Annotated in this window: 51 protein-coding genes (1 of these 51 running past the window's edge); 29 read left to right on the top strand and 22 right to left on the bottom strand. The window is 62.0% G+C overall.

Going from position 1 to position 56,108, the window contains the following annotated elements; genetic code table 11:
• A protein-coding gene (gene folK, locus AC1RL5_RS10155) for a 2-amino-4-hydroxy-6-hydroxymethyldihydropteridine diphosphokinase (RefSeq protein WP_072451747.1) crosses the window boundary here: on the top strand, nucleotides 1-46 show its end. It extends 470 nt beyond the left edge of the window; the window shows 46 of its 516 coding nt (coding positions 471-516); its start codon lies off the left edge, out of view; it ends in the stop codon at nucleotides 44-46.
• A 46-nt stretch (nucleotides 47-92) separates the two neighbouring features.
• Here the strand turns inward: folK and AC1RL5_RS10150 are convergent, their stop codons facing one another.
• The 11 genes from AC1RL5_RS10150 to AC1RL5_RS10100 form a co-directional block, all read right to left on the bottom strand.
• Nucleotides 93-1,322, bottom strand: a complete 1,230-nt coding sequence (locus AC1RL5_RS10150) for a multifunctional CCA addition/repair protein (RefSeq protein WP_065365134.1) — start codon at nucleotides 1,320-1,322, stop codon at nucleotides 93-95.
• A 66-nt stretch (nucleotides 1,323-1,388) separates the two neighbouring features.
• The gene (locus AC1RL5_RS10145) at nucleotides 1,389-2,951 is read right to left on the bottom strand and encodes a SpoVR family protein (RefSeq protein WP_492589377.1); all 1,563 of its coding nucleotides are present in this window, start codon (nucleotides 2,949-2,951) and stop codon (nucleotides 1,389-1,391) included.
• Complete coding sequence (locus tag AC1RL5_RS10140) at nucleotides 2,948-4,222, bottom strand: YeaH/YhbH family protein (protein ID WP_011063832.1); 1,275 nt, start codon at nucleotides 4,220-4,222, stop codon at nucleotides 2,948-2,950. The genes AC1RL5_RS10145 and AC1RL5_RS10140 overlap by 4 nt, the downstream gene beginning before the upstream one ends.
• A gap of 118 nt (nucleotides 4,223-4,340) precedes the next feature.
• A complete protein-coding gene (locus AC1RL5_RS10135; RefSeq protein WP_011063831.1) occupies nucleotides 4,341-6,263 on the bottom strand; it encodes a PrkA family serine protein kinase in 1,923 nt (640 codons plus the stop codon).
• 299 nt (nucleotides 6,264-6,562) lie between these two features.
• Nucleotides 6,563-6,892 (bottom strand): thiosulfate sulfurtransferase GlpE, encoded by a 330-nt coding sequence (gene glpE, locus AC1RL5_RS10130; RefSeq protein WP_011063830.1) that lies wholly within the window; start codon nucleotides 6,890-6,892, stop codon nucleotides 6,563-6,565.
• A gap of 33 nt (nucleotides 6,893-6,925) precedes the next feature.
• On the bottom strand, nucleotides 6,926-7,795 hold the full coding sequence (locus AC1RL5_RS10125; protein ID WP_072443663.1) for a symmetrical bis(5'-nucleosyl)-tetraphosphatase: 870 nt from the start codon (nucleotides 7,793-7,795) through the stop codon (nucleotides 6,926-6,928).
• Nucleotides 7,795-8,175: a Co2+/Mg2+ efflux protein ApaG gene (gene apaG, locus AC1RL5_RS10120; RefSeq protein WP_011063828.1), complete on the bottom strand. Its 381-nt coding sequence runs from the start codon at nucleotides 8,173-8,175 to the stop codon at nucleotides 7,795-7,797. Before apaG ends, AC1RL5_RS10125 begins: the two co-directional genes overlap by 1 nt.
• 124 nt (nucleotides 8,176-8,299) lie before the next feature.
• Nucleotides 8,300-9,112 (bottom strand): 16S rRNA (adenine(1518)-N(6)/adenine(1519)-N(6))-dimethyltransferase RsmA, encoded by an 813-nt coding sequence (rsmA, locus tag AC1RL5_RS10115; RefSeq protein WP_019094977.1) that lies wholly within the window; start codon nucleotides 9,110-9,112, stop codon nucleotides 8,300-8,302.
• A complete protein-coding gene (pdxA, locus tag AC1RL5_RS10110) occupies nucleotides 9,109-10,098 on the bottom strand; it encodes a 4-hydroxythreonine-4-phosphate dehydrogenase PdxA (RefSeq protein ID WP_207239553.1) in 990 nt (329 codons plus the stop codon). The genes rsmA and pdxA overlap by 4 nt, the downstream gene beginning before the upstream one ends.
• A complete protein-coding gene (gene surA / locus AC1RL5_RS10105) occupies nucleotides 10,095-11,411 on the bottom strand; it encodes a peptidylprolyl isomerase SurA (protein ID WP_036997049.1) in 1,317 nt (438 codons plus the stop codon). The genes pdxA and surA overlap by 4 nt, the downstream gene beginning before the upstream one ends.
• Complete coding sequence (locus AC1RL5_RS10100) at nucleotides 11,392-14,214, bottom strand: LPS-assembly protein LptD (protein ID WP_072451745.1); 2,823 nt, start codon at nucleotides 14,212-14,214, stop codon at nucleotides 11,392-11,394. The genes surA and AC1RL5_RS10100 overlap by 20 nt, the downstream gene beginning before the upstream one ends.
• Nucleotides 14,215-14,344: 130 nt before the next feature.
• Here AC1RL5_RS10100 and AC1RL5_RS10095 point away from each other — a divergent pair, with 130 nt between their 5' ends.
• The 3 genes from AC1RL5_RS10095 to AC1RL5_RS10085 are packed head-to-tail and all read left to right on the top strand — an operon-like array spanning nucleotide 14,345 to nucleotide 16,810.
• Nucleotides 14,345-15,370 carry an aminoglycoside phosphotransferase family protein gene (locus tag AC1RL5_RS10095; protein ID WP_072451744.1) on the top strand — a complete coding sequence of 342 codons (1,026 nt, stop codon included), beginning with the start codon at nucleotides 14,345-14,347 and terminating at the stop codon, nucleotides 15,368-15,370.
• A complete protein-coding gene (gene murU, locus AC1RL5_RS10090) occupies nucleotides 15,367-16,041 on the top strand; it encodes an N-acetylmuramate alpha-1-phosphate uridylyltransferase MurU (protein ID WP_145713282.1) in 675 nt (224 codons plus the stop codon). The genes AC1RL5_RS10095 and murU overlap by 4 nt, the downstream gene beginning before the upstream one ends.
• A gap of 1 nt (nucleotide 16,042) precedes the next feature.
• Entirely contained in the window at nucleotides 16,043-16,810 is a 768-nt protein-coding gene (locus AC1RL5_RS10085) for a TerB family tellurite resistance protein (protein WP_072451742.1), read from the top strand.
• A gap of 45 nt (nucleotides 16,811-16,855) precedes the next feature.
• Here AC1RL5_RS10085 and AC1RL5_RS10080 read toward each other — a convergent pair whose 3' ends face one another.
• The gene (locus AC1RL5_RS10080) at nucleotides 16,856-17,845 is read right to left on the bottom strand and encodes an alpha/beta hydrolase family protein (protein ID WP_065365139.1); all 990 of its coding nucleotides are present in this window, start codon (nucleotides 17,843-17,845) and stop codon (nucleotides 16,856-16,858) included.
• 74 nt (nucleotides 17,846-17,919) lie between these two features.
• On the opposite strand from AC1RL5_RS10080, the gene AC1RL5_RS10075 reads away from it, so the two are divergent.
• The 13 genes from AC1RL5_RS10075 (at nucleotide 17,920) to trpE (ending at nucleotide 34,406) form a co-directional block, all read left to right on the top strand.
• Nucleotides 17,920-20,319: a PAS domain-containing sensor histidine kinase gene (locus AC1RL5_RS10075; RefSeq protein ID WP_093405134.1), complete on the top strand. Its 2,400-nt coding sequence runs from the start codon at nucleotides 17,920-17,922 to the stop codon at nucleotides 20,317-20,319.
• 13 nt (nucleotides 20,320-20,332) lie between these two features.
• Nucleotides 20,333-20,962: a response regulator gene (locus AC1RL5_RS10070; protein ID WP_011063818.1), complete on the top strand. Its 630-nt coding sequence runs from the start codon at nucleotides 20,333-20,335 to the stop codon at nucleotides 20,960-20,962.
• A gap of 262 nt (nucleotides 20,963-21,224) precedes the next feature.
• On the top strand, nucleotides 21,225-22,349 hold the full coding sequence (locus AC1RL5_RS10065) for an ABC transporter ATP-binding protein (RefSeq protein ID WP_015637246.1): 1,125 nt from the start codon (nucleotides 21,225-21,227) through the stop codon (nucleotides 22,347-22,349).
• A 43-nt stretch (nucleotides 22,350-22,392) separates the two neighbouring features.
• Nucleotides 22,393-23,436 carry an ABC transporter substrate-binding protein gene (locus AC1RL5_RS10060; protein ID WP_011063816.1) on the top strand — a complete coding sequence of 348 codons (1,044 nt, stop codon included), beginning with the start codon at nucleotides 22,393-22,395 and terminating at the stop codon, nucleotides 23,434-23,436.
• A gap of 148 nt (nucleotides 23,437-23,584) precedes the next feature.
• A complete protein-coding gene (locus AC1RL5_RS10055) occupies nucleotides 23,585-24,832 on the top strand; it encodes an ABC transporter permease (RefSeq protein WP_011063815.1) in 1,248 nt (415 codons plus the stop codon).
• A 13-nt stretch (nucleotides 24,833-24,845) separates the two neighbouring features.
• Entirely contained in the window at nucleotides 24,846-25,670 is an 825-nt protein-coding gene (locus AC1RL5_RS10050) for an ABC transporter permease (protein ID WP_011063814.1), read from the top strand.
• Between the two features lie 102 nt (nucleotides 25,671-25,772).
• Complete coding sequence (locus tag AC1RL5_RS10045) at nucleotides 25,773-27,146, top strand: sigma-54 interaction domain-containing protein (RefSeq protein WP_011063813.1); 1,374 nt, start codon at nucleotides 25,773-25,775, stop codon at nucleotides 27,144-27,146.
• Between the two features lie 197 nt (nucleotides 27,147-27,343).
• Nucleotides 27,344-28,492 (top strand): iron-containing alcohol dehydrogenase, encoded by a 1,149-nt coding sequence (locus tag AC1RL5_RS10040; protein ID WP_492589378.1) that lies wholly within the window; start codon nucleotides 27,344-27,346, stop codon nucleotides 28,490-28,492.
• Nucleotides 28,493-28,565: 73 nt separating this feature from the next.
• Nucleotides 28,566-30,011, top strand: a complete 1,446-nt coding sequence (locus AC1RL5_RS10035) for a hypothetical protein (protein WP_492589379.1) — start codon at nucleotides 28,566-28,568, stop codon at nucleotides 30,009-30,011.
• Nucleotides 30,012-30,128: 117 nt separating this feature from the next.
• A complete protein-coding gene (locus AC1RL5_RS10030; RefSeq protein WP_011063810.1) occupies nucleotides 30,129-31,277 on the top strand; it encodes an iron-containing alcohol dehydrogenase in 1,149 nt (382 codons plus the stop codon).
• Between the two features lie 80 nt (nucleotides 31,278-31,357).
• On the top strand, nucleotides 31,358-32,032 hold the full coding sequence (gene rpe / locus AC1RL5_RS10025) for a ribulose-phosphate 3-epimerase (RefSeq protein WP_011063809.1): 675 nt from the start codon (nucleotides 31,358-31,360) through the stop codon (nucleotides 32,030-32,032).
• Nucleotides 32,029-32,847, top strand: coding sequence for a phosphoglycolate phosphatase (locus AC1RL5_RS10020; protein ID WP_011063808.1), 819 nt, complete (start codon nucleotides 32,029-32,031; stop codon nucleotides 32,845-32,847). The genes rpe and AC1RL5_RS10020 overlap by 4 nt, the downstream gene beginning before the upstream one ends.
• A 71-nt stretch (nucleotides 32,848-32,918) precedes the next feature.
• Nucleotides 32,919-34,406 (top strand): anthranilate synthase component I, encoded by a 1,488-nt coding sequence (trpE, locus tag AC1RL5_RS10015; protein WP_011063807.1) that lies wholly within the window; start codon nucleotides 32,919-32,921, stop codon nucleotides 34,404-34,406.
• 152 nt (nucleotides 34,407-34,558) lie between these two features.
• On the opposite strand, the gene AC1RL5_RS10010 is transcribed toward trpE, so the two are convergent.
• Nucleotides 34,559-34,999: an Rrf2 family transcriptional regulator gene (locus AC1RL5_RS10010; RefSeq protein WP_015637243.1), complete on the bottom strand. Its 441-nt coding sequence runs from the start codon at nucleotides 34,997-34,999 to the stop codon at nucleotides 34,559-34,561.
• A gap of 238 nt (nucleotides 35,000-35,237) precedes the next feature.
• On the opposite strand from AC1RL5_RS10010, the gene AC1RL5_RS10005 reads away from it, so the two are divergent.
• From AC1RL5_RS10005 to AC1RL5_RS09970, 8 genes are all read left to right on the top strand, one after another.
• Complete coding sequence (locus tag AC1RL5_RS10005; protein WP_011063805.1) at nucleotides 35,238-36,839, top strand: ABC transporter substrate-binding protein; 1,602 nt, start codon at nucleotides 35,238-35,240, stop codon at nucleotides 36,837-36,839.
• Nucleotides 36,840-36,891: 52 nt separating this feature from the next.
• Entirely contained in the window at nucleotides 36,892-37,851 is a 960-nt protein-coding gene (locus AC1RL5_RS10000; RefSeq protein WP_072451738.1) for an ABC transporter permease, read from the top strand.
• A gap of 3 nt (nucleotides 37,852-37,854) precedes the next feature.
• A complete protein-coding gene (locus tag AC1RL5_RS09995) occupies nucleotides 37,855-38,682 on the top strand; it encodes an ABC transporter permease (RefSeq protein ID WP_011063803.1) in 828 nt (275 codons plus the stop codon).
• Nucleotides 38,683-38,684: 2 nt separating this feature from the next.
• Nucleotides 38,685-40,316, top strand: coding sequence for an ABC transporter ATP-binding protein (locus AC1RL5_RS09990; protein ID WP_093405107.1), 1,632 nt, complete (start codon nucleotides 38,685-38,687; stop codon nucleotides 40,314-40,316).
• Between the two features lie 889 nt (nucleotides 40,317-41,205).
• Nucleotides 41,206-41,799 carry an aminodeoxychorismate/anthranilate synthase component II gene (locus AC1RL5_RS09985; protein ID WP_145713276.1) on the top strand — a complete coding sequence of 198 codons (594 nt, stop codon included), beginning with the start codon at nucleotides 41,206-41,208 and terminating at the stop codon, nucleotides 41,797-41,799.
• A gap of 9 nt (nucleotides 41,800-41,808) precedes the next feature.
• The gene (gene trpD / locus AC1RL5_RS09980; protein WP_011063800.1) at nucleotides 41,809-42,858 is read left to right on the top strand and encodes an anthranilate phosphoribosyltransferase; all 1,050 of its coding nucleotides are present in this window, start codon (nucleotides 41,809-41,811) and stop codon (nucleotides 42,856-42,858) included.
• Complete coding sequence (gene trpC / locus AC1RL5_RS09975) at nucleotides 42,855-43,691, top strand: indole-3-glycerol phosphate synthase TrpC (protein WP_011063799.1); 837 nt, start codon at nucleotides 42,855-42,857, stop codon at nucleotides 43,689-43,691. Before trpD ends, trpC begins: the two co-directional genes overlap by 4 nt.
• 67 nt (nucleotides 43,692-43,758) lie before the next feature.
• A complete protein-coding gene (locus AC1RL5_RS09970) occupies nucleotides 43,759-44,460 on the top strand; it encodes a lipoate--protein ligase family protein (RefSeq protein WP_041120061.1) in 702 nt (233 codons plus the stop codon).
• On the opposite strand, the gene crp is transcribed toward AC1RL5_RS09970, so the two are convergent.
• Nucleotides 44,457-45,101 carry a cAMP-activated global transcriptional regulator CRP gene (crp, locus tag AC1RL5_RS09965; RefSeq protein WP_011063797.1) on the bottom strand — a complete coding sequence of 215 codons (645 nt, stop codon included), beginning with the start codon at nucleotides 45,099-45,101 and terminating at the stop codon, nucleotides 44,457-44,459. The two genes, AC1RL5_RS09970 and crp, sit on opposite strands and share 4 nt — an antisense overlap.
• A 236-nt stretch (nucleotides 45,102-45,337) precedes the next feature.
• On the opposite strand from crp, the gene AC1RL5_RS09960 reads away from it, so the two are divergent.
• Entirely contained in the window at nucleotides 45,338-45,760 is a 423-nt protein-coding gene (locus AC1RL5_RS09960) for an OsmC family protein (RefSeq protein ID WP_009045862.1), read from the top strand.
• Nucleotides 45,761-45,832: 72 nt separating this feature from the next.
• On the opposite strand, the gene coq7 is transcribed toward AC1RL5_RS09960, so the two are convergent.
• From coq7 to hemJ, 6 genes are all read right to left on the bottom strand, one after another.
• Complete coding sequence (gene coq7, locus AC1RL5_RS09955) at nucleotides 45,833-46,480, bottom strand: 2-polyprenyl-3-methyl-6-methoxy-1,4-benzoquinone monooxygenase (protein WP_011063796.1); 648 nt, start codon at nucleotides 46,478-46,480, stop codon at nucleotides 45,833-45,835.
• Nucleotides 46,481-46,607: 127 nt separating this feature from the next.
• The gene (locus AC1RL5_RS09950; RefSeq protein ID WP_016963742.1) at nucleotides 46,608-46,946 is read right to left on the bottom strand and encodes a histidine triad nucleotide-binding protein; all 339 of its coding nucleotides are present in this window, start codon (nucleotides 46,944-46,946) and stop codon (nucleotides 46,608-46,610) included.
• Between the two features lie 70 nt (nucleotides 46,947-47,016).
• The gene (locus AC1RL5_RS09945; protein WP_019092760.1) at nucleotides 47,017-47,805 is read right to left on the bottom strand and encodes an SDR family NAD(P)-dependent oxidoreductase; all 789 of its coding nucleotides are present in this window, start codon (nucleotides 47,803-47,805) and stop codon (nucleotides 47,017-47,019) included.
• Nucleotides 47,806-47,867: 62 nt separating this feature from the next.
• The gene (locus AC1RL5_RS09940; RefSeq protein WP_207239556.1) at nucleotides 47,868-48,782 is read right to left on the bottom strand and encodes a DUF805 domain-containing protein; all 915 of its coding nucleotides are present in this window, start codon (nucleotides 48,780-48,782) and stop codon (nucleotides 47,868-47,870) included.
• A 96-nt stretch (nucleotides 48,783-48,878) separates the two neighbouring features.
• On the bottom strand, nucleotides 48,879-49,847 hold the full coding sequence (locus AC1RL5_RS09935; RefSeq protein ID WP_019092762.1) for an NAD(P)H-dependent flavin oxidoreductase: 969 nt from the start codon (nucleotides 49,845-49,847) through the stop codon (nucleotides 48,879-48,881).
• Nucleotides 49,848-49,879: 32 nt separating this feature from the next.
• On the bottom strand, nucleotides 49,880-50,311 hold the full coding sequence (hemJ, locus tag AC1RL5_RS09930; RefSeq protein WP_093405097.1) for a protoporphyrinogen oxidase HemJ: 432 nt from the start codon (nucleotides 50,309-50,311) through the stop codon (nucleotides 49,880-49,882).
• Nucleotides 50,312-50,446: 135 nt separating this feature from the next.
• Here hemJ and argC point away from each other — a divergent pair, with 135 nt between their 5' ends.
• Together argC and erpA are read left to right on the top strand one after the other, a co-directional pair.
• Nucleotides 50,447-51,481, top strand: a complete 1,035-nt coding sequence (argC, locus tag AC1RL5_RS09925; protein WP_072443688.1) for an N-acetyl-gamma-glutamyl-phosphate reductase — start codon at nucleotides 50,447-50,449, stop codon at nucleotides 51,479-51,481.
• A gap of 168 nt (nucleotides 51,482-51,649) precedes the next feature.
• Entirely contained in the window at nucleotides 51,650-52,000 is a 351-nt protein-coding gene (erpA, locus tag AC1RL5_RS09920) for an iron-sulfur cluster insertion protein ErpA (protein WP_011063789.1), read from the top strand.
• Nucleotides 52,001-52,070: 70 nt separating this feature from the next.
• Here the strand turns inward: erpA and AC1RL5_RS09915 are convergent, their stop codons facing one another.
• Together AC1RL5_RS09915 and AC1RL5_RS09910 are read right to left on the bottom strand one after the other, a co-directional pair.
• Complete coding sequence (locus AC1RL5_RS09915; RefSeq protein ID WP_072451734.1) at nucleotides 52,071-53,162, bottom strand: anhydro-N-acetylmuramic acid kinase; 1,092 nt, start codon at nucleotides 53,160-53,162, stop codon at nucleotides 52,071-52,073.
• Nucleotides 53,163-53,165: 3 nt separating this feature from the next.
• A complete protein-coding gene (locus AC1RL5_RS09910) occupies nucleotides 53,166-54,587 on the bottom strand; it encodes a peptidoglycan DD-metalloendopeptidase family protein (RefSeq protein WP_072451733.1) in 1,422 nt (473 codons plus the stop codon).
• A gap of 209 nt (nucleotides 54,588-54,796) precedes the next feature.
• Between AC1RL5_RS09910 and tyrS the strand changes: the two genes are divergently transcribed.
• On the top strand, nucleotides 54,797-55,996 hold the full coding sequence (gene tyrS, locus AC1RL5_RS09905) for a tyrosine--tRNA ligase (RefSeq protein WP_053154182.1): 1,200 nt from the start codon (nucleotides 54,797-54,799) through the stop codon (nucleotides 55,994-55,996).
• The last annotated feature ends 112 nt before the right edge of the window (nucleotides 55,997-56,108 follow it).

The raw sequence follows: 56,108 nt of genomic DNA, 5'->3' as shown, positions 1-56,108 counted from the left end.
CGCCTTCGAATGGCGGGGTATGCAATTGACCCCTCCAGACCTGTAGCTACCCTCGGCTAATCGCGGACCAGGCGGGGCGGTCCGCGACTCACTCAAGGCGCGTGTTGTTCCTTGTAGGCCTTGATGGCCTTCAGTCGCTCCAGCCTTAGTGCCTCGCCCAGTTGCGGCCCCTTGAACCCCTGTTCCAGCAAGGGTTGAACCGCAACCTTGCGCGCCGCCTCGGCGGCTCCTCGCAGATAATCGGCCTGTGGATAAGGCCGCGACTCCAGCCCAAGACGGCCGCGAGCATCCATTTCGCATGCCGCTATGAACTCTTCGAAACGCTGTGGGCGTCGGAACACGTCGAAACTTTGCAATAGTTCCAGGAGTGTCGAGGCCTTGAGTTCCAGCGCCTTGTGGCCGTGGGTATGGTACTGGCCCACCAGCAGTGCCAGCTCCTGGCATTCCCGGGGCGCCTTGAAGCGTTCATTGACCGCCTTGATCAGTTCCAGGCCTGTGCGCTCATGGCCAATGTGCCGTGGCCACTCCTCCTCGGGTGTCAGCCCCTTGCCAAGGTCGTGGAGCAGGCAGGCCCAGCGCACGCTGAGGGGTTGCTGATGCAACGCGGCTTGCAGCAGAACGCTGAGGGTGTGCGCGCCGGTGTCTATCTCCGGGTGGTGGACCGGGGGCTGAGGTACGCCGAACAGTGCGTCGATTTCGGGCATCAGCACCGCCAGCGCGCCGCAGTCGCGCAATACCTGGATAAAGACCTGGGGCTGATCCTCCATCAGGGCGCGAGATATCTCTTTCCAGCTGCGTTCGGCCGTCAGGGCCTGAAGCTCACCGGATTCACTGAGTTCGCGCATCAGCTCGAGTGTCTCTGGCGCCACGCGAAAACCCAGCCCGGCGTAGCGGGCGGCGAAGCGGGCGACCCGCAGTACTCGCAGGGGATCTTCGGCGAATGCCGGGGAAACGTGGCGCAATAGCCGCTCTTCAAGGTCCTTCTGGCCGTTGTAGGGATCGGTGAGGCGGCCCTGTTCATCTTCGGCCATGGCGTTGATGGTCAGGTCGCGACGGATCAGGTCCTCTTCCAGGGTGACTTCCGGGCTGGCATGGAAGGTGAAACCGCCATAACCCCGCCCACTCTTGCGCTCGGTGCGGGCCAGGGCATATTCCTCGCCGCTCTTGGGGTGCAGGAACACCGGGAAGTCTGCGCCCACGGGGCGAAAGCCCTTGGCGAGCATCTCCTCTGCGCTGGCACCCACTACCACCCAGTCGATATCGGTAACCGGCCTGCCCAGCAGGCGATCGCGCACGGCGCCGCCGACTTTGTAAATCCGCATAAAAAAACCTCCGTTAGCGCGACAGGATAACCCTTGTATCGCGCATCCGGAGGCTTGTTATCGGGCTTAAAGGTGGATAACCGCCAGGTCCAGGCGACCGTAGTCGTTTTCGGTGTGATCGCTCTTTGGCGGTACGTGGTGGGTTTTCATCACCTGATCGCCCTGCAGGGTTTCCAGGTGAATGTCGAAGCCCCAGAGGCGGTGCAGGTGCTTGAGCACTTCGTCGGTGGAATCCCCCAGGGGTTTACGGTCGTGTTGCTGATGACGCAGGGTCAAGGAGCGGTCGCCCCGGCGGTCGATGCTCCAGATCTGCACGTTGGGTTCGCGGTTGCCCAGGTTGTATTGCGCGGCCAGGGTTTCACGGATGATCCGGTAGCCGCTTTCATCATGGATTGCCGGTACCAGCAAGTCGTCCTTCTGGTCGTCGTCCATGATGCTGAACAGCTTGAGATCGCGGATGACCTTGGGCGACAGGTACTGCAGGATGAAGCTCTCGTCCTTGAAGCTGCTCATGGCGAACTTGATGCTCGACAGCCAGTCGGTGCCGGCCAGTTCCGGGAACCAGCGCCGGTCCTCTTCCGTGGGCTCCTCGCAGATGCGTCGGATGTCGCGGTACATGGCAAAGCCCAGGGCATAGGGGTTGATGCCGTTGTAGTAGGGGCTGTCGAAGCCTGGCTGGAATACCACGCTGGTATGGGAGGTGAGGAATTCCATCATGAAGCCATCGGTGACCAGGCCCTCGTCGTACAGATCGTTCATCAAGGTGTAGTGCCAGAAGGTAGCCCAGCCTTCGTTCATCACCTGGGTCTGGCGTTGCGGGTAGAAGTACTGGGCGATCTTGCGCACGATGCGCACGATCTCGCGCTGCCAGGGCTCCAGCAGTGGCGCGTGTTTTTCGATGAAATAGAGGATGTTTTCCTGAGGTTCGGCGGGGAAGCGCGCATTGTCCTTGTCGCTGTACTTGTCCGCGCCCTTGGGAATGGTGCGCCACAGGTCGTTGATCTGTTTCTGCAGGTGTTCCTCCCGGTCTTTCTGCCGGCGCCGTTCTTCCTCGGCGGAAATCGGGTAGGGCCGCTTGTAGCGGTCGACACCGTAGTTCATCAAGGCATGGCAGGAGTCCAGCAGATCTTCCACGGCATCGATGCCATGGCGCTCCTCGCATTGCATGATGTACTGCTTGGCGAACACCAGGTAGTCGATGATCGAGCTGGCATCGGTCCAGGTGCGGAACAGGTAGTTGCCCTTGAAGAAGCTGTTGTGGCCATAGCAGGCGTGAGCCACCACCAGCGCCTGCATGCAGATGGTGTTCTCTTCCATCAGATAGGCAATGCAAGGGTCGGAGTTGATGACGATTTCGTAGGCCAGGCCCATCTGGCCCCGGCTGTAGGATTTTTCGGTGCTGAGGAAGTGCTTGCCGTAGGACCAGTGATGATAGCCCAGGGGCATGCCCACCGAGGCATAGGCGTCCATCATCTGCTCGGCGGTGATCACTTCAATCTGGTTGGGGTAGGTGTCCAGGGCATAGCGGGCCGCGATACGGCTGATTTCACGGTCGTAGGCCTGGATCAGCTCGAAGGTCCATTCCGAGCCGGTGGAGATGGGTTGGCGCTTCTGCTCTCTGGCGGTCATGTCACTAACCTGCGCTGGAAGAGTTCACGGAAGACCGGATAGATGTCTCCGGCCGAAACCAGTTGCTGCTGGGCGAATGTATCGGAAAAGGCCTCGGCGATGCGTTCGTACTCGAACCACAGGGCCTGGTGCTCCCGCGGAGTGATTTCCACGTAGGTGTAGTACTGCACGAACGGCATGATCTGGTTGATCAGGATGTCGCGGCAGATCGGCGAGTCGTCGTTCCAGTTGTCGCCATCGGAGGCCTGGGCGGCGTAGATGTTCCACTCGTTGCTCGGGTAGCGTTCGGCCATGATCTCCTGCATCAGCTTCAGGGCGCTGGAGACGATGGTGCCGCCGGTTTCCCGGGAATAGAAGAATTCCTCTTCGTCCACTTCCCGGGCACTGGTGTGGTGGCGGATGAACACGACGTCGATCTTGTCGTAGTTGCGCTTGAGGAACAGGTACAGAAGGATGAAGAAACGCTTGGCGATGTCCTTGGTGGCCTGGGTCATGGAGCCGGAAACGTCCATCAGGCAGAACATCACCGCCTTGGAGCTGGGGTTGGGCTGTTTCACCAGCAGGTTGTACTTGAGGTCGAAGGTGTCGAGGAAGGGCACGCGGTGAATCCGGGCACTCAGGCGCTCGATTTCCGCCTCAAGCTCCTGGATATCACCGAAATTGTCCGGTTCTTCCCGCTTCAGGCGCGCCAGTTCTTCCTTGGCTTCGCGCAGCTTGGCCCGGCTGCTGCCGGACAAGGCAATGCGCCGAGCGTGGGCCGAACGCAAGGTACGGATGATATTGATCCGAGCCGGGTTGCCTTCGTTGCTGATCCCGGCTCGTACGGTCTTGAAGGTGTCGGTGCCGGTCAGGTTGCGTTTCACCAGGTTGGGCAGTTCCAGGTCCTCGAACATGAATTCGAGGAATTCCTCCTGGGTGATCTGGAACACGAACTCGTCCATGCCTTCGCCGGAATTGCCGGCCTTGCCCCGGCCGCCACCGCCCCCACCGCCGCCTTGAGGCCTGGCAATGTGCTCGCCGGCAGTGAATTCCTTGTTGCCTGGGTGAACCACGGTCTGCTTGCCGCCACGGCCGTGGTGCAGCACCGGCTCGTCGATATCCCGCCCGGGAATGCTGATTTGCTCGCCATGCTCCATGTCGGTGATGGAGCGCCGGCTAACCGCCTCTTCGACGGCCTTTTTAATGTGGTCACGGTAGCGCCGCAGAAACCGCTGGCGGTTTACCGTGCTCTTGTTCTTGCCATTGAGACGTCGGTCGATCACATAGCTCATGGGCCCCTCCGGGGAGCTTCAAGACATAAGCTTCAAGCGGTAGGCAGCGTTGCAGCAGAGCCCGCAAGGGCTCTACGGCAAGGTGCCCGCAGCTTGGGGCTAGAAGCTTGCAGCTGCTTTACTGCGACTTTCTGACCCGCAGATACCATTCGGATAGCAGCCGTACCTGTTTGTCGGTGTAGCCGCGCTCGACCATTCGTGTGACGAAGTCGTTGTGCTTCTGCTGATCCTCCTTGCTCGCCTTGGCGTTGAAGCTGATGACCGGCAACAGGTCCTCGGTGTTGGAGAACATTTTCTTCTCGATGACCACCCGCAGCTTCTCGTAGCTGAGCCAGGTGGGGTTCTTGCCGTTGTTGTTGGCCCGGGCGCGCAGGACGAAATTGACGATTTCGTTGCGGAAATCTTTCGGGTTGCTGATCCCGGCCGGTTTTTCGATCTTTTCCAGTTCCTCGTTGAGGGCCACGCGATTGAGGATTTCGCCGGTCTCCGGATCGCGGTATTCCTGATCCTGGATCCAGAAGTCCGCATAGAGCACGTAGCGGTCGAAGATGTTCTGGCCGTACTCGCTGTAGGACTCGAGGTAGGCGGTCTGGATCTCCTTGCCGATGAATTCGATGTAGCGCGGTGCCAGGTATTCCTTGAGGAAGCGCAGGTAGCGCTCGCGGGTTTCTGCCTGGAACTGCTCTTGCTCGATCTGCTGTTCCAGCACGTACAGCAGGTGCACCGGGTTCGCCGCCACTTCGTGAGGGTCGAAGTTGAAGACCTTCGACAGGATCTTGAAGGCAAAGCGAGTCGACAGCCCGTTCATCCCCTCATCGACGCCGGCGCTGTCACGGTATTCCTGGATCGACTTGGCCTTGGGATCGGTGTCCTTGAGGTTTTCGCCGTCATACACCCGCATCTTCGAGTAGATGTTGGAGTTCTCCGGCTCCTTGAGGCGCGAAAGCACGGTGAACTGCGCCAGCATCTTCAGGGTGTCGGGGGCGCAGTGGGCCTTGGCCAGGGAGCTGTTGAACAGCAGCTTGTCGTAGATCTTCACCTCATCGGTGACCCGCAGGCAGTACGGCACCTTGACGATATAGATCCGGTCGATGAAGGCTTCGTTGTTCTTGTTGTTGCGGAAGGTGTGCCATTCCGACTCGTTGGAGTGGGCCAGCAGAATGCCGGTAAACGGAATCGCCCCCAGGCCCTCGGTGCTGTTGTAGTTGCCTTCCTGCGTCGCGGTCAGCAGTGGGTGCAGCACCTTGATCGGTGCCTTGAACATTTCGACGAATTCCATCAGGCCCTGGTTGGCCCGGCACAGTGCCCCGGAGTAGCTGTAGGCGTCGGCGTCGTTCTGGGGGAATTCTTCCAGCTTGCGGATATCCACCTTGCCCACGAGGGCCGAGATGTCCTGGTTGTTCTCATCCCCAGGCTCGGTCTTGGCCACGGCAATCTGGTTGAGGATCGACGGATAGAGTTTCACCACCCGGAACTGGCTGATGTCGCCGCCGAACTCCGACAGGCGCTTGGTGGCCCAGGGCGACATGATGGTGTTGAGGTAACGCCGGGGAATGCCGAAGTCTTCTTCGAGAATCGCGCCATCTTCCGTGGCGTTGAACAAGCCCAGCGGTGATTCGAAGACCGGAGAGCCCTTGATGGCGTAGAAGGGCACTTTCTCGATCAGTTGCTTGAGTTTCTCGGCGAGGGAGGATTTACCACCGCCCACCGGCCCCAGCAGATAGAGGATCTGTTTCTTTTCTTCCAGGCCCTGAGCGGCATGACGGAAGTAGGAGACGATCTGATCGATGCATTCTTCCATGCCATGGAAGTCTTCGAACGCCGGATAGCGGCGAATCACTTTGTTGGAGAAGATTCGCGACAGCCTCGAATTGGTCGAGGTATCCAGCAATTCGGGCTCGCCGATGGCCAGCAGCAGGCGCTCGGCGGCCGAGGCGTAGGCGCTTCGATCCTTCTTGCACAGCTCCAGGTATTCCTGCAGCGAAAACTCTTCCTGGCGTGTGGATTCGAAGCGTTGTTGGAAGTGGCTAAAAATACTCATGACGTCACCTCGCTCGATACGTGGAGCCGGCGTCGGATCAGTCAGTCAAGTGCTGGCATGCAGCTGAGTTTCCAGCTGCTGTTTACCCCCCAGAACACTTTCAAAGCTATCGACCTTGAAAGCTAGTACCGATGACCCGCTCGCCGGTGTACCGGCTCTCCCCTGATTTGGATGGCCTGAGGCTAAGGATAGTTCGGAATCCGGGAGGTCAAGGCGAGATGGGGAATTAGTTGCCCGCTACCGTTCGTCTGGTACTGCGTCAGCCCGCGTCGTACGCGGGCTAGAGCGTCGGAAAAAAATTATTCAGGGTTGCCCTGAGCGGTTTCCGCCGGATAAGTGCTGCGCCACAGTTCGAAGCCGCCATCCAGGCTGTAGACGTCGGAAAAGCCCTGGCTGACCAGGTAGGCCGCCGCGCTCTGGCTCGAGTTTCCGTGATAGCAAACCACTACCAGCGGAGCGTCGAGGTCAGCAGCGCGGATGAAGTCGGAAATGGAGTGATTGTCCAGGTGTTGCGAGCCACTGATGTGGTTTAGTGCGTAGGTTTGCGGATCGCGGATGTCCACCACCACGGCACCTTGCTCGCGCAGTGCCTGGGCCTGTTCTGGGGGGATGCGTTTGAATTCGCTCATGGCGGGCTCCTGGAGCTTGATAATCAGCGCCGGCTAGCGCTTTGCCGGTGCCGGCAGGGGGGCGGGGGAAAGAGCGGCGGTGCGGCCCTGGGCATCGCATTCGCAGGTCAGGCGTACTCCGCTATCGACATTCAGCAGGGTCATGGCCCCGCCCCAGACGCAGCCGCTGTCCAGGGCGAAGATGCCGGGCTCGTTGCAATGGCCTTCCAGGGCTGCCCAGTGGCCGAAGATGATCTTCAGGTCCCGGGTCTTGCGCTCCTTGTGGCTGAACCAGGGGGCGTAGCCCGGTGGTGCGGTGTCCAGGCCCTCCTTGCTCTTGAGGTCCAGCTTGCCGTCGCTGGTACAGAAGCGCATGCGGGTGAAGTAGTTGGTGATGACCCGCAGGCGGGTCACGCCTTTGAGATCACTGTCCCATTTCGCTGGATCATTGCCATACATGCCGTCCAGGAAGGGGTCGAAGAGGTTGTCGTCGCGCAACGCTTCTTCGACTTCGGCGGCACATTTCTGGGCTTTCTTCAGCGACCACTGGGGGGCTATGCCGGCGTGGACCATGGCGATGTTGCGGGCTTCGTCGTAATGCATCAGCTTCTGCTGGCGCAGCCACTGCAAGAGCTCCTCGCAATCGGGAGCCTCCAGGATCTCGCGCAGAGTGTCGGATTTCTTCAGGCGCTCGACGTTGCGCCAGACGGCCAGCAGGTGCAGGTCGTGATTGCCCAGCACGCAGACCAGCGAGTCGCGGATCGAATACAGGTAGCGCAGGGTTTCCAGCGACTGCGGGCCACGGTTGACCAGGTCGCCCACCAGCCACAGGCGATCCCGTGCGGGATCGAAGGCTACTTGTTCAAGCAGGCATTGCAGAGGTTCCAGGCAGCCTTGCAGGTCGCCGACGGCGTAGGTCGCCATCAGTGCAAGGCTCCGGGCACGGCCAGGCGGAAGGGCGCAATGACGGCGTCGAACTGTTTGCCATCCTCGGCGAGCATCTGATAGCTGCCCTGCATGTTGCCAACCCGGGTGGTCATTACCGTGCCGCTGCTGTAGGTGTGGCTTTTGCCTGCGGCGATCAGCGGTTGCTGGCCCACCACGCCGGCACCACGGACCTCTTCGACATGCCCGTCGCCATCGGTGATCACCCAGTGCCGGGACAGCAGCTTGGCTGGAAGGGAGCCATTGTTCTGCACGGTGATGGTGTAGGCGAAAGCGAAGCGGTTCTGCTCGGGTTGCGATTGGTCTGCCAGAAAGCGAGTGACGACGCTGACGTCGACCTGGTAACGAGGATCGGACATGCAAGAGGCCTTTAAAGCAAAGCGGGACGCGGGACAGGACTGATGGAGGTCAGTCTAGGTCAAGTATCGGGTAGTAGACCAGACATCCTGTCTGGCGTCCTACCCGATATCAACCGAGGGCGTTTCAGTCGGTGGCGGGCTTGGGCTGGCCTGCCAGCTGATCGGCCAGGCGCACGAAGGCGGCCAGGTCCAGTTGCTCGGGACGCAGGCTGCCGTCGACGCCGGCGGCCTCGATCTCGGCGCTGCTGAGCAGTGCCTTGAGGGTGTTGCGCAGGGTCTTGCGGCGCTGGTTGAAGGCTTCGCGCACGATGCGCTCCAGCAGGCGATGATCCTTGGCCGGGTGTGGCAGTACCGCGTGGGGCACCAGGCGCACGATCGCCGAGTCGACTTTTGGCGGCGGATTGAAGGCGCCCGGGCCGACATTGAACAGGTGCTCCACACGGCAGTGATACTGGACCATGATCGACAGGCGGCCCCAATCACCACCGCCAGGGCCGGCAGCCAGGCGTTCGACCACTTCCTTTTGCAGCATGAAGTGCATGTCGCGGATCAGTCCGGCGTTCTGCAGCAGGTGGAAGATCAGCGGAGTAGAGATGTTGTAGGGCAGGTTGCCGACCACCCGCAGGCTGCCTGGCGCTGCGCCCAGGGTGTTGAAGTCGAACTTCAGGGCGTCGCCCTGGTGCAGGTTGAAGTTGCTCTTGCCGGCGAACTGCTGGTTGAGGATCGGGATCAGGTCCTTGTCCAGTTCCACCACGTCCAGCTGGGCGCCGCTGCCCAGCAGGCCCTCGGTCAGGGCGCCCTGGCCCGGGCCGATTTCCAGCATGCGGTCCTCGGGCTTGGCGTGGATGGACCGCAGGATGCGGTCGATGACGCCAGCGTCATGCAGGAAGTTCTGGCCGAAGCGCTTGCGCGCCCGGTGTTGGTATTGCTCGGTCATATACGGTTCTCGGCCATCTGGTAGGCGGTTTCCAGGGCGACCTGCAGGCTGCCGGTGTCGATCTTGCCGCTGCCGGCCAGGTCCAGGGCGGTGCCGTGGTCGACGGAGGTGCGGATGATCGGCAAGCCGAGCGTCACGTTGACGGCCGCGCCGAAGCCTTTGTATTTCAGCACAGGCAAGCCTTGGTCGTGGTACATCGCCAGCACTGCGTCGCAGTGCTCCAGATATTTGGGGGTAAACAGAGTGTCGGCAGGCAACGGACCGCGCAGGTCCATGCCTTCGGTGCGCAGGCGCTCTAGGGTAGGTTCGATGATGTCGATTTCTTCGCGGCCCAGGTGACCGCCTTCACCGGCGTGGGGGTTGAGTCCGCAGACCAGGATGCGTGGCCGGGCGATGCCGAACTTGTGCTGCAGGTCGGCATGCAGGATCCGCGTGACCCGCTCCAGGCGCTCGACAGTGATGGCGTCGGCGATTTCCCGCAAGGGCAGGTGGGTGGTTACCAGCGCCACGCGCAGACCGTGGGTGGCCAGCATCATCACCACTTGCTCGGTGTGGGTCAGGTCGGCGAGGAATTCGGTATGGCCGGAAAAGGCGATTCCGGAATCGTTGATCACGCCTTTGTGCACGGGGGCGGTGATCATGCCGGCAAAGTGCCCGTCCAGGCAGCCCTGGCCGGCGCGAGTCAGGGTTTGCAGGACAAAAGCCGCATTGGCCTGGTCCAGCTGGCCGCTGATCACAGGTTTGGCCAGGGGCGAGTCCCAGACATACAGGCTGTTCGCCGGGGCGGGTTCAGTCGGCAGTTGCTCCAGGGTTACCGGCAGCAGATCGACGGCCACGCCCAGTTGCGCGGCCCGCTCGAGGAGCAGGTCGCGGCTGGTAATGGCAATCAGGGGATGAGGCTGGGGTTGCGAAGCGAGCAGCAGGCACAGGTCAGGACCTATACCCGCCGGCTCGCCGGGTGTCAGAGCGAAACGTCTGGGTTTCACTGTGCGGCCTGTTCAGCGCCGGGCAGCTTGATTTCGACGTAGGCCTCGTCACGGATCTGCCGCAACCAGGTCTGCAGTTCTTCGTCGTACTTGCGGTTACGCAGGACGGTCATGGCTTGCTGTTCGCGGGCCTGGCTGGTGCTGTCGGTGGCGCGACGGCCAAGGACTTCCAGTACGTGCCAGCCGTAAGGGCTCTTGAAGGGCTTGGACAGTTGACCTTGTGGGGTCTTGGCCATCACTTCGCGGAATTCCGGCACCAGGGCGTTCGGGTCGATCCAGTTGAGGTCGCCGCCGTTGAGGGCGGAGCCTGGGTCTTCCGAGTAGCTTTTCGCCAGTTCGGCGAAGTCTTCGCCGGCCTCGATGCGATCGTAGAGTTTCTGCGCCAGGCGCTTGGTCTCTTCTTCGCTGCGAATTTCGCTTGGCTTGATCAGGATATGACGCACGTGCACTTCGTCACGCACCTGATTACCGCCGCCCCGTTTGTCCAGCAGCTTGAGGATGATGAAGCCGCCAGGGGTACGGGCCGGTTGGGTAATGTCACCCACGGCCATGGCGCTCAGTTCGCGATCGAATGGAGGGGGCAGTTGAGCCGCTTTGCGCCAGCCCATGTCGCCGCCTTCCAGAGCGTTGTCGCTGCCGGAGCGGGCGATTGCCAGCTGGGCGAAGTCCGCACCCTGCTTGAGCTGCTGGTACACCTCCATGGCCTGGCGGGCAGCACTCTGAATGGCTTCGGAGTTGGCGCTTTCCGGGGTCGGGATCAGGATATTGGCCAGGTGCAGTTCTTCGGAGAGCTGCATCTTGCCCAGGTCCGAGGCCAGGAAGTTCTTCACTTCCTGTTCCGATACCTGGATGCGTTCGGCCACACGGCGCTGGCGCACACGGCTGATGATCATCTCGCGGCGAACCTGGTCACGGGCGTCCTCATAAGAGAGACCATCGTGGGCCAGGGCGGCACGGAATTGCTCGATGCTCATGCTGTTGCGCTGGGCAATGGTGCCGATCGCCTGGTTCAGTTCTTCATCGGTGATGCGGATGCCGGAGCGTTCGCCAATCTGCAGTTGCAGGTTTTCAACGATCAGGCGTTCCAGAACCTGTTGCTCCAGGACGCTGGTAGGCGGTACGCCACCGCCACGCTTGGCGATGGTTTGCTGGACTTCGTGAACCCGCTGGTCCAACTGGCTCTGCATGACCACGTCGTTGTCGACGATGGCCACGACCTTGTCGATGGACTGTACTGCGGCGCTGGCCGCAGTACTCAGGAACAGCGCGCCCAGCATCAGCGGGCGCAGACAATCAGAAAGCTTGGTCTTCACGTTCACGATAACCTTGGATGCCTTTGTCGAGGAAGCTCTCTACTTTGGTGCCCATGACGCCACCGAGACCCTTCAGAACAATTTGGAGGAAGATGCCGCGGTCGCCTTTCTCGTTCTCAGGAGCGTTCTGACTGAACTCGTCATACTTGACCCAGTAACGGCTGATCAGGCGCAGTTTCCAGCAGCAGTTGTCGTATTCGAAACCACCGAAGGCCTCGAGCGTGCGGTTACGGTTGTAGTCGTACTGCCAACGGCTGATGGCGTTCCATTGCGGCACGATCGGCCAGATCACCGAGAAGTCATGCTGCTGGATCTTGTAGTAGTCCTTCACGTAGCCCGGAGTGCCCGGAGTGCCGTAGTCGCCACCCATTTTCCAGGTACCGCTGTTCTGGTCGTAGCGAATCTGGTCGTTGCGATAGCGATAGCCGGCGTTGACCACCTTGTTCGGGTTGTCTTCAGGCTGATAGTGGAACATCGCACTGCCGGAACGCGGGCTGTGGCTATCCGGATCCCAGTTGTACTCGGCGTTGGCACGCCAGTCGCGGTTGAAACGGTATTCGTACTCAAGGGCGTAAGGCGAGACGTTGGAGGTGGCGTCGGCGCGGGTACGGTAGTCGATGCCGGGCAACTGAACGGTGCGGTCCTTGAAGTACATGGCCTGGCCTACGCTTACGCGCTGGCGCTGGAAGCCGTTGTCTTCGATCCAGCGACTGGTTACACCCAGGGACAGTTTGTTTTCGTCGCCGACACGGTCAGAACCCGAGAAACGGTTGTCCCGGAACAATGACGCGTAGTTAAAGGTGGGTTCGCCAGTATCGAATACCGGGATGTCCTTCTGATCTTCTTCAGGAACGTAGAGGTAGAAAGCGCGCGGCTCCAGGGTCTGACGATAGTTCTTGCCAAACCATTGGGTGTCCCGGTCGAAATACAGACCGCCATCGACGCTGGCGATTGGCACACCACGATTTTGCGAGCTCTTGTACGACTCGCCCAAGGCAGCGGCTCTGTTCCTGTTGATGACCAAGTCGTTTTTGCCTTGGGCATCCAGATCAAGATTGTACTGGGTGTACATGTACTTCAAGGACGGCGTCAGGTAACCGTAGCTCCAGTTCAGCGGCAGGCTGACACCAGGCTTGAGATTCAGACGGTCGCCGTTGGCACGGGCCAGGCCAGCCACGTTAGTATCCAGGCGCGGATTGCCTACCAAGCCGGTAAGCGGGTCAATAGGCCCGCCATCCTTATCGGTGTAATTACCTTTCAGCAGATCCCGCTCAAACCGAACCAGCTCGGTCTCATAGGTGAAATCCAGACCTTGCGGATGGTACGGCAGCGCGCCGTTGAAGGTGATTTGCGGCAGCTTGTTGTACGGAGTGATGTTGGACACGCTGGCCAGTTCGTACGCCTGCACGTTCAGGCGTGCGGTGTAGTCGTCGCCACGGTAGGTCACGGCGCCTTGCTGGTTGACGTAATCGGTAGACTTCACGCCGATCTGATCGGTTTCCAGGTCCTGGAAGTAGTACGGATCACTGATCTTGGTGTAGTCGACTTCGGTCATCAGACGCTGATCAAGCCCGCCCTTGTGCTGCCAGTTGAGCATGTAGCGGGTTTTTTCGTAGTCGGTCTGCTTCTTGCGATCGGTGTCGTCGTCGTTGAGGTACGCGGCGCCGAACTGACCCTCGCTGCTCTTGGTCAGGTAGCGGAACTCGCCTTCCATCAACAGGCCGCGCTTGGCCATGTAGCGTGGGTACAACGTGGCGTCGTAGTTGGGCGCCAGGTTGAAGTAGTAGGGGGTAACCAGCATGAAACCGGTGTCGCTGCTGGTGCCGATGCTCGGTGGCAGGAAGCCGGACTGGCGCCGATCGTCGATCGGGAAGTAGATATACGGGGTGTAGAGCACCGGAATATCTTTGACCCGAAGGGTCACGTTGGTCGCGGTACCGAAGCCGGTGGCCGGGTTCAAGGTGATGTTGTTGCCCTTGAGCTGCCAGGCGTTGCTGTTCGGTTCGCACGTGGTGTAAGTACCATCCTTGAGGCGGATGATGGCGTTTTCCGCACGCTTGGCGTACAGCGCATTACCGCGGACGCGGGATTTGTGCAGAACGTACTCGGCGTTGTCGACCTTGGCTTCACCAGTGTCCAGTTGGACGTCGGCGTGGTCGCCTACCAGCAGCGCGCCATTGTCGCGTACGCGTACGTTGCCGCTTAGTTCGCCGCGGTTCTCGGCCTGGTACAGGCTGGCCTCGTCGGCCTCGACCTGCATGCTGCCCTGGCGCATGACCACGTCACCGGCCAGGGTCGCCACCTGTTCTTCCTGCTGATAGCGGGAAGCCTTGGCGCCGATAAAGGTCGGAGCGTCACTTTTATTCGTCTTGTCATTCATGCCAGGACGAATCGGTTCGATATAGGAACCAGAGCAGTAAGGACCGGTCTCGGCCAATTGAGCTGCGGTGAGCTTCTCGCGCGGTACCCAGTCGAGGTGGCTGTAGTCCGCACTGCGGGACTTCAGGCCACGGCCCTTGGCCTCGGTCACCAGCTTCGACTTGTCGCCGCTGGCTTCTTCGCCCGTAGCATCGGCTGCCGTAGCGACGCTGGAGCTGACCGAGTTGGCGTCGTGGACCGGGCGCGGCGGCAGTTGGGCGGCGCTGGTTTTCGGCGCACAGGCCCAGCCACCCGAAGCAGAGACTGAGCAGTCATACTGTTCCGCGGCGACCACGAAGGAAGTGGCTAGAGGTTGCAGGGCCAGCAAACTGCCGGTAACCAGCAACGGAAATTTTTTACGAAACGCGGGGGATTTCAATGCCATCTTATTAGTCCGGGCTTCCTGCGTGCCATCTGCCCGCGGTGTGGGCCGCACGCCTCTCGATGGTCTGAAAAAGATGCTGGATAATAAAGCATGACCCGCTTGACGGCTAGCGCCGTCGGAGACCCTTGTAATGCCTGACCAAGATGTACGCTTGCAACACCTGAAAGTTTGGCTCGATGAGCAGTTGGCGATTGTTTATGCAGCACAGGGCTGGGGTGAAGTGCCCCCGGCAACATTGACCGCAGCCAGCAGCGACGCGAGTTTCCGTCGTTATTTCCGTTGGCAGGGCGCGGGTCGCAGCTTCGTGGTGATGGACGCTCCGCCCCCCCAGGAAAACTGCAAACCCTTCGTGGATATCGCCCGTTTACTGGCGACTTGCGGCATCAACGTGCCGAAAATTTATGCAGAAGATTTGCCTCGCGGCTTCCTGTTGCTCAATGACCTGGGCAATCAGACCTACCTGGAAGTGATCAACGAACATAATGCCGACGCACTGTTCGAGGACGCATTCCAGGCCTTGCTGGCCTTCCAGCAGTTGCCGATGGACGCGCCCCTGCCCAGTTACGACGTGGCCCTGCTGCGCCGTGAGCTGGAGCTGTTCCCCGAGTGGTACATCGGCCGTGAACTGGGCATCAGCCTGAGTCCGCAGCAGCGCGAGCAATGGCAGCGTGCCAGCGACCTGCTGATCGACAGCGCCCTGGCGCAACCCAAGGTGCTGGTGCACCGCGACTATATGCCACGCAACCTGATGCACAGCGAACCGAACCCCGGCGTGCTGGACTTCCAGGATGCGGTCTACGGCCCGGTGACCTATGACGTGACCTGTCTGTTCAAGGATGCCTTCCTCAGTTGGCCGGAGTCCCGGGTACAAGGCTGGCTGAGCCAGTACTGGCACCAGGCGCGGGCGCGGGGAATCCCGGTGCAGGACGACTTTGACGAGTTTCTGCGGGCCAGCGACCTGATGGGCGTGCAGCGTCACCTCAAGGTGATCGGTATCTTCTCGCGGATTTGCCACCGCGATGGCAAGCCGCGCTACCTGGCCGACGTGCCGCGCTTCTTTGCTTACATAGAGGCGGTGACGTCCCGACGCCCCGAGCTTGCAGAGCTGTCGCAACTGCTGCTCAGCTTGCGCCAGCCGGCGGGAGCCCATGCATGAAGGCGATGATCCTGGCAGCCGGCAAGGGCGAGCGCATGCGCCCCCTGACCCTGACCACTCCCAAACCTTTGCTGCCTGTAGCGGGCATGCCGCTGATCGAGTACCACCTGCGGGCCCTGGCGGCGGCAGGTTTTCGCGACATCGTCATCAACCATGCCTGGCTCGGCCAGCAGATCGAGGATGCCCTCGGCGATGGTCAGCGCTGGGGCCTGAACATTCAGTATTCGGCCGAAGGCCAACCGCTGGAAACCGGCGGCGGGATTTTCCAGGCATTGTCCTTGTTGGGGGACGCGCCGTTCCTGGTGGTCAATGGCGATATCTGGACCGACTACGATTTTGCCGCCTTGCGCCGGCCCCTGGCCGGGATGGCTCATCTGGTGATGGTGGACAACCCGCCGCACCACCCCAGTGGTGGCGACTTCTGCCTGGTAAACGGCCAGTTGCACGACCGCCAGCCAGGCGCAGCGGCGCTCACGTTCAGCGGCATATCGGTGCTGCATCCGCGGTTATTCCAGGGTTGTGTTGCCGGTCCGTTCAAGCTGGCGCCGCTATTGCGCGAAGCCATGGCCCAAGGCCAGGTCAGTGGCGAACATATGCAGGGGCACTGGATCGATGTCGGCACCGTCGAACGTCTGGCCCAGGTTGAACACTTGCTGCAAGCGAGTCGCTGATATGTGGTGGCCAGGGACTCTGATCGGAGCCGGAGCTGGATTTGCAATCGCCAGTATTCCGGGGGCCATGCTCGGTGCGTTGCTGGGGCAGGCGCTGGACCGGCGCCTGCAACTGCACAGCTGGGCGCAGGTGCGTGAACGTCTGGGCGGTCGCCCGGCGTTGCGCAATGATGAATTGCTGTTCGTGCTGCTGGGGCGGCTGGCCAAGAGTGATGGCCGGGTGATGGACGGGCATATCCAGCAGGCGCGCCAGGAAATGCGCTCGCTGGAGATGAACGATGCGGCCCAGCGCCGGGCGATTGCCGCGTTCAATCGCGGCAAGTCGGGCAATGACCGTCTGCGCGGCTATCTGCGTCGCCTCGCGACCCAGCCCCATGCCGCCGAAGGCGTGCTGCGGGCCTGTTGGCGCATGGTCTGGGCCGACGGCCGGGTCGGGCCGGCGGAGCGCGAACTGATCCAGCTCTGGGGCAAATGGCTGGGCTGGACCCGTGAGCAGGTGCAGGCGCTGGCGCAGGACTACGGTCCGGCGAGGAAGTCACTGGCCGAAGGCGCCCTGACTTATCAAGAGGCGCTGCGCCTGTTGGGGGTTGCAGCTACCAGCGAGCCGGCGCAGATCAAGCGGGCCTATCGGCGCCTGCTCAGTCGCCATCACCCGGACAAGATCGCCGGCAACGGCGCCAGCGAGGCACAGGTGCGTGAGGCTACGGAAAAGACCCGGGAGCTGCACAGCGCCTATGCCCTGATACGCCAGCGCCGGGAATTCCGCTGAGGGTGCAGGCCGCGATTGCCGCTGCGGCAGTCGCGGCCTGTGGGCTCAGCTATCGGTGTTCTGAGGGTTCAACCAACCGCGTACCCGGCGGAACAGCTGCTCTTGCTGGGCGGTGTTGTTGCCGGGCAGGGCCTTGAGGGGAATCTGGCTGAAGTTCGAGTGCTTCAGGCGCTTGCTCGCTTGCAGTCGCTCCAGGGCGGCTTTTTGCGCCAGAGGCTTGTCGACATAGAAGAAGTCGGCAGTGGCCAGCTTCAACGTAGGCGTGATCTCCACCAGTTGCGGTTTGCCATTGGCCGGGGACTGGGCTGCTACCATCACCAGCTTCTGTACCTGGGCCGGCTGTTTCTCGCTGAGGTAGCGTGCGGCCCAGTAGGCACCCGTACCATGACCCAGGAGCACGATACTGCGGGCGTTCTGCTGTTCGGCAAAGGCCAGGGCAGCATCGACGCGGGTGAAGATGCGCTCGGCATCCGCCTTGACCTGCTCTTCCGTGCTTTCTGCTACTACCCGGTCGGCCACGTCGGCTTCGCCGCCAGCGACCTGCTCGATCGGCTTGGCCTCGGTGCTGGCATCCTTGGCGGTGTTGGCCTTGTCCGTAGGGGCCGGTGCGGCTTCGACCACCCGTGGTTGCGCGGCCTCGCTGAGCATGTCGGGCAGGGTCAGGCTCAGGCTGGCCCACTCGGTGTCCGGCAATTTGTTGCGCAAAGGTGCAATGGCTTGCGGCCAGTCAGCGGTTTCACCCGCTCCCGGGAGGATAATCACCACGCCCTTGGGGTCGCTGGTGTTGGCCGGCTTCCACAGGGCCAGGAAGGTATCGCCGCCGGCTTGCAGTTGCTGCTGTTCCAGGGCGGGCAACTGGCGCTCCAGGGCGGCGGCGTCTTCCTGGCTACGCTCAGGCAGGGGTTGGCGTTGCGCCGGTTGTTCCTCGGGAGTCTTGGTTTCTGGAGCCGGGTCGGCAGCTTGCACAGAAAAGGTCCAGGGCAGGATCAGCGACAGGCACAATGCGGGCAGTGCCGAGCGGTGGACAAGGGGCATCGGATATTCCAGGCCAGAAGTAATTCCGGCAGCCTAATGGGTTGGTCAGTATTTGTCAGGGTGTGAGACTTCAGATGATGCGTTTTCGCTGCCTTCTGCTTATCGGCTGTCTGTGCCTTCCCTTGATAGGCCGTGCGGCCCCGGCGCCCCAGGTGCCGACTGCGCCCTTGAGCCTGGAACAGCGCCAGTGGCTGGCGCAGCACCCCGAGTTGCGGGTTGGGCTGGTGCTGCAGGCGCCGTTCGCCCAGTACGACCGGCGCCTGCAACGGCTGTCCGGGGCCAATGTCGAGTTGATGCAAGCCCTGGCCAAGGCGCTGAACATCGAGCTCAGCTGGCGTAACTTCCCTGACCAGGCACAGCTGGAGCGGGCCCTGCGCGACGGCGAGGTGGACATGGCCCCGGGCCTGACCCAGACCCCGGCCGGCCTGCGCCTGTGGCTGTTCAGCGACCCCTATATGCGCGTGCCGCAGCTGGTGGTCGGGGAGCGCAAGGGCGCAGGTGCGGTGGAGCTGGAAAAACTCGACAGCCAGGCTCGGGTCGCCGTGCGCATGCCCAGTGCGGTGGCCGATTACCTGCGCCTGACTTACCCCAACCTCAACCTGCAAGGGGTGCCGCTGGAGCGCCAGGCCCTGCAGTTGCTGCTGAGCCAGCAGGCCCGCTACGCGGTGGTGGACGAGGCTCAGCTCAGTCGCCTTTCGGGGGAGGCGGAGTTCGCCGGGCTGGCCGTGGTGGGGGATATCGGCCTGCCGCAATTGCTGCGGGTAGCCACCCGCCGCGATTGGCCGGAACTGGCGAGCATTGTCGAAGCGGCCTTGCATGCGATCCCGGCCAAGGAGCTGGAGCAGCTCCATGGCCGCTGGCTGCAGCCCAAGTACCCGCGGCTTGGCGAGTCCCCCGGGGTCTGGCAGAACCTCAGCCTGCTGTTGGTGATCCTGCTGCTGGCGAGTCTGGCGATCGTCTTCTGGCAGCGCCGCCAGCAGCGCAGCCTGGAGCACCGCCTGCTGGCGGCGCGGGAGGACATCGCCTTGCGTGCCGCCAGCGAGGAAGCCCTGCGCCTGACCCAGTTCTCCATCGATCAGAGCACCGTGGGCATTCTCTGGGTCAATTGGGACAGCCATGTGCGCTACGCCAACCGGGCAGCCGAAGAGATGCTCGGTTACCCGGCGGGCGGAGTGATCGACCGGCCGCTGATCGATTTCGAGCCCAACCTGCATATGGATCGCTGGCTCAACCTGTGGAAGCGGGCCCGGGCCAGCGAGGAGGGCGTACAAAGTTTCGAGACCCAGTGTGTGCGCGCCGATGGCAGCATCCTGCCGGCGGACGTGTCCCTGAGCTTCCTGCGCTTTCGCGACAGCGAATACCTGGTGGTCTATCTCAATGACGTGACCGAGCGCCGTCGCGCGCTGGCGGCCCTGCGCGAAAGCGAGGCGCGTCTGCAGGGGATTGCAGCCAACGTGCCGGGCCTGGTGTTCCGCCTGGAGCGGGCGCCGGTCACCGGGCAGATCGACTTCGCCTATATCAGCGAAGGCAGCGAGACCCTGGTGGGCTACTCGCCAGCAGTGCTGGCCCACCGGGACAAGGGCCTGCGCAGCCTGGTGCACCCGGACGACAAGGCCAGCTATCACCAGACCCAGGACCAGGCCCTGGACACCGACAGCGACTGGTCCTGGCAGGGTCGCATCCTCACTCGCCAGGGGCAGCAGCGCTGGGCCGAGATCAAGGCCATCACCCGGCGCCTGGATGACGGCGCGTTCGTCTGGGACGGCATTGTCTGGGACATCAGCGAAAGCAAGCGCATCGAGCTGGAGCTGGCCAGCTCCCGTGAACAGTTGCGGGAGCTGTCGGCGCACCTGGAAAGCGTGCGCGAAGAGGAAAAGGCTCGCATTGCCCGGGAAGTCCATGACGAACTGGGGCAGATGCTGACTGTGCTCAAGCTGGAAACATCCATGTGTGAACTGGCCTATGCCCAGCTCGACCCGGGCCTGCATGAGCGCCTCAACAGCATGAAGCGCCTGATCGCCCAGCTGTTCCAGCTGGTGCGGGATGTGGCTACCGCCTTGCGGCCGCCGATCCTCGATGCGGGCATCGCCTCGGCCATCGAATGGCAGGCCCGCCGGTTCGAGGCCCGCACCCAGATCCCTTGCCTGGTCCAGGTGCCGGACAACCTGCCACGCTTGAGCGACGCCAAGGCCGTCGGCCTGTTCCGTATCCTCCAGGAGGCCCTGACCAATGTCATGCGCCATGCCCAGGCGCATACTGTGGAACTCACCCTGACCCTGGAAGCACACGAGTTGTGCATGAGCATCAGCGATGACGGCCTGGGCTTCGACACCGCTTCTGCACGTCCGACGTCCTTTGGCCTGGTGGGCATGCGCGAGCGGGTGCTGATCATGGGCGGGAGCCTGTCGCTGCACAGTGAGCGGGGCGAAGGCACCACCCTGAGTGTCCGGGTGCCCCTGGACCAAGAACAATAATGAGGAGACGCGCGTGATCCGTGTACTGGTAGCCGAAGACCACACCATCGTTCGCGAAGGCATCAAGCAACTGATTGGCCTGGCCAAGGACCTGGTCGTGGTGGGCGAGGCGAGCAACGGCGAGCAGTTGCTGGAGACCCTGCGTCAGGTGCCCTGCGAAGTGGTGCTGCTGGATATCTCCATGCCCGGGGTGAACGGCCTGGAGGCCATTCCGCGGATCCGTGCCCTGAGCAATCCGCCGGCGATCCTGGTGCTGTCGATGCACGACGAGGCGCAGATGGCCGCCCGGGCGCTGAAGATCGGCGCTGCCGGCTACGCCACCAAGGACAGTGATCCGTCGCTGCTGCTGACGGCCATTCGCAAGGTGGCATCCGGCGGCCGTTATATCGACCCGGACCTGGCTGACCGCATGGTCTTCGAGGTCGGCCTGACCGATACCCGACCCTTGCATTCGCTGCTTTCCGAGCGTGAATTCTCGGTTTTCGAGCGCCTGGCCCAGGGCGCCAATGTCAACGACATTGCCCAGCAACTGGCCCTGAGCAGCAAGACCATCAGTACCCACAAGGCGCGGCTGATGCAGAAGCTCAACATCACCTCCCTGGCCGAACTGGTGAAATACGCCATGGAACACAAGCTGCTCTGACACCCTCTGCGGTGCTCTCCCTCCCCTTGGGGGAGGGCACTTATCCATTTGCGACATTCCGCGCTTTCAGGCTTTCGCCGTTTCTTGCCGCTTGCAGCCTGCCGTTTGCCTCCGCCCTTATCCAATCGCGCCATTCTTGTAGGGCAATCCCTACACGCAACCTTCCAGAGGGCTGAGGCGAATCTCTCCTGGCCCCCGATTTGCGCGCTCTGCAGGCTCCTCTAGGCTTGTTCCACAGCCGTCTAAAACAAAAGGTGCGGGTATGAGCGAGGTCGTTTCAAGTGCTGGGGCCAACGATGTTCTGGTCAGCTTTCGTGGTGTGCAGAAGAGCTACGACGGCGAGAACCTGATCGTCAAAGACCTCAACCTGGAAATTCGCAAAGGCGAGTTCCTCACCCTGCTGGGGCCGTCCGGTTCCGGCAAGACCACCAGCCTGATGATGCTGGCCGGTTTCGAAACCCCGACCGCCGGCGAGATCCAGCTGGCCGGGCGCTCGATCAACAATGTGCCGCCGCACAAGCGCGACATCGGCATGGTGTTCCAGAACTACGCGCTGTTCCCCCACATGACCGTGGCCGAGAACCTGGCCTTTCCGCTGTCGGTACGCGGCTTGAGCAAGACCGATATCAGCGAGCGGGTCAAGCGGGTGCTGAGCATGGTCCAGCTCGATGCTTTCGCCCAGCGCTACCCGGCCCAGCTGTCCGGCGGCCAGCAGCAGCGGGTGGCCCTGGCCCGGGCCCTGGTGTTCGAGCCACAGCTGGTGCTGATGGACGAACCCCTTGGGGCCCTCGACAAGCAACTGCGCGAACACATGCAGATGGAGATCAAGCACCTGCACCAGCGCCTGGGCGTGACCGTGGTTTATGTGACCCACGACCAGGGCGAAGCCCTGACCATGTCCGACCGGGTGGCGGTGTTCCACCAGGGCGAGATCCAGCAGATCGCGCCGCCGCGCACTCTCTACGAAGAGCCGAAGAACACCTTCGTCGCCAACTTCATCGGCGAGAACAACCGCCTCAACGGCCGCCTGCACAGCCACAACGGCGAGCGTTGCGTGGTGGAGCTGGGGCGTGGCGAGAAGGTCGAGGCGCTGGCGGTGAATGTCGGCCAGGTCGGCGGCCCGGTGACCCTGTCCATCCGCCCGGAGCGGGTGAGCCTCAACGGTTCCAGCGAAAGCTGCGTCAACCGCTTCTCCGGCCGGGTGGCGGAATTCATCTATCTGGGCGACCACGTCCGGGTGCGCCTGGAAGTCTGCGGCAAGAGCGACTTCTTCGTGAAACAGCCGATTGCCGAGCTCGATCCTGCGCTGGCAGTAGGTGACGTGGTGCCGCTTGGCTGGCAAGTCGAGCACGTTCGCGCGCTCGACCCGCTTCTAGAGGCGAATTGATCGCCCCCCTGCAACACCAACCTGCACGTGGAGAACACAATAAATGTTGAGATCCCTGAAATTCACCGCCCTGGCACTGGGCATGATGGGTGCGGCGCACGCCATGGCGGCGGGCCCGGACCTGACCGTGGTGTCCTTTGGCGGGGCGAACAAGGCGGCCCAGGTCAAGGCCTTCTATGCCCCTTGGGAAGCGGCGGGCAAGGGCAAGATCATCGCCGGCGAATACAACGGCGAGATGGCCAAGATCAAGGCCATGGTCGACACCAAGAGCGTGTCCTGGGACCTGGTAGAAGTGGAGTCCCCGGAACTGTCCCGCGGTTGCGACGAGGACATGTTCGAGCAACTGGACCCGGCGCTGTTCGGTAACAGCGAAGACTACGTCAAGGGCGCGATCCAGCCGTGCGGCGTGGGCTTTTTCGTCTGGTCCACGGTACTGGCCTACAACGCCGACAAGCTGAAAACCGCTCCGAGCAGTTGGGCTGATTTCTGGGACGTCAAGCAGTTCCCGGGCAAGCGCGGCCTGCGCAAGGGCGCCAAGTACACCCTGGAGTTCGCCCTGATGGCCGACGGCGTCGCGCCCAAGGACGTGTACAAGGTCCTGGCCGGCAAGGATGGCCAGGACCGTGCCTTCAAGAAACTCGATGAGCTCAAGCCCTACATTCAGTGGTGGGAAGCCGGCGCCCAGCCGCCGCAGTACCTGGCTTCCGGCGACGTGGTCATGAGCTCGGCCTACAACGGCCGGATCGCCGCGGTGCAGAAGGAAAGCAACCTGAAAGTGGTGTGGAACGGCGGCATCTACGACTTCGACGCCTGGGCCATTCCAAAAGGCCTGGACAAGGCTCGCGCCGAAGCGGCGAAGAAGTTCATCGCCTACTCGGTGCAGCCGCAGCAGCAGAAGACCTATTCGGAGAATATCGCCTACGGCCCGGCCAACACCCAGGCCGTGCCGCTGCTGGCCAAGGACATCCTCAAGGACATGCCGACCACTCCGGAAAACATCGCCAACCAGGTGCAGATAGACGTCAGCTTCTGGGCTGACAACGGTGAGCAACTGGAACAGCGCTTCAACGCCTGGGCTGCCAAGTAACCACCCCCTGCCGTTGTAGGAGCGAGCTTGCTCGCGAAGGCGTCATCAGCATCAACCTTGATGGTGAAGCACAGTCTTCGATGCGCGGCCAAGCCCGCTCCTGCCGCCGGGTGGTTTGTATTCGAAAGATCGATTTGCGGAGTTTGTCATGACCATCACCGTTCCCCTGAACGCGGTCACCGGCCCGACCCTCAAGCAGCGGCTGGCCCGTGCCGAGCGGGTCAACCGCTGGAAGGCCCAGGCGCTGATCGCGCCCCTGGTGCTGTTTCTGCTGCTGGTGTTCCTGGTACCGATCGTGGCGCTGCTGTACAAGAGCGTCGGCAACCCGGAAGTGGTCGGTGGCATGCCGCGCACTGTGGCGGCCGTGAGTGCCTGGGACGGTCGTGGCCTGCCTGCCGAAGGGGCCTACAAGGCGTTGAGCGAAGACCTGGCGGACGCCCGCAAGAATCAGACCCTGGGCGACCTGTCCAAGCGCCTGAACATGGAGTTGGCCGGCTACCGCAGCCTACTGACCAAAACCGCCCGCGCCTTGCCGTTCAAGGCCGAGCCCGAATCCTATAAAGAAGCCATGGAAAGCCTGGATGAGCGCTGGGGCGACCCGGCCTACTGGCAGGCGATCCGCCGCAACACCAGCAGCCTGACCCCGTACTACCTGCTGGCGGCGGTGGACCATCGCATCGACGACCTGGGCGAACTGGCGCCGGCCACCCCGGACCAGTCCATCTACCTGGACATCTTCGCCCGCACCTTCTGGATGGGCCTGGTGATCACCGCCATCTGCCTGGCCCTGGCCTATCCCCTGGCGTACCTGCTGGCCAATCTGCCGGCGCGCAAGAGCAATCTGCTGATGATCCTGGTGCTGCTGCCGTTCTGGACTTCGATCCTGGTGCGGGTGGCGGCCTGGATCGTGCTGCTGCAATCGGGTGGCCTGATCAACAGCGCGCTGCTGGCCATGGGGGTGATCGACAAGCCCCTGGAACTGGTGTTCAACCGCACCGGGGTCTACATCTCCATGGTGCACATCCTGCTGCCGTTCATGATCCTGCCGATCTACAGCGTGATGAAAGGCATCTCGCCCACCTACATGCGTGCGGCGATCTCCCTGGGCTGCCATCCGTTCGCCAGCTTCTGGCGGGTGTATTTCCCGCAGACCTACGCCGGGGTCGGCGCTGGTTGCCTGCTGGTGTTCATCCTGGCGATTGGTTACTACATCACCCCGGCATTGCTGGGCAGCCCGAACGACCAGATGGTCAGCTACTTCGTCGCCTTCTATACCAACACCAGCATCAACTGGGGCATGGCCACGGCCCTGGGCGGCCTGCTGTTGCTGGCGACCATCGTGCTCTATCTGATTTACAGCTGGCTGGTGGGCGCAAGCCGCCTGCGCCTGAGCTAAGGAGAGAATCGAAATGCTGAGCCCCTACATGTCGCCCGTCGAACGGGTCTGGTTCTACAGCTTGCGGATTCTCTGCGGCTTGATCCTGTTGTTCCTGGTGTTGCCGGTGCTGGTGATCATTCCGCTGTCGTTCAACTCCGGCAGTTTCCTGGTGTACCCGCTGCAGGGCTTTTCGCTGCACTGGTACCAGGACTTCTTCGCCTCTGCCGAGTGGATGCGCGCGCTGAAGAACAGCGTCATCGTGGCGCCGGCCGCAACCTTGCTGGCCATGGTCTTCGGCACCCTGGCGGCCATCGGCCTGACCCGCGGCGATTTCCCCGGCAAGGCGCTGGTGATGGCCCTGGTGATTTCGCCGATGGTGGTACCGGTGGTGATCATCGGTGTGGCCAGCTACCTGTTCTTCGCCCCGCTGGGCATGGGCAACAGTTTTTTCTCGCTGATCATCGTGCACGCGGTGCTTGGGGTGCCCTTCGTGATCATCACCGTGTCGGCAACCCTGCAGGGCTTCAACCACAACCTGGTGCGGGCCGCGGCCAGCCTGGGCGCCTCGCCGCTGACCACGTTCCGCCGGGTGACCTTGCCGTTGATCGCCCCCGGGGTCATCAGTGGCGCGCTGTTCGCCTTCGCCACCTCGTTCGATGAGGTGGTGGTGACCCTGTTCCTCGCCGGCCCGGAGCAGGCCACCCTGCCGCGGCAGATGTTCAGCGGCATCCGCGAGAACCTCAGCCCGACCATCGCCGCTGCGGCCACGTTGCTGATCGCCTTCTCGGTGATCCTGCTGCTGACCCTGGAATGGCTGCGTGGGCGCAGCGAGAAACTGCGCACGGCTCAGGCCTGAGCCCCTCGGGCGGCCTTGTACTAAGGTCTGGGCCGCCCCGTCCCCTCTGCTTGTCGTTCACCCGTAAACTGCGCGCTTCCCATGCTTACTGTGGAGTCGCGGGTGAACTTCAACGATGCCAGTTTCGAAGAGCTGCTCAATGCGCTGCATGACGGCGTCTACATCACCGATGGCCAGGGCCAGACCCTCAAGGTCAACCAGGCCTACGAGCGCCTCACCGGCCTGAACGGCGCCGAGCTGCTGGGGCGGCCGATGCAGGAACTGGTGAAGAGCGGGGTGATTTCCCAGTCCGCTTCACTACGGGTACTGCAGGACGGTCGGCCGGTGTCGGTGATGCAGAGCCTCAGCCACGGCAAGAAGTTGCTGGTCAGTGCCACGCCGATCCTCGCCGCCGACCAGAGCATTCGCTATGTGGTCAGCACCGTGCGCGATATGACCGAGCTGCTGCGCATCAAGCGCGAGCGCGACGAGTTGCAGCAGCTCAAGCAGCTGCGCACCAGCACTGCGCGGCTGCATGCGGGCCAACGTGACGACCTGTTGCAATCACCGCTGATGGCCGACCAGGAGGTTTCCGGGCGGGTCTTTGCCCAGGCCCGGCAAGTGGCCGACTGCGACGTGAAGGTGCTGCTGCAGGGGGAGACGGGTGTGGGTAAAACCCTGGTGGCGCAATTTATCCACAACGCCAGTGCTCGTGCCCGCGAACCGTTCCTGGCCCTCAACTGCGGGGCGCTGCCGGAGAACCTGATCGAGGCCGAGCTGTTCGGCTATGCCCCGGGTGCCTTCACCGGTGCCGGCAGCAAGGGCAAGCGCGGGCTGCTGGAGCTGGCCCACAACGGTACGCTGTTTCTCGACGAGATCGGCGATCTGCCCCTGGCGGTGCAGGTCAAGCTGCTCAAGGTCATCGAAGAGAACCGCTTCATTCCGGTGGGTGGCCTGGAGCTCAAGGAAGTGGATGTGCGCATCATCAGTGCCACCCATCACGACCTCAAGCAGCGGGTGGCCGAGGGCAAGTTCCGCGCCGACCTGTATTACCGCCTGAATGTGGTGCCCATCGCGATCCCGGCCCTGCGCGAGCGCAGCGAGGAAATCGGCCCCTTGCTGGAGTACTACCTGGAGCACTTCAACCAGCGCTATCAGCGTCAGGTGCAGTGGAGCCTGGAAGCCCTGGAACTGCTAGGCGAGTACGCCTGGCCGGGGAACATCCGCGAGCTGATCAACGTGGTGGAGCGCCTGGTGGTGACCTGCTCCGGCCAGGTGATAGAGGCCCTGGACCTGCCGGAGGACCTGATCGAGCAACAGGCCCGCAACACCGACGACAGCCGCCTGCCGCTGCGCAAAGTGCTGGAGAACGCCGAGCGCCAGGCGATTCGCGCGGCCCTGCAACTGCACAAGACCACCCGCCTGGCCGCCAAGGCGCTGGGGGTGAGCCAGGCCACGGTGGTGCAGAAGATGAAGCGCTGGGAACACTCTGATTAGGATTCTGATCAGAGCTGCCTGCAGCGATCAGCAATTCAATCGCGACGGCCCGGTCATTCCCCTGGATTTCCTTCCAGAGCCTTGTAGATCAAGGCTTTGCGTATCTTGGCACAGCTTTCGCTCTACAGCCTGCGAGCCCATTCGAGAGTGGCCGCCTGACGGCGCTCTTGCCACAACAATTAAACAAGGCCGAGCTGATGAGTATTTCTGCGTTCAAGATTGCCAACAAACTGATTACCGGCCAGGGCGCCATCGAACAGCTGGACGCCGAACTGGCGCGCCTGCAGATCAGCAACCCGCTGATCGTCACCGATGCGATCCTGGTCAAGTCCGGCACCGTCGATCTGGCCCTGGCCCACCTGGGCGGGCGCGCCTACCGGATCTTCGACGAGGTCCAGCCGGAGCCGGAAATCGCCATAGTCCAGGCCTGCACCCAGGCTTACCGGGCCGGTGGCCACGATGGCCTGATCGGCCTGGGCGGCGGCAGCGCCATTGATATCGCCAAGGCGGTGGCGGCGTTCGCCGGCCATGAAGGCGCGCTGGAAGAACTGTTCGGGGTGGATCAGGTGCAGAGCAAGGGGCCGCCGCTGATTGCCATTCCTACTACTGCGGGCACCGGTTCGGAGGTGACCAACGTGGCGATCCTCTCGGACAAGGTGGCCCAGTTAAAAAAGGGCATCGTCAGCGATTACCTGCTGCCGGACGTAGCGCTGGTGAGCCCGGTGATGACCCTGACCTGCCCGCGCAGCGTCACCGCCGCCAGTGGCGTCGACGCGCTGGTGCATGCGGTGGAGTCCTACCTGTCGCTCAACGGTTCGCCGATCACCGACTCCCTGGCCCTGGGCGCGATCCGCCTGATCGTCAGGGCGCTGCCCAAGGCCTACGCCAACCCGGCCAACCTGCAGGCTCGGGAAGACATGGCCACCGCCAGCCTGATGGCCGGCATGGCCTTCGGCAATGCCGGAGTCGGTGCGGTGCATGCCCTGGCCTATCCCCTGGGCGGGCGCTTCAATATCGCCCACGGGGTGAGCAACGCGCTGCTACTGCCCTACGTCATGGCCTGGAACAAGATGGCCTGTGTCGAGCGCTTTCGCGATATCGCCCAGGCCATGGACCTGCCGATCGCCGGGCTCAGTGATGGCCAGGCCGCAGAGCAGGCGGTCCAGGCCATGGCTGCGCTGTGCGCTGCGGTGGACATCCCCACGGGCATGCGCAGCTTCGGTGTGCCCGAGGACGCGATCCCGGCCATGGCCGTGGAAGCGGCGGGTATCCAGCGGCTGATGCGCAACAACCCGCGCCAACTGAGCCCCGGCGATATCGAGCAGATCTACCGGGCTGCCTATTGATCGATCCTTGCCCGTGCCAACTGGCGCGGGCCGCTTTACACCGCCACCAATACCAATAAGACAGGTGCAGTTGATGCCAACGCCTTCCGACACTCGGCACGAAACGCCGTACATCGCCCTTGGCCCGTTCAAGGTGCGTTTGCCCTTTATCCACTACAAATTCGAGCTGCCGGACTACCTGCAAGGCTTGCTGATGTGCGCCGTCGACCTGGCGGCCATTCCACTGATGACCGAGTTCCTCGGCATGCCCTTCGAGATGGCCTTGGCTGTGGTCATGCTCAACGGCTTGTTGTACCTGGCCCACCACCTGCTGGGCGACCCCGTGGTGCCCGGCTGGATCACCCCGGCGGTGCCGCTGCTGATGGCCTATTGCGCGCAGTTTCCCGTGGGCCCGGAGCGTGTCCACGCGTTGATTGCCTTCCAGCTGATGCTCGGGGTGTTCTCCATCGCCCTGGGGGCCACCGGCATGGCGCGTAAGGTGGTGGGCTTCGTGCCCTCGGCGATCAAGTCGGGAATCATTGTCGGCGCCGGGCTCAGTGCGGTGACCGCGGTGTTCCAGGTGGGCGGCAAGTTCGACAGTTTTCCCTGGACCATTTCCATCGCCATCGGCATTGCCTTCTACCTGATCTTTTCCCAGCACTTTGCCCAGCTCAAGCTGCGCAACCGCGTCTGGTGGAACTTCGCCAAGCTGGGCATCCTGCCGATCATCCTGCTGGCGGTAGTACTGGCGCCGCTGTTCGGTGAAGCGCCGTGGCCGACCATCCAGTGGGGCCTGAGCAAGCCGGACTTCATCGGCCTGTGGAACAACTACACGGTGTTCGGCCTGGGCATGCCGCCGCTGTCGATGTTCATCAGCGCGCTGCCGACCATGCTCGCGGTGTACATCATCGTCTTTGGCGACGTGCTCAGCGCCAAGGTGCTGCTGGACGAGGCCGAGCAGATCCGCACCGACGAAAAGGTCGACTACGACCCGGACCGCTCGCACCTGATCTTCGGCGGGCGCAACGCATTCATGAGCATCTTCGGTCCGGACATTGCCATGTGCGGGCCGAAATGGGCGGCGATGCTGGTGGTGGTGATCGAGCGCTTCAAGGGCGGGCCCAAGGCCATGAAGTCGATCTATGGCGGCATGGGTTCGTTCCGCTGGGGCACCAACACCGGCTTGCTGCTGTTGCCGGTAGTGACCCTGGTGCAGCCGATTCTCGGGGTCGCGCTGGCGCTGACCTTGCTGATCCAGGGCTACGTCAGCGTGCGCCTGGGCATTCTCGAGGCCCGTAGCCAGCGTGACCTGGGCATCGCAGGGGTGATCGGTGCAGTGCTGGCGATCAAGGGCGCCAGTTGGGGCTTTGCCATTGGCGTGGTGCTGTGCCTGCTGATCTATGGCAAGAACTTCTTCAAGGGCGAGAACGACCGGACTTTCAGCAAGGACCTGGGCGCCGCGGACGCAACTCCCGTCCCGGGTGCCCAGCCAGGGCCCCAGGCCAAGCCCGCCCGGGCGGTGGAAAGCGAGGTGGCTTGAGCCTTCGCGGGCAACGTGAGCACTGTCGTGATGCCGATCGGGCATCGCGACAGCCCGGTTGCGCAATCCCCAGCTACGCTTGTGCCGGCTCCCACCTTTATATAAGAGGCTGCGCACATGAGTATTTCCTCTTTCAAGATCGCCCATAAATTGCTGACCGGCAGCACCGCCATCGAGCAACTGGCTGCCGAGCTGACCCGCCTGGATGTCGATAACCCGCTGATCGTCACCGATACTGCCCTGCTCAGGTCCGGCACGGTGGAGCTGGCGCTGGCCCACCTGGGGGAGCGCAGTTACGAAGTCTTCGACCGGGTGCAGCCCGATCCGGAAATCGCCATCGTCGAGGACTGCATGCAGGTGTACCGCGAGGGCGGGCATGACGGGCTGATCGGCCTGGGCGGCGGCAGCGCCATCGATATTGCCAAGAGTGTCGGGGCCTATGCCGGCTATCACGGCGCCCTGGAGGACCTGTTCGGCATCGACCAGGTGCCGCGCAAGGGGCCGCCGCTGATCGCCATTCCCACCACCGCAGGCACTGGTTCGGAAGTGACCAATGTGGCGATCCTCTCGGACCGGGTCGCGCAATTGAAGAAAGGCATCATCAGCGACTACCTGCTGCCGGACGTGGCCCTGGTCAGCCCGCAGATGACCCTGACCTGTCCACCGCGTGTCACCGCGGCCAGCGGCGTCGATGCCCTGGCGCATGCCATCGAGGCCTACCTGTCCCTCAATGCTTCCGCGATCACCGACTCCCTGGCCATCGGCGCCATCAAGCTGATCGTCAAGGCTTTACCCAAGGCCTTTGCCAACCCGGCCCACCTGCAGGCCCGGGAGGACATGGCCACTGCCAGCCTGATGGCCGGCATGGCCTTCGGCAATGCCGGGGTCGGTGCGGTGCATGCGATGGCCTATCCCCTGGGCGGACGCTTTCATATGTCCCACGGGGTCAGCAATGCCTTGCTGCTGCCCTATGTCATGACCTGGAACAAGATGGCCTGCGTCGAGCGTATGCAGGATATCGCCGAGGCCATGGGGGTACAGACCGCGCACCTGAGTGCCAGCGAGGCGGCCGACCGGGCAGTGGAGGCCATGGCAGCGTTGTGTGCGGCGGTGGAAATTCCCAGCGGCTTGCGCAGCTTCGGCGTGCCCGAGGATGCGATCCCGGCCATGGCCGTCGAGGCCGCGGGTATCGAGCGCTTGATGCGCAACAACCCGCGCCGGCTGAGCCCCGCCGATATCGAGAAGATCTATCGCGCGGCCTACTGATCATCGCGGTTACGGTGTGCGCTCCAAAGCATGAGGTATACAATGCGCGCCATCGTGATTCTGCTCAAAAAAGGTGCGTCATGCAGCCCTTCGCTATTGCTCCGTCGATTCTCTCCGCCGACTTCGCCCGTCTGGGCGAGGAAGTGGACAATGTCCTGGCCGCCGGCGCCGACATCGTGCATTTCGATGTCATGGACAACCACTATGTGCCGAACCTGACCATCGGCCCGATGGTCTGCGCTGCGCTGCGCAAGTACGGGATCACCGCGCCGATCGATGCACACCTGATGGTCACTCCGGTGGACCGCATCATCGGTGACTTCATCGAAGCGGGCGCCACCTACATCACCTTCCACCCGGAAGCCACGCTGCATGTGGACCGTTCCCTGCAGATGATCCGCGAAGGCGGTTGCAAGGCCGGCCTGGTGTTCAACCCGGCAACTCCGCTGGACGTGCTCAAGTACGTGATGGACAAGGTCGACATGGTGCTGCTGATGAGTGTCAACCCGGGCTTTGGCGGGCAGAAGTTCATTCCGGGCACCCTCGACAAGCTGCGTGAGGCTCGTGCCTTGATCGATGCCTCCGGGCGGGATATCCGCCTGGAAATCGACGGTGGGGTGAACGTGGGCAACATCCGCGAAATCGCTGCCGCAGGCGCCGATACCTTTGTGGCAGGCTCGGCGATCTTCAATGCGCCGAACTATCAGGAAGTCATCGAGAAAATGCGTGCCGAACTGGCGTTGGCGCGACCATGAGCGCCTTTGAGCAGCTGTTCCAGGGGCGCCTGCCACGGCTGGTGATGTTCGACCTGGATGGCACCCTGGTCGATTCGGTACCGGACCTTGCGGCCGCCGTGGATCAGATGCTGCTCAAGCTGGGGCGCAAGCCTGCCGGTGTCGAGGCGGTGCGTGAGTGGGTTGGCAACGGTGCGCCCATGCTGGTGCGCCGGGCCCTGGCCAACAGCCTGGAGGCCCAGGGTGTCGACGATGTCGAGGCCGAGTATGCGCTGGAGCTGTTCAATACCGCCTACGAGGACAGCCACGAGTTGACCGTGGTCTATCCCGGTGCGCGCGAGACTCTCAAGTGGCTGCACAAGCAGGGCGTGGAAATGGCCCTGATTACCAACAAGCCCGAGCGTTTCGTGGCCCCCTTGCTGGACCAGATGAAAATCGGTCGGTATTTCCGCTGGATCATCGGCGGCGATACCCTGCCGCAGAAGAAACCCGACCCGGCGGCGCTGTTCTTTGTGATGAAGATGGCCAGCGTGCCGGCCTCGCAATCACTGTTCGTCGGCGATTCGCGTAGTGACGTGCTTGCAGCCAAGGCAGCGGGGGTCAAGTGCGTCGCCCTGAGCTACGGCTACAATCACGGCCGGCCGATTGCCGAGGAGTCGCCGGCGCTGGTGATCGACAACCTGCGGGCGCTGATCCCCGGTTGCTTAGAACCTGCCGCTGAGATAACGTTGCCCGACGCTGTTCCATCCCATTCTGGAAACTCCATCGTGGTGGTCACTCGCAAACTCTGGATGAAAGTCATCAAGGCCCTGGCCCGCTGGCGTTGGCGCGCCTGATTTTTGTCTGGCCGGCCCCGCCGGCACGTTTGCATACCTGACTGTTAGACCCTCAAGCCACGAGGCACCCCATGATTCGCGAAGAATTCCTGCGTTTGGCCGCAGCCGGTTACAACCGTATCCCGCTGGCCTGCGAAACCCTTGCCGACTTCGACACCCCGCTGTCGATCTACCTGAAACTGGCCGACCAGCCCAACTCCTATCTGCTGGAGTCGGTGCAGGGCGGTGAGAAGTGGGGGCGTTACTCGATCATCGGCCTGCCGTGCCGCACTGTGCTGCGGGTGCACGGCTTCCAGGTCAGCGTGACCCATGATGGCGTGGAGATCGAAAGTCACGAAGTGGCCGACCCGCTGGCCTTCGTCGAGGAATTCAAAGCTCGCTACAACGTCCCGACCATCGCCGGCCTGCCGCGTTTCAACGGTGGCCTGGTGGGCTATTTCGGCTATGACTGCGTGCGTTATGTCGAGCCGCGCCTGGGCCCGTGCCCGAACCCGGATCCGATCGGTGTGCCGGATATCCTGTTGATGGTCTCCGACGCGGTAGTGGTGTTCGACAACCTGGCGGGCAAGGTGCACGCCATCGTGCTGGCCGACCCTGGCCAGGACAACGCCTTCGAAGCCGGCCAGGCACGTTTGCAGGAATTGCTGGCGCAACTGCGCCAGCCGATCACTCCGCGTCCGGGCCTGGATTTCAGCAAGCAGCTGGCCGCCGATCCGCTGTTCCGCTCCAGCTTTACCCAGGCTGACTATGAACGGGCCGTGGACACCATCAAGGAATACATCCTGGCCGGTGACTGCATGCAGGTGGTGCCGTCCCAGCGCATGTCCATCGATTTTTCGGCGGCGCCCATCGACCTGTACCGGGCGCTGCGCTGCTTCAACCCGACCCCTTACATGTACTTCTTCAACTTCGGTGATTTCCACGTAGTGGGCAGCTCGCCGGAAGTGCTGGTGCGGGTCGAAGACAACCTGATCACTGTGCGGCCGATCGCCGGTACCCGCCCGCGGGGCGCCTCCGAGGAGGCCGACCTGGCCCTGGAGCAGGACCTGCTGTCGGACGCCAAGGAGATCGCCGAGCACCTGATGCTGATCGACCTGGGACGCAACGACACCGGTCGGGTCTCGGAAATCGGTTCGGTGAAACTCACCGAAAAGATGGTCATCGAGCGCTATTCCAACGTGATGCACATCGTTTCCAACGTCACCGGCCAGCTCAAGGCCGGGCTGACGGCCATGGATGCGCTGCGGGCGATCCTGCCGGCGGGCACTCTGTCCGGCGCACCGAAAATCCGTGCGATGGAAATCATCGACGAGCTGGAACCGGTCAAGCGTGGGATCTATGGCGGCGCCGTGGGTTACTTCGCCTGGAACGGCAACATGGACACCGCCATTGCCATTCGCACGGCGGTGATCAAGAACGGCGAGCTGCATGTACAGGCCGGCGGCGGGATTGTCGCCGACTCGGTGCCGACCCTGGAGTGGGAAGAGACGCTGAACAAGCGTCGCGCAATGTTCCGTGCCGTGGCACTGGCGGAACAGACCCCTGCATCCAAGGCTTGAGGAGTTGCTGTCGTTGATTGGTTTTGTGAGGATCCTGATGTCTATCAGGTCCTCATCAAATCCAGTGCTGTTGTGTATATCAATCGAGCGCGGGAGCGATAAGCGCCCAGCTGCTGCACTGATTAAGGCCCCGAGCATTGCGCCCTAAGGTCCTAGGCCTGCCTGATATTTTCCTGCGGCTTTTCGAAGGCAACGAACAGTTGGTCTGCGGTGATAGTGCCAAGGTCCAGGCGCATGTTGGCTTCAAGCATGGCGAACAGGCGGGTGAATACATCGAATACCTTGCAGTGTTCTTCCATGCCTGAGAACGGGTTGTCGATCTTCTCGGCGATCAGCGAGCTTTCCTGTACGGCGTCATAGACCTCACGCAAGGTGATATCGCTGGCTGGGCGTGCGAGGGTCAGGCCGCCGTGGGCGCCGCGCCATGACTTCAGAATATTGGCTTTGACCATCAACGACACGAGACTGCGTACCCGGGTGGGATGAGTCTTGACCCACTTGGCAATGGTCTCGGTACGCAACCTCTGCGGCGCGTTGGCCGCTACGAACGAGAGGATGTATGAGGCGGTGATCAGGCGGGTCGACTGACTCATCTAGTTTGAATTCTCTCTTCAGTGGTAGGGCAGTAGCGACATTCCGATCTGCCCCTTCGAACCGATAGTACTGACAAAACCCCGCCTAGCAAGAGCCTCGCTCGTAAAGAAAAGGGGATTGGCAGCGACCTGTTTTTGAGCTTAATGTATTTGTCACGATGACAATTACAAATATTTTGCATCAGTGCGTGCGAGGTCGGCTGAATCCTTTTCTCTGCGGTTCAACAGAGGCAATGCCATGAGCGATAACAACAACAAAATAACTCAAGCGATGCACGACAGCGGCCTGCCGCGTCGGGATTTTCTCAAATACAGCGCAGCGGCGGTTGCCGTGGCCGGGGCGTTTTCAATGGGCTTGCCGCAACGCGGCTGGGCCGGGGAGGCCACCCCGAAAGCGGGCGGCGTGCTGCGCATGGGCCTGGCCGGTGGCAGTACTACCGATTCTCGTGATCCAGGTTCATGGAGCGACACCTTTACCTTTGTCGGTTTCTCGGCGGTGTACAACACCCTGAGCGAAATCGGCGTCGATGGTACGGCGATCCCCGAGCTTGCCGAGCGCTGGGAATCCAGCCCCGATGCACGCATCTGGACCTTCACCTTGCGCCAGGGGGTGACCTTCCATAACGGCAAGACTCTGGATGCTGGCGATGTGGTCGCCTCAATCGGGCATCACCTGGGCGACAAGTCCACCTCGGCGGCCAAGACTGTGCTCGGCGATGTTGCGAAGGTCAGCGCCCAGGGCAATGACACCGTGGTGTTCGAACTGCATTCGGGTAATGCCGACTTCGCCTACGTGGTGGCCGATTATCACCTGGTGATCATGCCCGCCAAGGACGGCGCCGCCGACTGGCAGGCCGGGATCGGCACCGGTGGTTATCGCCTCAAGGGCTTCGAACCCGGCGTGCGCATGGACCTTGAGCGCAGCCCGGATTACTGGAAAGCCGGCCGCGCGCATTTCGCCAGCGCCGAGTTGCTGGCCATCGCCGATGGCGCCGCGCGGGTCAACGCCCTGGTCACCGGCCAGGTCGATGTGATCAACAAGGTCGATCTCAAGACTGTCGCCTTGCTCAAGCGCAACCCCAATCTGGTCATCGAAGAGACCAAGGGTGCCCAGCACTACACCTTCCCGATGCTGACCGACAGCCAGCAGTTCCAGGACAACAACATCCGTCTGGCGCTCAAACATGCGATCAACCGCGAAACCCTGCTGGCCTCGGTGCTTTATGGCTATGGCCAGATTGGCAACGACCACCCGATCCAGCCCGGTAGTCGCTTCATCAACAGCGCCCTGGAACAGCGTGGCTATGACCCGGACAAGGCGCGTTTCTACCTGCGCCAGGCTGGGGTCGATTCGCTCAAGGTGCGCCTGCAGGCCTCCGATGCCGCTTACACCGGAGCGGTGGATGCCTCGGTACTGTTCAAGGAGCAGGCACGCCAGGCCGGTATCGACATCGACGTGGTGCGCGAACCAGCCGACGGTTTTTTTTCCAATGTGTGGATGAAGCAGCCCTTCACCACCTCGTTCTGGTACAGCAGCCTGACCGCCGACCGCATGTTCAGCATCGGCTACGCCAAGGGCGCGGCCTGGAACGAGACGCACTGGGACAACGCCCGTTTCAACCAGCTGCTCAACGCCGCTCGCGGCGAGATGAACGCACCGCTGCGCCAGGAGATGTACAACGAAATGCAGGCCCTGTGCCGTGACGAGGGCGGGGCGATCGTGCCGCTGTTCGCAAGCTCCGTGGCCGCACGCTCCAAGCGCGTGGCCCACGGCGGGCTGACCGCGCCCTACGGCGAGCTCGATGGCCTGCGCTTGATCGAGCGCTGGTGGCAGGCGTAAGCCCGACACTTTTTGCACCTTTCTTCGTTGATCCTGTTCGAGGAGCTGTACGGTGAATAGCCTTTGCAAACTGTTGCTCCAGCGCCTGGCCCTGGGCCTGTTGTCGCTGTTGGCGGTGTCGGTGATCATCTTCCTGGCCGTTGGCATGCTCCCGGGCGATGTCGCCCAGGCCATGCTCGGCCAGGCGGCAACTCCCGAGACTGTCGCTGCCTTCCGTGCCCAACTGGGCCTGGACCTGCCGCCGCTGACCCGCTTCGGCCACTGGGCCTGGCAACTGCTGCACGGTGACCTGGGCCTGTCGCTGGCCAACCAGCGGCCGATTGCCGAGCTGATCGGCACGCGCCTGGGCAACACCTTTAGCCTGGCCTTGCTGGCAGCGCTGGTGTCAGTGCCGGTAGCCTTGCTGCTGGGCATGCTCGCGGCGCTGTACCGCAACAGTTGGTTCGACCGCCTGCTCAACACCAGCGCCCTGAGCGCGGTGTCGTTCCCGGAGTTTTTCGTCGCCTATATCCTGATCCTGGTGTTCGCGGTCAAGCTCAACTGGTTGCCGAGTATCTCCAACCTGGCCCCGGGAGCATCGTTCGCCGAGGTGCTGGAGCGCTCGCTACTGCCGGTGCTGACCCTGAGCCTGGTGGTGGTCGCGCAAATGATGCGCATGACCCGCGCGGCCTTGATCAACGTGCTGGCCAGCCCCTATATCGAGATGGCCCGGCTCAAGGGCGTCAGCCAGGCGCGGATCATCTTCCACCACGCCTTGCCCAATGCCCTGGCACCGATCATCAATGTGGTGGCACTGAACCTGGCCTACCTGGTGGTCGGCGTGGTGGTGGTCGAGGTGGTGTTCGTCTATCCGGGGCTCGGCCAGTTACTGGTCGACTCGGTGTCCAAGCGCGATATCCCGGTGGTGCAGGCCTGCAGCCTGATCTTCGCCGCCACCTACATCCTGCTCAATACCACGGCCGACGTGCTGTCGATTGCCAGCAACCCGCGCCTGATGCATCCGAAGGGGTAAGCCATGAGCCTGATCAAAGCGTTGTTACGGGCGCCCATGAGCGCCCAGTTCGGCCTGCTGGTGATTGTTGCCTACATCCTGGTGGCGCTGTTCGCGCCGGTGCTGGCGCCGTATGGCGAGACTGAAGTGGTCGGCGAAGGTTTTGCGCCCTGGGGCGGGCAGTTCCTGCTGGGTACCGATAACCTGGGCCGCGACATGTTCAGCCGCCTGGTGTATGGCGCGCGCAACACTCTGGGGATTGCCTTCCTGACGACGCTACTGGCCTTTGCCGTCGGCGGTTTCTGCGGGCTGGTAGCGGCGATCAGGGGCGGCTGGATCGACCAGGGCCTGTCGCGGCTGGTGGATATCCTCATGGCCATCCCGCAGCTGATCTTTGCCTTGCTGATCCTCAGCGTGGTCGGCACCAACGCCACCTCGCTGGTGCTGGTGATCGCGCTGCTGGATGCCACCCGGGTGTTTCGCCTGTCACGGGCGGTGGCGATGACCGTGGTGGTCCAGGACTTCGTCGAGGCCGCCCGGCTGCGTGGGGAAGGGCTGTGGTGGCTGGTCAGCCGCGAGGTGCTGCCCAATGCCGCCGCGCCGCTGATTGCCGAGTTCGGCCTGCGTTTTTGCTTCGTGTTTCTGTTCATCAGTGCGTTGTCGTTCCTGGGCCTGGGCATCCAGCCGCCGACCGCCGACTGGGGCAGCATGGTCCGCGACAATGCCGTGCTGATCACCTTCGGCGATATCAGCCCGCTGCTGCCGGCCCTGGCAGTGGCGCTGATCACCGTCAGCGTCAACTTTGTCGTGGACTGGGTGCTGCATCTATCCAGCGGCCTGAAGGAGTGCTGAGCATGACCGTTCATCCAAGTGACAAGCCGCTACTGGAAATCCACGACCTGCGTATTGAAGGCCATTATCAGGACGCTTGGCACCCGCTGATCAAAGGCATCGACTTGAGCTTGCAGCGGGGCGAAGTACTGGGCCTGATTGGTGAATCGGGCGCGGGCAAGTCGACTCTGGGCCTGGCCTCCATGGGTTATGTGCGCGACGGTTGCCGTATCACGGGTGGCTCGGTGCGCTTCGATGGCCAGGAACTGGTGGGCGCCAAGCCCGAAGCCCTGCGCAAGCTGCGCGGCCTGCGTATCGCCTATGTCGCGCAAAGCGCGGCGGCCTCGTTCAACCCCGCGCACCGGCTGATCGACCAGCATGTCGAAACCGCGGTAAGGAATGCTGGTATCGAGCGTGCCAAGGCACAAGCCGAAGCAGTGGAGCTCTACCGCATACTGCGTCTGCCCAACCCCGAGCAGATCGGTCAGCGCTACCCGCACCAGGTCTCCGGCGGTCAGTTGCAACGGGTGATGACCGCCATGGCCATGGCCTGCCACCCGGACCTGATCATCTTCGACGAACCGACCACGGCGCTGGATGTCACCACCCAGATCGAAGTGCTGGTGGCGATTCGCGATGCGGTGAAAACCTACGGGAGCGCCGCCTTGTACATCAGCCACGATCTGGCAGTGGTGGCGCAAATGGCCGATCGCATCATGGTTCTGCGTCACGGCAAGCTGGTGGAGGAGGCCGACACCCGGACCATGCTCGACGCCCCACAGCAGGATTACACCCGATCGCTGTGGGCAGTACGTAGCTTGCGCACCGAACCCAAGCCGTGCCCACCGCAGGCAACACCGCTGCTGGAGGTACGCAGGGCCAGCGCCAGCTACGGCCATCAGCCGGTGCTGCATGATGTCTCGCTCAAGCTCTATCGTGGTCAGACCCTGGCGGTGATCGGCGAGTCGGGCAGCGGCAAGAGCTCTACGGCCCGCTTGATCACCGGGTTGTTGCCGCCGACCAGCGGCCAGGTGTTGTATGACGGAAAAGCGCTGCCAGCTGATTATCGCCAGCGCAGCAAGGAGCAATTGCGCCGATTGCAGATGATTTACCAGATCCCCGACACCGCGCTCAACCCGCGCCAGCGCATCGTCGACATCATCGGCCGGCCGCTGAGTTTCTATCTCGGCCTCAAGGGCCAGGCGCTGCGCCAGCGGGTCGCCGAGCTATTGGAGATGATCGAGCTGGACCCGGCGTTGTACATGGATCGCCAGCCCCGCGAACTGTCTGGCGGGCAGAAGCAGCGGATCTGTATCGCCCGGGCTCTGGCGGCCGAGCCGCAACTGATCATCTGCGACGAAGTCACCTCGGCCCTCGACCAACTGGTGGCCGAAGGCGTTCTGAAGCTGCTCAACCGCATCCAGCAGCAACTGGGCGTGGCCTACTTGTTCATCACCCACGACGTCGCCACCGTGCGCGCCATTGCCGACGAGGTACTGGTGATGCAGCGTGGGAAGGTGGTCGATCACGGCTGCCGGGAGGAGATCTTTACCCCGCCGCACCGCGACTACACCGGCTTGTTGTTCTCCAGTGAGCCAGAAATGGATCCGGACTGGCTCGATCATTTGCTGGAGAAAAGGGCGCTGGTTTCCTGACTTGGCCATGGCAAGAAAAGCGCCCCTTTGCTCAAGTGGCCGTGCTTCTGGGGCCAGAAGAGGCGGAACGCCCCTTGAGCCGCACGGCTAAGAAGGCGCAAACAGGCTGCCACCACACCTTAAAGAGCGCCGTTTCGGTGATGGACTTGTGGCGTTTAAAGGGCTTCCAAGCCATCTGCCGAGGCGGGCTGCGCAAAGCGGTTTGCATGTCGTGCCGCCCGGCGCTCTGGAGCGCACGGCATACGCGGGGCCAGCCATGCATTGCGCTCCAACGGAGTGGGGCAGGTATCAACCAGCGGAGTGAGTGCCGCAAGACCCAGCGGCAAATTGCAATCGACGCAGCCCCTTGATGAACGGTACAATCGCGCCTCGAAGCTCGGCTGCGGAACGCCGTCGAGTGCTCAATTACGGTTAGGTCCTATGCTTTGCATTGCAACGATTCGTTTTAGTCAGTGGTGGCGCTTCCAATAGGAAGCGGCACGTCGTTGCGGTTTTTTAACCGAACCCTGCCGCCGTAATCGGCAAGCAGGGATCAAGGATCTAATAGCTCTCCGGCACGGCGGCTCCAAACCCCAGGAGAACGCTGCATGCCAATCAGTCTCCCCACGCAGTACAGCTTCGCCCGGCGGCAATGCCATCGGGTGCATCGTCATGCCCAACGTTCTGCCGGCTTGCGCTGGCGATGGCCGACGATGGCGTGGCGAGCTGAGCGACATTGCATAGATAAGGCGGTTCAATTCCATCACCTTGTCTGCCCTGCCGGCAGCTTGCAGCATTCGGGTGCGCAAGCTCGCCCGGCACGCTCCACTGCGCTTGTGTATATCAATGTGCATATCGACACCCTGAGTTGCATGCACACCTACTTTAAAATCAATAAGTTGGAGCATGTATGCTGCTGATGATTGATAACTACGACTCCTTCACCTACAACGTCGTCCAGTACCTGGGCGAGTTGGGAGCTGAGGTGAAAGTAGTGCGCAATGACGAACTGAACGTGGCTCAGATCGAGGCGCTCAAGCCCGAGCGCATCGTGGTCTCGCCCGGGCCTTGCACGCCGACCGAAGCCGGTATTTCCATCGAGGCGATCAAGCATTTCGCCGGCAAGCTGCCGATTCTCGGCGTATGCCTGGGGCATCAGTCCATCGGCCAGGCCTTTGGCGGCCAGGTGGTGCGTGCCCGGCAAGTGATGCACGGCAAGACCAGCCCGGTGTTCCACCGCGACCTGGGGGTGTTCAACGGCCTGAACATGCCGCTGACCGTAACCCGTTACCACTCGCTGGTGGTCAAGCACGAGAGCTTGCCCGAGTGCCTCGAAGTCACGGCCTGGACCCAGCTGGAGGACGGCTCCGTCGACGAGATCATGGGGTTGCGCCACAAGACGCTGAATATCGAGGGGGTGCAATTTCATCCCGAGTCTATTCTCACCGAGCAGGGCCACGAGCTGTTCGCCAACTTTCTCAAACAGAGCGGCGGCACGCGCTAAGGACTTTTCATGGATATCAAGACTGCCTTGAGCCGTATCGTCGGCCACCTGGACCTGAGCACCGAAGAAATGCGTTCGGTAATGCGTGAAATCATGACCGGCCAATGCACCGATGCGCAGATTGGCGCCTTCATGATGGCCATGCGCATGAAAAGCGAAAGCATCGATGAGATCGTCGGTGCGGTATCGGCAATGCGCGAGCTGGCGGACCGGGTCGAGCTGAAAACCCTGGATGGCGTGGTGGATGTAGTGGGCACCGGCGGCGACGGGGCGAACATCTTCAACGTGTCCACGGCTTCCTCCTTTGTGGTCGCCGCGGCCGGTTGCACTGTGGCCAAGCACGGCAACCGCGCGGTGTCCGGCAAGAGCGGCAGCGCCGACCTGCTGGAAGCGGCCGGGATCTATTTGAACCTGACCCCGGTCCAGGTGGCGCGCTGCATCGATAACGTCGGCATCGGCTTCATGTTTGCCCAGTCCCATCACGGGGCGATGAAATATGCCGCCGGCCCGCGTCGCGACCTTGGCCTGCGCACCCTGTTCAACATGCTCGGCCCGCTTACGAATCCGGCCGGAGTCAAGCATCAGGTGGTAGGCGTGTTCACTCAGGCGTTGTGCCGGCCCCTGGCCGAAGTCTTGCAACGCCTGGGCAGCAAGCACGTTCTGGTGGTGCATTCCCAGGATGGTCTGGACGAGTTCAGCCTGGCTGCGCCCACCTATGTGGCCGAGCTGAAGAATGACCAGATCACCGAGTACTGGGTACAGCCCGAGGATCTGGGCATGAAGAGCCAGAGTCTGTTCGGCCTGGTGGTGGAAAGCCCGGCGGCCTCCCTGGAGCTGATCCGCGATGCCCTGGGGCGCCGCAAGACCGAGCATGGCCAGAAGGCCGCCGAAATGATTGTGCTCAATGCGGGGGCGGCGCTGTATGCCGCCGATCATGCCAGTAGCCTGAAAGAGGGCGTGGCCCTGGCTCACGACGCCTTGCACACCGGCCTGGCCCGGGAGAAGCTCGAAGAGCTGGGTGCCTTTACCGCGGTGTTCAAGCAGGAGAATGAAGGATGAGTGTGCCGACAGTTCTGGAAAAAATCCTCGCCCGTAAAGCCGAGGAGGTTGCCGAGCGCAGCGCCCGCGTCAGCCTGGCCGAGCTGGAGACCCTGGCGCGTGCTGCCGATGCACCACGGGGTTTCGCCCGGGCCTTGCAGGACCAGGTCAAGCTCAAGCAGCCGGCAGTGATAGCCGAGATCAAGAAGGCTTCGCCGAGCAAAGGCGTGATCCGTGAGAACTTCGTTCCGGCGGACATTGCCAAGAGCTACGAGAAAGGCGGTGCCACTTGTCTGTCCGTGCTGACCGATGTCGATTACTTCCAGGGTGCCGATGCGTACCTGCAGCAGGCCCGCGCCGCCTGCAAGCTGCCGGTGATCCGAAAGGATTTCATGATCGACCCGTACCAGATCGTCGAAGCCCGTGCCCTGGGCGCCGACTGTGTATTGCTGATTGTCGCTGCGCTGGATGACGCGCGGATGGCGGAGCTGGCGGCGGTGGCCAAGGGCGTTGGCCTGGATGTGCTGGTGGAAGTGCATGATGGTGATGAGCTGGAGCGGGCGTTGAAGACCCTCGACACACCGCTGGTTGGGGTCAACAACCGCAACCTGCACACCTTCGAAGTCAATCTGGAGACCACCCTCGACCTGCTGCCACGCATTCCCCGCGAGCGCCTGGTGATTACCGAGAGCGGCATCCTCAACCGTGCCGATGTCGAGCTGATGGAAATCAGCGATGTCTATTCGTTCCTGGTGGGTGAGGCGTTCATGCGTGCCGAAAGCCCGGGCAGCGAATTGCAGCGTCTGTTCTTCCCTGAGCGCGGCGTGCCGGTCAGCGGCTCGACCCTGGACTGAACCCGTGACAATGAACAAGCCGGCGATGCCGGCTTTTTCATGCCTATCGCCAAGGATTTCTACTGCCATGACTCAACCCCTTGCCTTGACTGTCGAAGCCGGCCTGCAGGCCGAGCAAGATCTGCTGGCCCTGGTGTGTACCGGTGAACAAGAGTTCGGCCTGCTGTTCTGGCAGCCCAGTGACCGGGCGCTGGTGATGCCTCGGCGCTTGAGCCGCCTGCCTGGATTTGAACGGGCCTGCGAGGAGTCGGCCGCCAACGGCTGGCCGGTGCTGTTGCGCGAAACCGGCGGCGAGCCGGTGCCGCAGTCGGCGGCCACGGTGAACATCGCCCTGGTCTACGCCCCGCCGCGCAGCGAAGGGGATCAGGGCCGGATCGAAACCGCGTACCGGCGCCTGTGTCAGCCGATCTGCGACCTGCTCAGCGAACTGGGGGGCAACCCGTCATTGGGCGAAGTGGAAGGGGCGTTCTGCGATGGTCGCTTCAACGTCAACCTGGACGGACGCAAGATGGTCGGCACCGCCCAGCGCTGGCGTCAGAGCAAGGGTGGCCAGCGGCCAGTGGGCTTGGTGCATGGTGCCTTGCTGCTGGATAACGAACGCGATTCGATGGTGAGCGCGGTCAATACTTTCAATCAGGCCTGTGGCCTGGAACAGCGCTGCCGGGCCGAAAGTCATATCGCCCTGCACGAGGCCTTTGCGGCGCCCGATGCGCTAGTGCGGCTGGAGAGCCTGTACCGGCAGATGCTCAAGGGCTTCCTGGCGGATTAGCGGGTGCCGAACACCACCATGGTCTTGCCCTTGACGTGAACCAGGTTGCGTTCTTCCAGATCCTTGAGGACGCGACCGACCATTTCCCGTGAACAACCGACGATCCGGCCGATTTCCTGGCGGGTGATCTTGATCTGCATGCCATCCGGGTGGGTCATGGCGTCCGGTTGCTTGCACAGCTCCAGCAGGCAGCGGGCCACCCGCCCGGTCACGTCGAAGAACGCCAGGTCGCCGACCTTGCGCGTGGTGTTGCGCAGGCGCTGGGCGATCTGCCCGCTGAGCACATAGAGGATGTCCGGGTCGTTCTGCGACAGTTCGCGGAACTTGGCGTAGCTGATCTCGGCAACCTCGCACTCTACCTTGGCGCGCACCCAGGCGCTGCGCTGCTGCTCATGGCCGGCCTCTTCGAAGAGCCCCAGTTCGCCGAAGAAGTCTCCGGCATTGAGGTAGGCGATGATCATCTCCCGACCGTCATCGTCTTCGATGAGGATGGTCACCGAACCCTTGATGATGAAGTACAGGCTGTCGGACACATCACCGGCGCAGATGATGTTGCTCTTGGCCTGATACCGGCGGCGTTGACAGTGCATGAGCAACTTGTCGAGATTTTTGATCTTGGGGGTGGGGGCAATAGCAACCATGGTTGTATCCCGAAAAGACTGCACGGTATGAGGTGTTTTTTTTATGGGGCGTAAAACGAAGGTGTTGAACGCTGGCGATGCGCCAGTCATTTGGCGTCAGCTTAACAGACACGTCCTTGGCTCAATTAAGATTTTTCTTATCGAAAACCGGTAATGAGGGACAAACGGTCAAAGCGCTGTGGCTGGAAAACCCTGTGCTAAGCTGGCGCCCCTTTTTTAACAGTGGAGTCTTGGCGATGAAGGCACGCATCCAATGGGCTGGCGAAGCCATGTTCCTCGGCGAATCGGGCAGTGGCCACGTAGTGGTGATGGATGGCCCGCCGGAAGCCGGTGGCCGCAACCTGGGTGTTCGCCCTATGGAAATGCTCCTGCTCGGCGTGGGCGGTTGCAGCAACTTCGATGTGGTCAGCATTCTCAAGAAGTCGCGCCAGGCGGTTGAAAGCTGCGAGGCGTTCCTGGATGCCGAGCGTGCCACCGAAGACCCCAAGGTCTTCACCAAGATCCACATGCATTTCGTGGTAAAGGGCCGAGGCCTCAAAGAAGCCCAGGTCAAGCGGGCCATCGAGCTGTCTGCCGAGAAATACTGCTCGGCGTCGATCATGCTCGGCGCGGCCGGTGTGGCCATCACTCACGATTACGAAATCGTCGAGCTGGGCTGAACCCGCGCGGATTCTGGCGGTAAAAGAAAAGGGCGCTTCGATAGCGCCCTTTTTGATGCCCGTGGTTTGGAATCAGATCCGGTAGGTGCTCTTGGTCATGACCTTGGCCAGCAGGCTCATGCCGAATTTCACCGGCGCCGGGAAGCGGAACCCGCCGGCTTCGAGCGCGGTTTCAGCGTGATGTTCTTCGTCGATGCGCATCTGTTCGAGAATCGCTCGGGACTTTTCGTCTTCGGCCGGCAGTTGCTCCAGATGCTCGTTCAGGTGCTTGCACACCTGGTCTTCGGTGGCGGCAACGAACCCCAGGCTGACCTTGTCGCTGATCAGGCCTGCCGCGGCGCCGATGCCGAAGGACAAACCGTAGAACAGCGGGTTGAGCACGCTCGGGTGGCTACCCAACTGGCGGATGCGCTGTTCGCACCAGGCCAGGTGGTCGATTTCTTCTTCGGCGGCATGTTCCATGGCCTGGCGTACCTGAGGCAGCTTGGCGGTCAGGGCCTGGCCCTGGTACAGCGCCTGGGCGCAGACTTCCCCGGTGTGGTTGATGCGCATCAGGCCGGCCACGTGCCGGGTGTCCTCGTCACTCATCTGCGCTTCCGGCTGCACGATGGCCGGCGACGGGCGATAAGGTTGGCCGCTGAAAGGCAGCAGCGTGCGCATCGCCATATCGGCTTGCAACAGCAGGCGGTCGATCGGCGAGTAGTGACGTTGGGTAGTCATGCTTATCTCCGGGAGAAATCTCGGCGGCCAGTTTACTCCAATCAAAGGAGCGAAAACTGCGCTGGATCAGCGCACCCTCGTCCTCGATGGTCCGAGAGGGCGCTGCGCAAGGGGGGGGGGCGGGCAATCAGCCCGGCGGCCAGTTCATCTGGCGCTGACCCAGCACGTGCATGTGAATGTGATACACGGTCTGCCCACCCAGCTCGTTGCAGTTCATGACGACCCGGAAGCCGTCTTCGCAGCCTTGCTCCTTGGCCAGGCGCTGGGCGGTGAACAGAATGTGTCCGGCCAGGGCCTTGTCGTCCTCGGTGAGGTCGTTGAGGGTGCGGATGGGTTTCTTCGGGATCACCAGGAAATGCACCGGCGCTTGCGGGGCAATATCGTGGAAGGCCAGAACCTGGTCGTCCTCGTAGATGATCTTCGCGGGTATTTCTCTGTTGATGATCTTGGTGAACAGAGTATCCACAGCTGTTTCTCCATTGGGTTGGTCCGGGCCGAGTGTACTCAGGTGCACAAGGTGCGCCCAGCCCCGACTCTTAACGTGGGCAGTAGGCCCGATTGACGTAACCGACGATCTTGCGGGTCAGCCAGCGTGAACTCAGGCGGGCGCTGAAGGCCATCCAGCGGTTCAGGCGTCCGGGAATGATGATGGCGCGGTTCTTTTCCAGGGCGCGCACCGCATACAGCGCGACCTCCTCGGGGCTCATGAGCAGCTTGCTGTCCTTGAGTTTGGTGGTGTCCATTTGTGCGGTGCGGAAAAATGCGGTGCGGGTCGGCCCCGGGCAGAGTACCGAGACCTTCACCGCGCACTTCTTCAATTCTTCGCGCAACCCTTCGGAGAAATGCAGGACATAGGCCTTGCTGGCGTAGTAGCTGCTCATCCAGGGGCCGGGATAGAAGGCTGCCACCGAGGCGACATTGAGGATCTGCCCGCCGCCCAGCAGCGCCATGCTGTTGCCCAGGGCATGACACAGGCGGGTGAGGGCGAGGATGTTGACCTCGATCAGGTCCTGCTCGGTCATCCAGTCCTGGGCCAGGAACGGGCCGCTGGTGCCGATGCCGGCGCAATTGACCAGCAGGTCGATCTGCCGGTCACCCTCCTCCAGCTCCAGCAGGAAACCGGACAGGCGCAGTGGTTCGCCCAGGTCGCAGGCGCGGAACAGCACTTCGACGCCGAAGCGCTGGGTCAATTCCAGGGCGATGCATTCCAGCTGATCACGCTGACGGGCCACGAGAATCAAGTTACGGCCGCGCCGGGCCAGTGCTTCGGCCAGGGCCAGGCCTATGCCGCTGGAAGCACCAGTGATCAGAGCGTAACGGGTCATGCATTTCTCCATCGCAACGGCCGGCGGCCTGCGACGGGGGAGGGTCGCAGGCTCGGGCGCGTTTATTCTTGCTCGGATTCTACAGGGGCGGCGATATCGGCAGGTTCGGCATCTTCATCGGCGCTGCTGGAGTCGATGCTTTCGCTGTAGCTGGTTTCGCTGTAGCGATCTTCCAGGGAGCTCAGGCCGCCGGCCACCATGCCCACGATCAGCACGACGATCAGGACGACCCACATCCAGGACAGCACCTTGACGGCGGTGGTGTTGGGCGGTGGTGGTGCGCCGTAGCGGTTGGCCACGTTGCTGCCCGGGCTGACCATCAGCACCAGAGGGAAGATGCTGCCGACGATGGGCACGAAGTTCAGCAGCCACAGCCAGCCCGACCAGCCGAGATCGTGCAGGCGCTGCACGCTGATCTGAATGCTGACCACGAGGAAGCCGATGAAGACCACGATACCGCCGACAATCCCCAGGCCGGTGAGCAGGGTGGAATTGAACACCGCCGCGGACAGGATACCGAAGAAGGCGCCTACCCCGACCACGGCCAGCATGGCCACCGTCAGGACCAGAGTCCAGGCCAGGTAGCGCAGGCGACCGATACGGCCTTCGAAGCTGAATACGTTGAGTGCGGCGTATTGTGGGATTGCATCGCCTACTACGGCTTGCGGGGGCGCATAGGGCGACTCGCTGAGGCTGCTGGCCCTGGGTGTGGGGGTTACTGCGTCTAGATCCAGCTTCAGGGCCTGCTCGGATTCGATGCGGGCATCGATCCCGGCGTTCTTCAATGCTTCCAGATAGCGCTGGGCGTCGGCCTGCGTCAGGTCGCGCTTGAGCTCCACCTGCTGGCCGCTGAACAGGCGTTCTACGGCGGCCGCATCGCTTTTGAACAGTTCGGCGAGGTTCAGTTGGGCAGTGGCTTTTTCCACGCCGGGCAGCAATGTGCCGTCGAAAACGATCTTGTAGCGGGTTTCGCTCATGGGGGCATCCCTGTCACTTGAAAAGAAGGTTTACATAAAAGACTGACAGTTTAAGGCCAGCGCCCCTCGGCTGGCCAAAAAACTAATGAGAACGGGTTAACGTGGCCAGCGTTTGCTCAGTTGGCTGGCGCGTTGCTGGGCCGCCTGATATTCGCTGTCCAGGCGCGCGATCAATTGGTCGACGCTGGGCAGGTCGTCGATTTCACAGACCCCCTGGCCTGCGGACCAGACGGTTTTCCAGGCTTTTGCCTCATCGCTGATGGGTTTGAGCTTGGAGCCGAAGTTGATCTCACCTTTGCCTTGCAGGGCGGCCAGGTCGAAACCTGCGTTCTCCAGGCTTTGGCGCATGAAGCTGGCAGGTACTCCGGAAACCGCGGCGGTATGCACGATGTCGGCGGCTCGAGAGCTGAGTAGCATCTCTTTATAGGCATCCGGTGCGTGGCTTTCGGTGGTACCGATAAAGCGGGTGCCCAAGTAGGCGAGGTCGGCGCCAAGCAGCTGGGCGGCAAGAATCTCGTGGCCCCGGTTCAGGCAGCCGGCCAGTAGCAGGGTCTTGTCGAAGAACTGGCGGATCTCGGCGACCAGAGAGAAGGGGCTCCAGGTGCCTGCATGGCCACCCGCTCCGGCTGCGACGGCGATCAGCCCATCGACACCCGCCTCGGCGGCTTTCTCTGCGTGCCGGCGGGTGGTCACGTCATGAAATACCAGGCCGCCGTAGCTGTGCACGGCGTCCACTACTTCCTTGACCGCGCCGAGGCTGGTGATGACGATCGGTACCTTGTGCTCGATGCAGATCTGCAAGTCGGCCTGCAGCCGTGGGTTGCTGTTGTGCACGATCAGGTTCACGGCGTAGGGAGCAGGGTTCTCCAGCTTGGCCAGGCCCGCTTCGATCTCCTCCAGCCAGGCCTTGAAACCGCTGCTTTCGCGCTGATTGAGGGCGGGAAAGCTACCCACCACACCATTGCGACAGCAGGCCAGGACCAGTTCCGGGTTGGAGATCAGAAACATCGGCGCGGCCACTAGAGGCAGGCGCAGACGTTGTTCGAGCAAAGCGGGCAGTGACATTGGAGTACCCCCAGGGAAGCGACTAGTTAGAGTTAGAACGGCCGTACAACGACCAAAATTACAATAGCCAGCAATATCAGAACCGGTACTTCATTGAACCAGCGATAAAAGACATGGCTGCGGGTGTTTTCGCCACGGGCGAAGCGCTTCACTTGCGCGCCGCACATGTGGTGATAGCCGATGAGGATGACCACCAGGGTCAGTTTGGCGTGCATCCAGCCGCCCTGGCCGAAATACGCGCTGGGGTTGAGGCTGATCAGCCAGATGCCAAAGATCAGTGCCGCGATCATCGCAGGCCCCATGATGAAACGGTACAGCTTGCGTTCCATCAGGCAGAAGCGCTCGCGGCTGATGTTGTCCTCGCTTTGGGCGTGGTAAACGAACAGGCGTGGCAGGTAGAAAAGGCCGGCAAACCAGCAGACCACGCTGACGATATGAAAGGCTTTGAGCCATAGATAGAGCATTTTTAGTTATTCCCAGGTTCACGGTGGCGAAGATAGTAGAGGGTAGAGCGTCCGCACGTCACCTTGACGGTTGTCGCAGGGGCGCGCCGCCCCTATTATCGGCAGCTTTCCAGTGGGTTCGTTGAGGGCAGGTTTATGGTCAAGGTCGGTATCGTCGGCGGCACGGGTTACACCGGTGTCGAACTGCTGCGTCTGTTGGCACAGCATCCGCAAGCGCGAGTGGAAGTCATCACTTCGCGATCCGAGGCTGGCCTGGCCGTTGCCGACATGTACCCGAACCTGCGTGGCCATTACGACGGCCTGGCGTTCAGCGTGCCGGATATCAAGACCCTTGGTGCCTGTGACGTGGTGTTCTTTGCCACCCCCCATGGCGTGGCGCATGCACTGGCTGGCGAACTGCTGGCTGCGGGGACCAAGGTCATCGATCTATCGGCGGACTTCCGCCTGCAGGATGCCGATGAGTGGGCCAAGTGGTACGGTCAGCCTCACGGTGCCCCTCAATTGCTGGAGGAAGCGGTCTACGGCCTGCCGGAAGTCAATCGCGAACAGATCAAGAAAGCCCGTTTGATTGCGGTTCCTGGCTGCTATCCAACCGCAACCCAGCTCGGTTTCCTGCCGCTGCTGGAAGCCGGTCTTGCCGACACTTCCCGGCTGATCGCCGACTGCAAATCCGGTGTCAGCGGTGCTGGCCGTGGCGCCAGCGTCGGGTCGCTGTACTCGGAAACTTCCGAGAGCATGAAGGCCTATGCGGTCAAGGGGCACCGTCATTTGCCGGAAATCCGTCAGGGCCTGCGCCGGGCAGCAGGCAAGGAAGTTGGCCTGACGTTCGTACCACACCTGACGCCGATGATTCGCGGTATCCACTCCACGCTCTACTCCACGGTGGTGGATAAGTCGGTGGATCTGCAGGCGTTGTTCGAGAAGCGTTATGCCAATGAGCCGTTTGTCGATGTAATGCCGGCCGGCAGCCATCCGGAGACCCGCAGTGTGCGGGGTGCCAACGTGTGCCGGATTGCCGTGCACCGGCCGCAGGATGGTGATCTGGTAGTGGTACTGTCGGTCATCGACAACCTGGTCAAGGGCGCTTCGGGCCAGGCGGTGCAGAACCTCAATATCCTGTTCGGCCTGGATGAGCGTCTGGGGCTGTCCCACGCGGGCATGCTGCCTTAACGTCGTTTTTGCGTGAACAAAAAGGCCCGTCTGACGGGCCTTTCTGCTTTATACGGGTGGCTGTACGACTATTGATATACCGTAACAATAGTTGACCGCTTTTCTGGGAGAAGCGGATAATGCGCGTCATTACGCAGTATGGCGGCTTAACGCCGGGAGATAGTCAGCATGAGCGTTGAATCCTTCACCCCCACGGCTTTGCAATTCACTCAAGGTGCAGCGCACAAGGTGAAGACCCTGGTCGATGAAGAGGGTAATGATCGCTTGAAGCTGCGCGTATTCGTTACGGGCGGCGGTTGTTCGGGGTTTCAGTACGGTTTCACTTTCGATGAGGAAGTGGCCGAGGATGACACCATCGTCGAGCGTGAGGGCGTGAGCCTGGTGGTCGATCCGATGAGCTTCCAGTACCTGGCCGGTGCTGAAGTAGACTACCAGGAAGGCCTGGAAGGTTCGCGGTTCGTGATCAAGAACCCCAATGCCACCACTACCTGTGGTTGCGGGTCGTCGTTCTCGATCTGACCAGCCGGCAGTAGCCATTCGCCGAACGCCGCAGGGGCTTGGGATCCTGCGGCGTTTTGCTGTCTGCTGTTCAAGCCGGGTAGATGGCGCCTAGTACACGCAGGCCACGGGCGCCGGTGACGCTGGGCCGGTTGGCAGCGATGCCTTCCAGGCAGCAGTGGGCCAGCCAGGCAAACGCCATAGCCTCTACCCAGTCGGGATCTACGCCATACGCCGCAGTGCTGCTGACCCGTGTTTGCGGGAGGAGGGCTGCCAGGCGGCCCATGAGCGCTGCGTTATGCGCGCCGCCGCCGCACACCAGCAACTCCTGGGTGTCACTTTGAGCACTCTGCAGCGACTCGACGATGGTTAGAGCTGTCAGCTCCAGAAGGGTAGCCTGCACGTTTTCGGCGGCAATAGCGCCCCGTGCCCTCAGATGCCGCTGTAGCCAATCAAGATTGAATACCTCGCGCCCGGTGCTCTTCGGGCCTTGGGTGGCGAAGAACGGGTCGCTGAGCAGGGCTTGCAGTAGGGGCGGATCAACCTGGCCGCTGGCAGCCCATTGGCCATTGCGGTCGAAGTTCTCTGCGCGTTGGGCCTGGATCCAGGCATCGAGCAGGACGTTGCCCGGGCCACAGTCGAATCCGGCCACCGGCTTGGCGGTTTCGATCAGGCTCAGGTTGCTGAACCCGCCGACGTTCAGCACGGCGCGGTTTCCCGGGCGCTGGTCGAACAGGGCTTCGTGAAAGGCCGGAACCAGCGGCGCGCCTTGCCCGCCCGCCGCCACGTCGCGGCTGCGGAAGTCGCTGACGACAGTGATCCCGGTCAGCTCAGTGAGCAGGGCCGGGTTGCCGATCTGCACCGTGAACCCGCGGCTTGGCTCATGACGCACGGTTTGTCCGTGGCTGCCGATGGCGCGAATGTCTTGGGGGTGCAGTTGCTGTTGTTGCAGAAGCTGGTTGATGCCCTGGGCGGCCAGCTCGACCCAGTGCTGTTGGGCGATGGCGGAACGGGCGATCTCGTCGGGGCCACTGGCGCACAAACCCAAGAGTTCGGCGCGCAGGGTATCGGGCATGGGGATGTAGCGAGTGGCGACCAATCTGAGCGCCGGGCTTTGCTCGATCAGGGCGATGTCCAGGCCATCAAGGCTGGTACCGGACATCACACCTATATAGAGCCCCATGGCTTAGCGCTTGCTCGAGGCCAGCATCGTGGCCTTTTCCTGATCCATCCGGGCCATCAGAGGCTGGCTCTGCTGCAGGAAGCGTGCTCGTTCGGCCTTGGCGATCGGGTCGGCCATGGGCAGCTTCTGGCCCAGCGGATCCACGTGGACACCGTTGACCTGGAACTCATAGTGCAGGTGCGGTCCGGTGGACAGTCCGGTGGTACCGATATAGCCGATGACCTGGCCCTGTTTCACCGAGCCGCCAGTCTTCACACCCTTGGCAAAGCCCTGCATATGGCCGTACAGGGTGCGGTAGGTGTTACCGTGCTGGATGATCACGGTATTGCCATAACCGCCACGACGGCCAGCTAGCAACACCTTGCCATCACCGGCAGCCTTGATTGGCGTGCCCCGTGGCGCGGCATAGTCCACGCCCTTGTGGGCACGGATCTTGTTCAGGATCGGGTGCTTGCGGCCCATGGAAAAGCGCGAGCTGATGCGAGCGAAATCCACCGGTGTACGGATGAATGCTTTGCGCATGCTGTTGCCATCAGCGGTGTAGTAGCTGCTGGAGCCCTGTTTGTTGGTGTAGCGCACTGCGGTGTAGGTCTTGCCGCGGTTAGTGAAGCGCGCGGAGAGGATATTGCCTGTGCCGACTATCTTGCCGTTGGCGACTTTTTGCTCATAGATCACGTCGAATTCGTCACCCTGGCGAATATCCTGGGCGAAGTCGATGTCGTAGCCGAAAACGTTGGCCATATCCATGGTCAGGCTGTGGGACAGCCCGGCGCGGGCGGCAGACTGCGAAAGCGAGCTGTTGATGACGCCGTGGACATAGGCAGAACGAACCACTGGTTTGGTGATCACGCGGCTGAACATAAAGCCCTTGGGGCCTTTGGTCAGGGTGATGGTTTCCAGGTCGCTGACTTTGCTATGCAGGTTGTTCAGTTGGCCATCAGGCGTCAGCTCGAACTCCAGCTTCTGGCCATGCTTGAGCTGGGAGAACTGCTTGGCCTGCTTGTCGCTGGCCAGTACTTCATGGACAGAAGTGGCTGGCAGGCCAACCTTTTCAAAGAGTGTGGAGAGGGTGTCGCCCTTGGTGACCAGAACTTCCCTGTGGCCGGGGGCTTTTGGCTCCTCCACGGCAGCAGGCACAGGTGCGGTTTCTGCGGTTTGCGTGGTGTCTTCGGCGGTGTTTTCGATCTGTGCGAAAGGTGAGGCAACGGCCTCGCTTGTGGCTTGTTCGGTGGATGCGGCGTCTTGATCTTGTGTCAGTTGCTCGATCGGGCTTTCCAGATCAAGGCTCAATGTCGTTTTTTTTGCTTCTACATCACTGGATGGAAATACCAGAAGAGCCAAGCTGAGAAGGGCTGCGATGCCACTTGCAGCGAGCAGGTGGCTCTTCGGATAAAGCGGTGGCGCTTTAGACGGTTCGGTGGTCATAGGTAATTTGACTTTGAAAAGATGAAATGGAAAAGATGAATGACATGATGAAGATGAAATAACTGTATAAAATATAACCAAATCATCTGTGACGCAAGGGCGCGGGCACTCTGCTTTCGGAATGCTCCCGTACGCCGGGCAAAACTTGTAATTAGTCCATGATCTTGTATGGTTGGTTCCCTTTTGAATCTGAGCCTTGCGGGTCTGTTATGAAGTCGGTTGAAGAGCAGCTAGCGCTGATCAAACGTGGTGCGGAAGAGTTGTTGGTCGAGTCCGAGTTGATCGAGAAGCTCAAGCGCGGCGAACCGCTGCGCATTAAGGCTGGCTTCGATCCGACGGCGCCGGATCTGCATCTCGGGCATACCGTACTTATTAATAAGCTGCGTCAGTTCCAGGACTTGGGTCACCAGGTAATCTTCCTGATTGGCGACTTCACCGGCATGATCGGTGATCCCAGTGGCAAAAGTGCCACACGCCCACCCTTGACTCGCGAGCAGGTCCTGGAAAACGCAGAGACCTATAAAAGCCAGGTCTTCAAGATTCTTGATCCTGCCAAGACTGAGGTGGCTTTCAACTCCACCTGGATGGACAAGATGGGGCCGGCGGACTTCATTCGTCTAACTTCCCAGTACACCGTTGCGCGGATGCTCGAGCGTGACGACTTCGACAAGCGTTATTCGACCAATCAGCCGATTGCCATTCATGAGTTCCTGTATCCGTTGGTGCAAGGCTATGACTCGGTGGCATTGCGCGCCGATGTCGAACTGGGCGGTACCGACCAGAAGTTCAACCTGCTGATGGGGCGTGAGCTGCAGCGCGGTTACGGTCAGGAGGCTCAGTGCATTCTGACCATGCCATTGCTCGAAGGGTTGGATGGCGTCAAGAAGATGTCCAAGTCTCTGGGTAACTATGTCGGTATCCAGGAGGCGCCTGGCGTGATGTACGGCAAGCTGGTGTCCATTCCTGATGCGTTGATGTGGCGTTACTTCGAGTTGCTCAGCTTCCGCTCCATGGATGAGATCAATGCATTCAAGGCGGATGTAGATGCTGGCGCTAACCCGCGTGACATCAAGATCAAGCTGGCCGAAGAGATTGTTGCGCGCTTCCATGGTGAAGAGGCTGCTGCAAATGCTCACCGTGCCGCAGGTAACCGCATGAAAGATGGCGAGCTGCCTGATGATCTGCCGGAAATCGAGCTGGTTGCTGCCGAGGATATGCCGATTGCGGCTGTCCTTAATAAGGCAGGGCTGGTGAAGAACGCCGCAGTGGCTCGGGATCTTCTGGGTTCGGGTGGTGTGCGGGTGGATGGTGAGGTTGTCGATCGCACCTATATATATGCAGTAGGTTCAACCCATGTGTGCCAAGCCGGCAAGAAGGCATTTGCACGTATTACGCTTAAATCCGAATAAAACTGAAAATAGGTGTTGACGGCGAATTATATCTCTCTATAATTCGCCCCACTTCCGGCGCAGTCGAAACGGAAAACTCCTTGAGATTCAACGAGTTACGCAGTTTTCGATA

This window comes from Pseudomonas sp. GW822-FHT06D10 (assembly GCF_058799535.1).
This window is presented reverse-complemented; position numbering and strand designations above follow the sequence as displayed.

Excerpts from the sequence above, each read along its gene's own strand:
- AC1RL5_RS09990 (WP_093405107.1), top strand. The coding sequence starts at position 38,685 with ATGACCGTTCATCCAAGTGACAAGCCGCTACTGGAAATCCACGACCTG.
- apaG (WP_011063828.1), bottom strand. The coding sequence starts at position 8,175 with ATGTCCGATCCTCGTTACCAGGTCGACGTCAGCGTCGTCACTCGCTTT.
- AC1RL5_RS09970 (WP_041120061.1), top strand. The coding sequence starts at position 43,759 with ATGACTCAACCCCTTGCCTTGACTGTCGAAGCCGGCCTGCAGGCCGAG.
- glpE (WP_011063830.1), bottom strand. The coding sequence starts at position 6,892 with ATGAGCGAATTCAAACGCATCCCCCCAGAACAGGCCCAGGCACTGCGC.
- rsmA (WP_019094977.1), bottom strand. The coding sequence starts at position 9,112 with ATGACCGAGCAATACCAACACCGGGCGCGCAAGCGCTTCGGCCAGAAC.
- AC1RL5_RS10040 (WP_492589378.1), top strand. The coding sequence starts at position 27,344 with ATGAGTATTTCTGCGTTCAAGATTGCCAACAAACTGATTACCGGCCAG.
- AC1RL5_RS09995 (WP_011063803.1), top strand. The coding sequence starts at position 37,855 with ATGAGCCTGATCAAAGCGTTGTTACGGGCGCCCATGAGCGCCCAGTTC.
- AC1RL5_RS10080 (WP_065365139.1), bottom strand. The coding sequence starts at position 17,845 with ATGCCCCTTGTCCACCGCTCGGCACTGCCCGCATTGTGCCTGTCGCTG.
- AC1RL5_RS10050 (WP_011063814.1), top strand. The coding sequence starts at position 24,846 with ATGCTGAGCCCCTACATGTCGCCCGTCGAACGGGTCTGGTTCTACAGC.
- crp (WP_011063797.1), bottom strand. The coding sequence starts at position 45,101 with ATGGTTGCTATTGCCCCCACCCCCAAGATCAAAAATCTCGACAAGTTG.
- AC1RL5_RS10145 (WP_492589377.1), bottom strand. The coding sequence starts at position 2,951 with ATGACCGCCAGAGAGCAGAAGCGCCAACCCATCTCCACCGGCTCGGAA.
- erpA (WP_011063789.1), top strand. The coding sequence starts at position 51,650 with ATGAGCGTTGAATCCTTCACCCCCACGGCTTTGCAATTCACTCAAGGT.
- AC1RL5_RS10125 (WP_072443663.1), bottom strand. The coding sequence starts at position 7,795 with ATGGCGACCTACGCCGTCGGCGACCTGCAAGGCTGCCTGGAACCTCTG.
- AC1RL5_RS09960 (WP_009045862.1), top strand. The coding sequence starts at position 45,338 with ATGAAGGCACGCATCCAATGGGCTGGCGAAGCCATGTTCCTCGGCGAA.
- rpe (WP_011063809.1), top strand. The coding sequence starts at position 31,358 with ATGCAGCCCTTCGCTATTGCTCCGTCGATTCTCTCCGCCGACTTCGCC.
- AC1RL5_RS09915 (WP_072451734.1), bottom strand. The coding sequence starts at position 53,162 with ATGGGGCTCTATATAGGTGTGATGTCCGGTACCAGCCTTGATGGCCTG.
- murU (WP_145713282.1), top strand. The coding sequence starts at position 15,367 with ATGAAGGCGATGATCCTGGCAGCCGGCAAGGGCGAGCGCATGCGCCCC.
- coq7 (WP_011063796.1), bottom strand. The coding sequence starts at position 46,480 with ATGACTACCCAACGTCACTACTCGCCGATCGACCGCCTGCTGTTGCAA.
- AC1RL5_RS10060 (WP_011063816.1), top strand. The coding sequence starts at position 22,393 with ATGTTGAGATCCCTGAAATTCACCGCCCTGGCACTGGGCATGATGGGT.
- AC1RL5_RS10135 (WP_011063831.1), bottom strand. The coding sequence starts at position 6,263 with ATGAGTATTTTTAGCCACTTCCAACAACGCTTCGAATCCACACGCCAG.
- AC1RL5_RS10030 (WP_011063810.1), top strand. The coding sequence starts at position 30,129 with ATGAGTATTTCCTCTTTCAAGATCGCCCATAAATTGCTGACCGGCAGC.
- argC (WP_072443688.1), top strand. The coding sequence starts at position 50,447 with ATGGTCAAGGTCGGTATCGTCGGCGGCACGGGTTACACCGGTGTCGAA.
- trpD (WP_011063800.1), top strand. The coding sequence starts at position 41,809 with ATGGATATCAAGACTGCCTTGAGCCGTATCGTCGGCCACCTGGACCTG.
- AC1RL5_RS10075 (WP_093405134.1), top strand. The coding sequence starts at position 17,920 with ATGATGCGTTTTCGCTGCCTTCTGCTTATCGGCTGTCTGTGCCTTCCC.
- AC1RL5_RS09910 (WP_072451733.1), bottom strand. The coding sequence starts at position 54,587 with ATGACCACCGAACCGTCTAAAGCGCCACCGCTTTATCCGAAGAGCCAC.
- AC1RL5_RS10095 (WP_072451744.1), top strand. The coding sequence starts at position 14,345 with ATGCCTGACCAAGATGTACGCTTGCAACACCTGAAAGTTTGGCTCGAT.
- AC1RL5_RS10065 (WP_015637246.1), top strand. The coding sequence starts at position 21,225 with ATGAGCGAGGTCGTTTCAAGTGCTGGGGCCAACGATGTTCTGGTCAGC.
- AC1RL5_RS10100 (WP_072451745.1), bottom strand. The coding sequence starts at position 14,214 with ATGGCATTGAAATCCCCCGCGTTTCGTAAAAAATTTCCGTTGCTGGTT.
- AC1RL5_RS10035 (WP_492589379.1), top strand. The coding sequence starts at position 28,566 with ATGCCAACGCCTTCCGACACTCGGCACGAAACGCCGTACATCGCCCTT.
- AC1RL5_RS10010 (WP_015637243.1), bottom strand. The coding sequence starts at position 34,999 with ATGAGTCAGTCGACCCGCCTGATCACCGCCTCATACATCCTCTCGTTC.
- tyrS (WP_053154182.1), top strand. The coding sequence starts at position 54,797 with ATGAAGTCGGTTGAAGAGCAGCTAGCGCTGATCAAACGTGGTGCGGAA.
- AC1RL5_RS10005 (WP_011063805.1), top strand. The coding sequence starts at position 35,238 with ATGAGCGATAACAACAACAAAATAACTCAAGCGATGCACGACAGCGGC.
- AC1RL5_RS10020 (WP_011063808.1), top strand. The coding sequence starts at position 32,029 with ATGAGCGCCTTTGAGCAGCTGTTCCAGGGGCGCCTGCCACGGCTGGTG.
- AC1RL5_RS10085 (WP_072451742.1), top strand. The coding sequence starts at position 16,043 with ATGTGGTGGCCAGGGACTCTGATCGGAGCCGGAGCTGGATTTGCAATC.
- AC1RL5_RS10140 (WP_011063832.1), bottom strand. The coding sequence starts at position 4,222 with ATGAGCTATGTGATCGACCGACGTCTCAATGGCAAGAACAAGAGCACG.
- AC1RL5_RS09945 (WP_019092760.1), bottom strand. The coding sequence starts at position 47,805 with ATGACCCGTTACGCTCTGATCACTGGTGCTTCCAGCGGCATAGGCCTG.
- AC1RL5_RS10055 (WP_011063815.1), top strand. The coding sequence starts at position 23,585 with ATGACCATCACCGTTCCCCTGAACGCGGTCACCGGCCCGACCCTCAAG.
- hemJ (WP_093405097.1), bottom strand. The coding sequence starts at position 50,311 with ATGCTCTATCTATGGCTCAAAGCCTTTCATATCGTCAGCGTGGTCTGC.
- trpC (WP_011063799.1), top strand. The coding sequence starts at position 42,855 with ATGAGTGTGCCGACAGTTCTGGAAAAAATCCTCGCCCGTAAAGCCGAG.
- AC1RL5_RS09940 (WP_207239556.1), bottom strand. The coding sequence starts at position 48,782 with ATGAGCGAAACCCGCTACAAGATCGTTTTCGACGGCACATTGCTGCCC.
- AC1RL5_RS09985 (WP_145713276.1), top strand. The coding sequence starts at position 41,206 with ATGCTGCTGATGATTGATAACTACGACTCCTTCACCTACAACGTCGTC.
- AC1RL5_RS10150 (WP_065365134.1), bottom strand. The coding sequence starts at position 1,322 with ATGCGGATTTACAAAGTCGGCGGCGCCGTGCGCGATCGCCTGCTGGGC.
- AC1RL5_RS09935 (WP_019092762.1), bottom strand. The coding sequence starts at position 49,847 with ATGTCACTGCCCGCTTTGCTCGAACAACGTCTGCGCCTGCCTCTAGTG.
- trpE (WP_011063807.1), top strand. The coding sequence starts at position 32,919 with ATGATTCGCGAAGAATTCCTGCGTTTGGCCGCAGCCGGTTACAACCGT.